Origin of the sequence: Leptotrichia rugosa (genome assembly GCF_041200005.1) — a bacterium.
In the GTDB taxonomy this organism is placed as follows: Bacteria; Fusobacteriota; Fusobacteriia; order Fusobacteriales; family Leptotrichiaceae; genus Leptotrichia; species Leptotrichia rugosa.
The window spans coordinates 115,343-173,013 of the sequence record NZ_CP165644.1 but is presented as its reverse complement, the minus strand read 5'-3'; the positions used below and the strand labels follow the sequence as shown (position 1 = coordinate 173,013).

The window sequence follows — 57,671 nt, the reverse complement described above, 5'->3', positions numbered from 1 at the left end:
AAAAAAGAAAAATTTAAAAAAGTAAAAATAAAAAGAGCCAATCAAAATGAAGCAAAAAAGTTTTCTATCGACCAAGATATTTTGCAAATTCTTTATTCAAGAGGAATTAATTCGGATGAAAAAATAAAAAAATTTCTTAATCCAAGTTTGGAAGATGTAGAAAATCCTTTAGGACTTTGCGATATGGAAAAAGCTATTGTTGAAATTGAAAAAGCGATTTCGGAGCAAAAAAATATTTGGATATACGGAGATTATGATGTTGACGGAATTACTTCCACTTCGGTTTTATACTTGGCTCTAAAAGAACTTGGAGCAGAAAATGTAAATTACTACATTCCAATTCGAGATGAAGGTTATGGACTAAATAACGAAGCACTAAAAAAAATAAAAGAGTCGGGAGCGGACTTGGTAATTACAGTTGACTGCGGAATTACCGCTTTTCCTGAAGTCGAATTTGCAAATTCAATAGATTTGCCTATAATAATTACAGATCACCACAATTTACACGGTGGAAAAATTCCAAAAGCTCTGGCGGTCATTAATCCTAAAAGAAAAGAAAACAGTTTTTCTTTTGAATTTTTGGCTGGAGTTGGAACTATTTTTATGGTTGTACTTTGTCTTTTTGAAAGAGCTGGAAAAAAAGAAGAGACAAATAAATATTTGGATTTGGTGGCGATTGGAACGGTTGCGGATATTGTTCCACTTACAGATGAAAATAGAATTTTTACAAAATTTGGTTTGGAGCAATTACTTTGCACAAAACATAAAGGTCTAAAATTTTTGCTCTACAAGCTATTTTCTTCAAATCAGCAAGATATTGAAAAAACTGAGTACACAACTTATGATGTTGGATTTATAATAGCACCTCTATTTAACGCTGCTGGTAGACTTACAGATGCAAAAATGGTTGTAAAACTTTTGACTTCAGATAACGAGCGGGAAATTGAAGTTATTGTCAAAGAACTTATTAACAGAAATTTTGAGAGAAAAGAACTGCAGAATAAAATTGTGGAAAAAATTGAAAATAAGATTGAGAATACTGATACTTCAGATGATTTTGTAATTATTGACTATTCGCCTGAATACCATCATGGCGTAATTGGAATTGCAGCTTCAAAAATTGTTGATAAATACTATAAACCAGTAATAATAATGGAAGTTAAAGAAGATGAAGGAATTGCAGTTGGTTCGTGCAGAAGTATTGGAAATTTCAATATTTTGGAAGTTTTACAGTCAATGCCAGAATTATTTTTAAAATTTGGAGGACATTCAGGCGCGGCTGGATTTACTATTCCAATAAAAAATATTCCGCTTTTTCAAAAAAAAGTAAATAAATTTGCGAAAACTAAATTGACAAAAGACGATTTTGTGAAAATTATCGAAATTGACAAGCAAATTCCGATACAAAAAATTTCGTACGAATTTTTTCAACTGACAGAAAAACTAAAACCTTTTGGTTTTGGAAATCCAACGCCAACTTTTAGGACAAATAATGTACTTTTTGAAAATATTAAATTCATTGGAGAAAACAAAAATCACATAATGTTTGACCTTAAACAAAAAGGTTTTTCCAATAAAAATGCAGTTTGGTTTAATTCAGGAGAATATTTTAAAGATTTGAACAAAAATTTAATTTATGACATCGTTTATAAACTAAAATCTGAAATGTTTCAAAATAAATTTTACACAAAAGTTTATATTGAAGATGTAAAGCCGTCTAAAATGAAAGACGAAACTTTACTCTATTATCATTCGTTATTCAATACTTCGTTTCCAGTAAAATCAGTTTTTTATACAAATGTTGAATGGGACGAGAATAAAAAAATAAAGATGAAAGCAAATTTTGACCAAATTGAACTTTTTTGTGGAAGACAAATTATTGGACGACTTAATTACAATATTTCAAATATGCTTTTATTGCTAAACAAATATTATAACTGGAAATTTTCAGTTAAAATCGAAAATATTAGGCAAACTGAAACTCATAAAATAGTCGAAGTTTTGATAAAAAGAGATTATAAATTCAATGGTTATGGATATGAAGATGCAGAAATTTTTAGAGAAATCAAAGAGTTTTTGATTGGGAAAATGGAATATAATATTCAGACGAAAAAATTACTTGCACAAATTTTTAGACAAAATAAAAATTTAATCATAAAAAATATTTTTAGCAAAAAAGAAGAATTTAAATACGAAATGTCAGATTTTAAAATATTTTTACTCACAATTGGAATTTATTATAAAAAAATAACTTCTAAAAAAAGTCAAATCGTTGTTAAAAATAAAGATGATTTTGAATACAACGAACCTTTTATAAATAAATATTTTGAAATAAACGAAAAATATGAAACTGAATATCCATTTACTGTATTTTATGATTTTATTCCAGAAAATATTTGTTTTGTCAAAAAAGAAGAAAATTATTTAAAAACAAATTCTTTAGAAAATAGTTTTTTAGAAAATGAAAATAAAAATATAAACGAAAACGAAAATATAAATTCTGAGAATGAAGATGAAAATAAAAATAAAGATAAAAATAAAAATATAAAAAATATGGAAAATATAGATGAAAATCAAGAAAATTTTGAAATAAAAGAAGAAGTTAAAAAAATCGAATATAAAAAAGTTGAACAAATTGAATATAAAATTGGCAAAAATAAAAATATTAAAGTTAAAGAAAAATTTTGTGTAATTTTAAATGACAATGAGTTTTTAGAAAGACTGGATTTTTCAAAAGAAGAAATGGAACACGAAAATATTGTGGAAATTACAACTGAGATAAAAATTCCAAAAAATGTTATTTTTCTTGAAAATTTGGCAAAAAAAGACAGAAAAAAATTAAATGGAAAAAATATTTATTTAAAATATCTTCCTTTTAGCAAAAAAATTAAGTTGAAAAAATTGCTTGACGAAAGAAAAATTATTTATTCTGATTATTCGATAAATGATATTTTGTAAAAAACTTTTTTATATTTGATTAAAAAATTACTAAATAAATAATAATAAAAAAAATACAGTTTGTATTTTTTACTAAAAATAAAGAAAAAATATAAAAAAAGAAGAATTTTTAAATAAACTCTTCTTTTTTTATTTTATAACATAACTTCATTTTTCCCTTTTTTCACAATAGTCGGATTTCCAAAAACCTTTGGCTTTATCCAATCGCTCTCTTTCCCCATCGCATAATTTTTCAAAAATTCTTCTTTATATTCCTGAAATTTTTCGTCCAAAATAGCATTTCTAGCATTGTCCATTAATTTTAACAAAAAATGCAAATTGTGATAAGTCGCCAGTCTTTGTCCCAAAATTTCTCCAGTCTTAAAAAGATGTCTTATGTAGGCTCTCGTATAATTTTTACAGACATAGCAATCACAATCCTCGTCAAGCGGTCTGTCATCTCTCGAATAAGCTGAATTTTTTATAACCAATCTTCCGTACTTTGTAAAAACTGTCCCATGTCTTCCAAGTCTTGTCGGCTGAACACAATCCATCATATCTATCCCATCTTCCACAGCTTCTAACATATCCGCAGGCTCTCCAACGCCCATCAAATATCTAGGTTTATCCTCTGGCAACTTTGGCGTGATGTATTCTAAAATTCGGTACATATCTTCTCTAGGCTCTCCAACCGCAAGTCCTCCAAGCGCATATCCTGAAAAATTATCATCCATCTCAAACAACTCATTAAAACTTTTGTCCCTCAAGTCTTCATAAATTCCACCTTGGACAATTGCGAAAAGCCCTTGTGTTTCTTTATTTCTATTGGCAGCTATGCATCTCTTTGCCCATCTTGTAGTCCGCTCAATTGATGGAATTAAATATTCCCTAGAAGACAGTCCCGGAGGACATTCATCTAAAACCATCATGATGTCACTTCCCAAGTTATTTTGAATTTCAATAGATTTTTCTGGCGACAAAAAATGTTTTGAGCCGTCTATATGCGAACGAAAATTAACTCCTTCTTCTTTTATATCCCGTAAATCTCCCAAGCTGAAAACTTGAAATCCGCCACTATCCGTAAGAATCGGTCTATCCCAATTCATAAAGCCATGTAATCCACCAAAATCATTTACCAATTTATCTCCCGGTCTTAAATACAAATGATAAGTATTTCCCAAAATTATTTGAGAATTGATTTCTTTTAGTTCCTCTTTTGTCATCGCTTTGACGGTTGCCTGAGTTCCAACTGGCATAAATACAGGTGTCTTAATTTCCCCGTGCGGAGTTGAAATTACACCAGCTCTGGCATTTTTATCCTTTTTTTCCAATTCATATTTTATTGGTTTTTCCATTTATTTTCTCCCATTTTTCAATTTTTCCTAAAAAATTTAAAAAAAAACAGAGAGTGAAAAATCTCTGCTTCTAATTTTTTTATAATTAAAATTATAAATTGTATTTTTTCTTAAATTTATCAACTCTTCCAGTTTCATCAACGAATTTAGATTTCCCAGTAAAGAACGGGTGTGAAGTTGAACTTGTTGCAACTTTTATTACAGGATATTCTTTTCCTTCAAAAGTAGTTGTTTCTTTAGAAGTTTTAGTTGATTTTGTCAAAAATTTTTCTCCGTTGCTTGTATCTTCAAACACTACAAAGTTGTATGCAGGATGTAAATCTTTTTTTGCCATTATTTATTTCTCCTTTCTATATATAACTATGATTATTTATTTTATCATTCACAATATAATAACATATTTCCTTATCTTTTTCAAGATTTGAAAATTTATTTTTTATTAAAGTTTTATAATGGTTTCAAAAATTTAAGATTTTAAAATAAAGATTGGATTTTTTTAATCGAAAAAGTTTAAAATTAAAATAAAAAACTGGAATTAAATTTTTATAAAAAAAGAGAAAATCAATAATAAGATTTTCTCTCAAATTTAAAGTATAATAATGGGCTTTTTAATAATTTTGTAAAACTTTATTAAAAGAAAATTACTTTAAATAAGCATTTAACATCCACAAATCTTTTTCATATGTGCTGATATATTCGTCAACTAACGCAGATGTTCCGTAATCGTTTTCTTCATCAGCGACTACTTTTACTTCTTTTACTAATTTTAACATTGCTTCAAATTCTTTTTTTACATCAGCAACTGCGTCAGCAATAGAAATTGCTTCATTTTTAGCTTCTCTAATTGTAGAAACTTCTAAGTAGTCTTTTAATGTTCCTAAAGGACGACCACCAATTGCTAAAATTCTTTCAGCAACATCATCAATTTGTGTATTTAATCCATCATAATATTCTTCCAATTTTGCGTGAACAGAAAAGAATCCTGAACCAACTATATTCCAGTGATAATTTTGAACCTTTCTGTATAACACATTTAAATTAGCTAAATAAACATTTAATTTTTCAACTGTTTTTGACATCTTTATCACTCCTTAAAAAATTATATTTTATATATTTTTGTAATTATTACAAATTTATTATACCACTTTTCAAGAAATTTGTCAACACTTTTTTTCATAAATTTTAAATTTATTTTCCTAATTTCTTTCAGTGAAGTTGTAAAACTGCCAAAAAAATGTTACAATTTTATGTAATAATAAAAAATTTTTTTAGAAAGGAAATAATATATGATTTTTAGTATTATAAAAGTTTTTATACTAAGTCTTGTTGAAGGACTTACAGAATTTGTACCTGTCAGCAGTACTGGACATATGATAATTGTCGACCAGTTTTTGAAATTGTCTGATAATAAAGTATTTGTTGACGCTTTTAAAATAATAATTCAACTGGGAGCGATTTTGTCGGTTGTTGTTTACTACTGGAAAAAGATTTTTCCATTTGCGAAAGGTAATACGAAGCAAGAGAGAATGGATATTATTGCGATGTGGATAAAAATCGTGATTGCTGTAATTCCTGCCGTGATTTTGGGACTTAAATTCGATGATATTATTGAAGAGAAATTTTTTAATTCATTAACTGTTTCGATAATGCTTGTATTTTATGGAATTTTACTTATTTGGATTGAAACAAGAAAGAAAAAAGAAGAAAAAATTAAATCAATTAAAGAAATGACAATTCCACTTGCACTTGGAGTGGGACTTTTTCAATGCCTCGCGATGATTCCAGGAACTTCTCGTTCTGCTGCAACAATAATTGGAGGAGTTTTGCTTGGATTAAACAGAGTCCTTGCCACAGAATTTTCTTTTTTCTTGGCAATTCCGACAATGCTTGGAGCCACTTTGCTAAAGATAGTTAAAATTGGAAATGTTCTTACAATGGAAGAATGGTTTTTAATTGGACTTGGATTTGTTTTATCATTTGTTTTTGCTTATGCTGTCATAAAAGTATTTATGGATTACATCAAAAAACACGATTTTAAAGTGTTTGGATATTACCGAATTATTTTGGGAATTATTATGCTTCTATTATTTTTCACAGGAGTGATTAAATAAAAAATGATAGTTTCAAATATTAAAGTAAACGAAAATAAATTAGAAGAATTTGTGAGGGTTCTTTTATCCGAAGAATACGATATTTTAAAAGCAAATTCCGAGAAAAATATTTATTTTGAAATTTGCGAAAATTTAGAAAAAATTGATGTCGTGGCTATTTTGACAAAAGAAAAAAATTTTAATAATTATAAAAATAATAAAAATTCTGAAATAAAAATTGAAATTTGTGAAAATTTTAAAATTAAAAATATTAAAGAAAAAAGCGTATTAAAAAAAATTACTTTTTCTTACGAAAAAATTTGTGACAAATATTTTGATCAAGCAGAAGTTATGCTAAAAACTTCTATTTTTAAAATTTTTGAGAAAGAAAAAGATTTCAAATGGGGAACTTTAATTGGCGTAAGACCTACAAAAATTGTCGGAAGATTTTTGAAAATGGGACTTGCTTATGAAAAAATTTTAGAAATTTTGAGAGATATTTATTTAGTCAGCGACGAAAAAAGAAATTTACTAATAAATATTGTAAAAAAACAGCAGAAATATCTCGACAAAGATACAATCGGAATTTATATCGGAATTGCCTTTTGTCCGACAAAATGCACTTACTGCTCATTTCCAGCGCATCTTTTAAAAGGAAAATATGCCGCTAGATATGACGAATATATTGAAGACATTTACAAGGAAACTAAAGAAATTGGACAACTTGCACAAGAACTTAATTTAAAAATAAATACAATTTACATCGGCGGCGGAACTCCTTCAATTTTGTCAGCTGAAGAAATTAAAAAATTACTTGATACAATAAAAGAAAATTACGATTTGAGCCATCTAAAAGAATTTACATTTGAAGCTGGAAGAATTGACACATTAAATCAAAAAAAATTGCAAGTTTTAAAGCAAGGTGGCGTGGATAAAATCAGCATAAATCCACAGTCATTTAATGAAAAGACTCTAAAACTTGTAAATCGTTATCACGACAGAAAACAGTTTGACAAAGTCTATAAATTAGCTAAAGAAATGGGACTTTCAATCAATATGGACTTAATCTTAGGACTTCCAAAAGAAACGACTCAAGATATTTTGTATACTTTGGACGAAGTGGCAAAATACGATGTGGAAAATTTGACAATTCATAATTTGGCGATAAAAAATGCAAGTAAACTTAATAAAGAGAATTATGAGCATCGTGACACTTTGGACTACAAGACTATTTTTGAAAAAATTTCTAAAATTACTGAAAATAAAGGACTTTTTCCATATTATATGTACCGCCAGAAAAACAGTTTTCAGTGGGGGGAAAATTTGGGATATTCGCTTAAAAACTGTGAATCCATTTACAACATTGAAATGATTGAAGAAAATAAGACGATTATTGGAATCGGAGCTGGAGCTATAACAAAACTTATTTGGACGGATGAAAATACGAAAAAAGATAATATAAACAGACTTGTCAATCCAAAAGATCCGCTTGTATGGATGAACGAATTAGAAATGCGTCTTGAAATAAAAAAAGAAAAAATTAGAGAAATTTCTAAAAAATTATAAAAATAAGAGAGTGTCCATAATTTTAAGTAAACTAATAAATGAATTCGGTAAATTCAATACTTTGCTGTTCTATTTACACAAAAATTTTTACACATTCATAAATTTAAAAAATAATAATAATAAATAAAATAAACTATTCATATTTTATAAAGAATAGTTTATTTTATTTTTTTAACTTTGATTTTTATTGATTTTTATTTCAATTCTTCTGTTTTTAGCTCTTCCATCTTCATCATCATTTGATGCGATAGGATTACTGTCTCCTTTTCCAATCGTTTCAATAATTCTTTCAGGAGCAAGTCCCAAATCAATTAATCTTTCTTCTACACTTTCAGCTCTTCTAAGTGATAATTCTTTGTTGTAGCTCTTTGTCCCCTTTGAATCTGTATATCCGATAATTGAAACTTTTAAATTTTTTTCTTCAATGTATTTTTTTACTTGTTCCAATATTGGATTATATTCATCTTTTATATTTGCACTGTTATAATCAAATTTTAATTTATTTGTATCTAATACAATTAAATTTCCTTCAGATTTTTTTGTTTCAGTTACATAATTTTCCACATTTTCAGAATTTGTATTGTCAACTTCGACAGCATCCGTTCTCATAGCATTGTCTCTTAAATTTGAAGTTGTTATTTTTTTCGCAGTAGTTGGTGCCGAAACTAATAGCACAGATAACATCGCTGTTACTTTTGATCTTTTATCCATCTTGTCAGCCTCTCTTCCATTTATTTTAATTTTATTTTTATTACATAATTGCTACTTAAATTATACTACATTTCTTTATATTTTCATAGAATTTTTTTTGTCTTTTGGAAAAATTTTACAAAAAATATAATTTACAAAAATAAAATTTTTATTTTCAGATAAATTTATTTAGCCAAAAACTCTTTCACAAAATTAACAACTTCCTCAACCTTAACCTCAACACTTTCTCCAGTTGCTCTATCCTTAATTTCCACAATTCCAGAAGATACACCTTTTCCAGCTACAATTTTAAGCGGGAATCCAATCAAGTCAGCATCTTTAAACTTAAATCCTGCTCTCTCATTTCTGTCGTCTAAAACAGCATCAATATTTTCATTTTTCAACGCCTCATAAATTCTTTCAGCAACATTTACTTGAGTTTCATCTTTTACATTAGCAATAATCACATCTGCAATATACGGTGCAATTGATTTTGGCCAAATAATTCCATATTCGTCATTTTTTTGCTCAATTACCGCTGACATCAGTCTTGAAACTCCGATTCCATAACACCCCATCAAAATAACTTGCTGTTTTCCATTTTCATCTAAAACTTTCGCATTCAATGCTTTTGAATACTTATCTCCCAATTTAAAAATGTGTCCAACTTCCATTCCACGAGCAATTTTTAGTACACCTTTTCCATCTGGCGAAATATCTCCCGCTCTAGCCGTCCTAATATCAGCAACCACATCATAATGCAAGTCTTCCAAATTAACATTAATAAAGTGATAATCCTTTTTATTTGCTCCCAACGCAAAATTTCTCACATATTTTACAGTTTCATCAATAACAACTGTAAGTCCTCTTTTTCTCATAAGACCCCGCAAATCAGGAACAATCCCAAATTTTTCACATTCTTCTTCAGTCATCATTTCCAATTCCATCGAAGCATTCACTGCATTTTTCAATTTAATCTCATTTACATCTAAATCTCCACGAATAAGTGCCAACACATAGTTTACCTTATCTTCCAACACTTCCTTCAACATAACCGCCTTAACAGTTTTTTCTTCTGGAATATTCAAAAATTCTGACAATTCCTTAATTGTCTTAGTATTAGGCGTTTCAACTAATTCTTTCGGCAATTTTTCCTCTGTACTTTCCTTCAATTCAATGATACTCGTAGCTTTTTCAACATTTGCAGCATAATCTGATGAGTCACTATATAAAATATCGTCTTCTCCATTTTCAGCAAGTACCATAAATTCATTCGAAGCATCTCCTCCGATAGAACCTGAATCTGCATCAACTGCTCTAAATTTTAATTCCATTCTTTCTAAAACTCTAGAATACGCATTTTTCATATTCAAAAATTCTTCATCCAACGATTCTTTTGTCAAGTGGAAACTGTAAGCATCTTTCATTAAGAACTCTCTTCCCCTCATCAATCCAAATCTTGGACGCATTTCATCTCTAAATTTTGTCTGAATTTGATACAAGCTAAATGGCAAATCTTTATACGAAGTAATCGTATTTCTCACAATATCCGTAACAACTTCTTCATGTGTACAACGCAAATTCTCTCTCATTTCTATCCTTCATTCTCATAAGTTCTGAACCATAAGCAAACCATCTTCCAGACTCTTCCCACAACGAAGCTGGTTGCAATACTGGCATTAAAATTTCCTGCGACCCAGCTCTATCCATTTCCTCTCTAACAATATTCTCAATTTTTTTCAAAACCTTGTATCCCAACGGCAAATAGCTATAAACTCCTCTCGTCAGCTGTCTAATCATGGAAGCTCTCAACATCAATTTATGACTTATTACTTCCGCTTCTTTTGGCGCTTCCTTGTATGTTTTTAAAAATGCTTTTGATAATCTCATCTTTTTTCCTTTCGCTATTTTTTATTATTTTATTTATATACTTATTATACTAAAAAAGACTGGTTATAGTCCAGTCTTTTTTGAGCTTACTATTTTAAATTATCGTACATTTTTGCCAGTTCAATTGTTCTCTCTTTTGTCATACTTGCTAGTGTACCTGAATATAACACTCCTGCCAGAGTTCCTCCATCGGCTTCTTTTGCAGCTTCATTTGCTTTTTTTTCTTTACTTTTTATCCAAGCTCTCTGAGAATTTCTTAATTTTTCTTTTTTGTCCTTTGACAATCTTTCCATTAGAAGTTTATACACTTTATTTAATTCTGCATCCCAAGCTTCGTAAAGTTCACTATTTGCATTTATCATTTCAGAAGTCACACCTGAGTCTAATTTACTTTGCAGTTCTTCTTCCAATTTTTCCATTTTGTTTTCTAATTCTTTGGCATAATTTCCATCTGACTGTTTGCTAAAACCGCTATTTTGATTTTTAGCTTCAGCTTTGTCTTCTTTTTCGTAGGAAACTTTTTGACCTTGAGATTCTTCTTTGGTATTATTTTTTGATGTCTGAACTTCTGTGAAATTTCCTGAATCTACTTTTGAAACTCTTTCAATTTTATTTTCTTTGCTTTCCTTAGAACAACTAAGAGCTGCAATTAATAAAATTAGAAAAATTGCTAATTTTTTCATGCCAACCAACTCCTTCTTTTATCTTATAATATAAGTATATCCCATTTTTCTTAAAAAGCAATTGTTAAAAAAATAATTAAAGCAAAAAATTTTTTTTGTTGAGAAAACAAAGGTTTCGTGCTATACTCTAAAGAAAAGATTTTTTAGAGAGGAGAATTTATTTTGGAAAGTTATATATTTTTAATCTTAATTTTATTAGTTGGAACTATAAAATTTAACAAATCTATTGTATATGCAACTATTTTTGTAATACTCTTAAAAATTTTATTTGATATTTCAAAATTTTATAATTTCAAATTTTGGGATATTGAAAAATTTATTACACAATTTAGAAAAAATGGAATCAATTGGGGAGTTTTAATTATTACAATTGCGATTTTAATTCCGATTGCTACAGGAGAAGTTAGATTTTATCATCTATTCAATGCTTTTAAATCTCCAATTGGATGGATTACAATTTTCAGTGGAATTCTTGTATCACTTTTATCTGCAAAAGGTGTGTCGCTCTTATCAAATCAGCCAGAAATTACAGTTACTTTAATTGCAGGAACAATAATCGGAGTTGTTTTTTTACGAGGAATTGCAGCTGGACCTGTTATTGCAAGCGGAATCACATTTTGTATACTAAAAATTGTATCATTATTTTTTAAATAAAAAAATAGAAAAAAGGAACTGCTCCTAATATAAAATTAGAAGTAATTCCTAAAAATTCTATTTTTTATTTTTATTTATATTTCAAAACTTTACTCGAAACAATTTTTCCATCTTCACTTACTCTCACTTGATAATAAGCATTTTCACCGTATAAAATCACTTTCCAGTTTCCAAAACCTTTTTTATAAATTCCCACATCTTGCGGTTTTACTTCCTCACCAAACTTATCTTTTATTTCCAAAATGCTATTTTCCACGACTGTATCTCTTGAAACAACCGCTGAATTTGGAACCGTTCTCACTCCAACATAAGAACAGCTTACAACTATTCCAAAACACGCTATTATTATCTTTTTTTTCAAATTATTTTTTTTCATATCACTTTTCCTATTATCTATTTACAACTTCTATATTTATTTCAAAATTTAACTTCGTTTTTTCTTCATCCAAATAATTAAAATCAATTTTTTTTAGTATCGCATTTGGATTTTTGGCTAAAATATCATTAATATTTTGATTCATTTCTTCTATTTTTTCAAAATGATTTACTAATTCATCATTTGTAAAACCTTTCATTTTTAAATAATTAAACATATCGAACATAGATTTTTACCTCTTTTTTTATTTTTACAAAATTTAAAGTTTTTCATACACTTTTTTTACAATTTCGTCAAAAGTCAATTCAGTTCTAAATCCTGCCGCTTTTATGTGACCGCCACCACCAAAGTTTTGTGCTAATTCATTTACATTGTATTTATTATTTGCACGAAAACTTCCTTTTACCGAGCCGTCCACTTCTTCTCTTGCAAAAAGCGAAATTTCCATACCTTCTATTTTTAAAAGCATTTCAGCGATTCCGTCGGTGTCATCTTTTTCAATTCCCAGTTCTTTCATCTTTTCCTGTGTCAAATAGTAATATGCAAAACCGTAGTTATGATCAATTTTTTTATTTTTATAAACTTCGCCAAAAAAGTCTATTTTTTTCTCACTGACGGCAAAAATTATATTTGCAATTTTATGATTATCTGCTCCCGCTCCTATTAATTTGGAACAGACAAAAAATGTGTGCTCAGTAACATTGTCGTGTCTAAAATTTCCTGTATCATTAATTATTCCAAGATACATATACTTGGCAATTCTTTCGTCCAATTCAATACCAAATATCTTCAAAAACTGATATAAAAGCTCACAAGTGCTGCAAATATCTTCTATGTAGTTGAATTCGGCGTGTTCTGTGTTACTTATGTGATGGTCAATATTTATTGAATTTTCACTTTGTTTTTTTATTTCCACAGATTTTTGATAACGCTCTTCATTTGCACAGTCCAGACTTATAAACAGATCATTTTTTTTATTTTTTAAGTCATTTTCCTGTAAAAACTTCTCATAGCTTAAAATAAGCTTTGTATCTTCAAAATGATGCATATATTTTGGCAATTTGTCATCTACCACAATTTGAACATTTTTTTTGTTATCAAATTTTTTTATCATAAAATAAAATGCTAAAAGTGAACCAAGCGCATCTCCATCAGGATTTATATGAGCTGTCAACACAATATTTTTTGATTTTTTGATTTTTTCTCCAATTTCTTTTGGCATAATATTTCCTCTAAAATTTTTTTTCATTCTTCACCTTCTTTTTTTATTTTCCTGTGCCTCTTACCATATAACTACCGCCATATCTAGATTTTACAGTTTTTTGCATAGAATTTAATTTATTTTGGTCATTTGTCATATTAGACATCACAACATATGCTGTTTTTCCATTCACAACCGTTTTTTTATAATAAAAATTTCCACCCAATTTTTTTGTTATACTTCTAGCTGAAGCCTCTGTTTTTACAGATGCCACTTGAATATATTTTTTGGGACCTTTTGTGGATTCAACTTTTGCTCTTTGTGCTTTTTCCTTTTCAATTCTTGCGGCTTCCTCTTTTGCCTTTTGTTTTTGTTTTTCTAATTCTTGTCGATTATTTCTTTGTTGTTCTTTAATCTTTTCCTGAATTTTTTTTTCATCTTCATTTTTTTTATTATCTTTATCTTTTTCTGCATCTTGTAAATTTATATTTTTTGTTTTGTTGTCATCAGTCTTTAAATCATTTATGACATTTTTATTATTTTCTTCAATATTTTTTTGTGGCAAAGTCAAGTTATTTTTGTAATCTTTAGATTTAAAAAAATTTTTTTCTCTGACTTTTACATCTTTTTTTATTTCATTTGTTGTAGTTTCTTTAGACTTTTTAAAATTAAAAGTAAGAACTCCTAGACAAATAATAACTACTAGAATTGCCACACTTCTCAAAATTTTATACGGATTTAATCGATAACTCATATTTTTCCCCTTTCTTAAAATAGTAAAAAATATTTTAATGTAATACCATAATTACTGAACCTCCCACGACTAAAGTCGCAGGGTTCTAAAATCTTTAAAAATATTTAAAAATTTTCTAAGAAGTTTGATAGTCCTATGCTATCCTTATTCTTTTAGGCGTGTCCAGTTCACCTCTATTGTATAGGACGCTTAAGTCCACAACTTTACTTTTTCTTAGAATATTTAATGCTCCATTACAGTCTGCATTTATGATTTTACCTGTGCTTGTTTGATATAGTCCTCTTTTTATCCTTTTTCCACTGAATATATATTTTTGTGAATTTTCTTTATCATATATTGGAATTTCATCTTCATCAAAGAAACTTGCTTTTGATGTATAACTTTCTTCTTGCAGTTTAAATTCTATTCCATATAGTTTACATAAATATATTAATTTATCTCTTAATTTTCTATATGGTATATTTACAAAGTTCTGATTATTTATACTTCCTATATTTGAATTTCTTTGAAAATTCTCGTTATATCCTAAAACTAGTTTTCCTATATCATTATTAAGACAATAATTAACAATTATTCTTGCTGCTTTTGAAAGATAATCTTCTATACGATTATTTCTCTTTCTAGCTATTCTCTTTTGTCTTAATGTTGTGCGGGAGGTCTTTTGCTTATCTTTTATACTTTGTAATTTTGCATTTATCTTATTGTAGTATTGATTCATTGATTTTAATTTTCTACCATCTATTATGAATGAAGCTCCATTGTTAGTTACGCAAGTACAAAGATTATCTATACCTAAATCAATTCCTAATACATTGTTTTCATTTAATTCCCTTTGAACTTCTTCTACTTCGTAAGTATACTGAATTTCAAAGTACCTAGAATGTTGTTTGGGTATTATTCTAATTTCTTTTATCTTCTTGTCTTTTAATACTGGTGGTAGCTTAATTTTAACTTCCTGATGAGTTTTCTTAAACAAATTTGAATAAGGAACTATCAGCATATCATCTTTTAATCTAACAAAACCTATAACAAGAGTTGTAAATCCATCTTTAGCAAAATATTTAGGTAATTTTATTTTACCATTATATTGACCATTTTTAGCAAGTTTTAAAAGTCCAAAAAATGATTTGAAGCTTCCGTCTACTTCTTTTAGAATTTGTTGAGCCATATTAGAATTTAATTTTTTATAGTTCTCACTATTTTTAAGCATTTTATAGTTTTCATTATAGCTTAAATACTTTTTCTTATTAAAATAATACTGTCTAATATTATATATAGCTTCATTAGTTAAGTTCTTGGCTATATGGCACAAATATTTTAAATTTCTAAACTCTTTTTTACTAAGATGTTTTACCTGTTGTTTTAATGTTAAATACATATATAATCACCTCCTTTTCATCAGAGATATTATATCATGTATTCTACATTTTATCTGTTTATTTTTAAATATTTTTAAAGTTTTTAAAACCCCACAATAGTGGGAAGCGTCGTTCACATAAGTACGCTACTACTTATGCAGTTCTCTTATGAACTTCTTGTTATCTCTAACAAGCACAGACTATATCTTATCCATATCCTATTTCAAGGACTTAGGCGAAACCACTTCCAATACCTATCGCTTGTATTGTACTCCCCTCACGAGGGATAGTCGTTGAACTTTCCTTTTCAGGATTAGCTGCTGATTGTCTATTATCATAATGTTTAGGATTTTACCTTGCACCATCTAGTATATTTTTTCTGCTTTCGCTACCATCACACTTATACCATATTTGAACGAAGGTATTATGTTGTGGTTATACTAGCTTTAAGAGTTCCCAGCAATTCAGTTTCTTTGTTGCACGGTTTTGCTCCGTGTCTACATACAAGTTTCCCTATATGCTTACTAAAATTTTTGTGCAATTCATCTCACGACTAAAGTCGCGAGTGTTCTTGCACTATTTAATAAAAGATTTTTTCCAAATCAATTTCATGATAATTCGCAATCGCAACAATATAATAAAATACATCAAATACTTCCTCCTCAATCGTCCCCTTTATATTTTGTCCATCAAACCTCATATTTTTTCTAATATTTTCAGCCAGTTCCCCAAATTCCTCAATTAATTTTAAAACTAATCTTTGTCCATTTTCTTTTTTTTTCTGCGATTCTTCCTTATCTCTGCTTTCATCTAAAGTCCCTTTTTCTATTCTTTTAATCAGATACTGGACTTCTTCAAGTGTCATATCTTCAATATTATTTTTCATAAAAATTTATCCCCTTTCTTTCTTATTCTATATACCTCAAATTTTTTAGACTTAAATCTAAAATTTTAGCTGAATGTGTTATAGCCCCACTTGAAACATAATCAATCTCCAATCCTTTAAAGCGATTTATATTATTAATGTCTATATTTCCAGAACATTCTATTACAGCTTTCTTTCCTATAATTTTTATAGCCTTTTTGATAGTTTCTATATCCATATTGTCAAGCATAATTATATCTGCCCCAGCTCTAACTGCCTCTTCCACCCCTTCTAAATTTTCAACTTCTATTTCAACTTTTTTAATAAAAGGAGAATATTCCCTAGCAAGTTTTATAGCTTTTGTTATTGAACCAGCGGCATCTATATGATTGTCTTTTAACATTATCGCATCGGAAAGATTATATCTATGGTTATGCCCTCCACCAGCTACAACTGCGTATTTTTCAAATATTCTCATATTCGGAACAGTTTTTCTTGTATCTAGTAAATATATGTTTTTATCGTCTAGCGCTTCTATCATTTTTTTTGTATAAGTTGCAATTCCACTCATTCTTTGCAAATAATTTAAAGCTACTCTTTCAGAAGATAGCAATGCTTTTACATCATCTCTTATCTTTAGTATCAGATCTTTTTTAAAAACTTCATCCCCATCTTTTTTATACTCAGTAAAAACAGGAGAACCATTTAACTCAAAAACTCTTTTAAATACATCAAGTCCTGCCAAAATTCCTTCTCCCTTGGAATATAAAGAAATTTCCGCCAGTCTATCATCCTTATAAATTGCATTTGTACTTACATCTTCTGAAGTAATATCCTCTTTTAATGCTAATTTGATTGAATCATCCATTTGAAATTTATCTATTTTTCTCAAACTCATCTTCTTTTATCCTTTGCTCTATAATATTTTTATTTTCTTTTATTTTATTTTCTATTTCAAAAACCTCTTTTTCAATATTTTTAAAAGCATTATCTGCTGCCACATTATTATAATTAGAGATGTTATTTTCAACATTAATCGAACGGGCCGCTCTTTTTCCAAACACAACACTTTCTAATAATGAATTGCTTGCAAGCCTGTTTTGCCCATGAACACCCGTACAGGCAACTTCACCAACAGCATACAAATTTTTCATTGAAGTTTTTGAATCCATATTAACCTTGATTCCTCCCATTGTATAATGCTGAGCAGGAACTACTGGAACTTTATCTTTCAATACATTTATATCTTTTTTTATTAATTGTTTATAAATATTTGGAAATCTTTTTTCAATATCTAATTTTATTGTGCTAAAATCCAACCATTCATATTCAGATTTGTCTTTTTTCATTTCTTTCAGTATTGCTTTTGTGACTTCATCCCTAGGTTTTAACTCATCTGTAAATCTTTGCAACTTCTGATTTAAAAGCACCGCTCCTTCCCCTCTTACTGATTCCGAAATCAAAAATTTCCTTTCATTATCTTTTGTATAAAATGTCGTTGGATGTATTTGGACATACGAAATATCCTTTAATTCTATATTATGTCTAATAGCTGCTGCTACTCCATCTCCTCTTATATGAGAAAAATTTGTAGTATTTTTATATATTCCGCCTATCCCTCCTGTTGCTAAAACTGTGAATTTAGATCTTATGGAAAATATTTCTTTATTTTTGGCTACAATACCAAGACAAGTATTATTTTCTTCAACTATATCTAAAAATTCACAATTTTCTATTGTTTTTATGTTCTTTTTTTCCAAAACTTTTTTTATAAGGCTTTCCATTATGTATTTACCAGTTCGATCTTCACAATATAAAATTCTAAATTTTCTGTGTCCTCCCTCTCTTGTATAGAAAAGACCTTTTTTATCACCTGTAAATTTTACTCCCATTTCAATCAAAGTCTTTACAGCTTCTTCTGATTCATCAACTAATATTTCGACTGCTTTTCTGTCATTTTTATAATGACCTGCAATTAAAGTATCTTCAATATAGTCTTCTCTATCCTCTTTTCCCCTGCAAACAGATATTCCACCCTGTGCAAGATAAGAATTACTGTCTTTAAGCTTCTTTTTTGTTATTAAACATATGTTTATACTGTCATCTAATGTCAAAGCACAAATCAATGCTGCAACTCCAGAACCAATTATAACTACATCGTAATTTTCAGCTTTCATTTCAATCCCCTGCCAATTCTAACATTCTTTCTAAAGGAATTAGAGCTTTTTTAGCTATTTCATCATCAACTTTCAGTTCATCTCCACCTTCCGTCAAAATTTTTTCAATTTTCTCTAAGGTATTTTTCTTCATACTTCTGCATATCAAAGTATCTGCAAAATGCAATTTCTTATTAGGAGCTTTCTTATATATTTCAAATCTAATTCCTCTTTCAGTTACAATTATAAATTCATCTCCCTCTTTTAAAGTCTCGGCGATTATCCCGCTTGTACTCCCGATATAGTCTGCTAATTTTAAAATTTCTTCCTTGCATTCTGGATGAGCCAAAACTTTTGCATTGGGATATTCTTCTTTTAATTTCTTTACATTTTCCAAATGCACTAAATTATGTACACAACAATAACCTTCATTTAAAATAATATTTTTATTTTTTACTTGTTTTGCAATATATGAGGCTAAATTTCCATCAGGAACTATGAAGATATTTTTTTCTTTTAATTTACTTACAATTTTAAGTGCATTGGATGAAGTTATACAGACATCACAATGTGCTTTAATTTCAGCTGTTGAATTTATATAGCATACTACCGACAAATTGCTGTACTTTTCTCTCATTTCCTTTATTTTTTTTATAGTTATCATATGTGCCATAGGACAGTCAGCATAAATATCAACCATATACACTGTTTTTTCTGGATTTAAAATTTTTATGCTTTCACCCATAAAATATACTCCTGCCATTATTATGGTCTTATTTTTCAGCTTTGTCGCAGTCTTGGCTAAATAAAAAGAATCTCCAACATAGTCAGCAATCTCCTGTACATCTCCATCTACATAATAATGAGCTAAAATCGCCACATCTTTTTCTTTTTGTAATTTTTTTATTCTCTCTTTCATTACTCCTCCTAAAATATTCCATAAATTTTTATATTATTTCTTTCAAAATTTCTTTTGAATTTTTTGCTGCCAATTTTACAAAACTGTTGTATTCCATATCTGATTCATCAGTAATACTATCAGAAATAGAACGAATTATTAAGAATTTTACATTTAAGCGGCTACAAACTTGTGCCACAGCGCCACTTTCCATATCCACGCAAAGTGCCGAAAAATCTTCTCCCAGTTTTATTTTCACATCTTTTTTACTGACAAACTGATCCCCTGTTAAAATTCTTCCCAAAACAACTTTATGACTTATATTTTGAACTTTTTCCAAAAGATTTTTGTCTGTCTCAAAAGCCCACTGTTTCATCTGTGGAATCTGTCCCATTTTGTAGCCAAATGCCGTGGCATCGACATCGTGCTGAACGACATCGACTCCCGCAACGACATCTCCAACTTTCAAATCTTTACTTAACGAACCTGCAACTCCTGAAAAAATAACAGTTTTTACATCAAATTTTTCTATTAACAGCGTCGCAGTAATCGCCGCATTAACTTTTCCAATTCCTGACTGAACAAAAACGACTTCTTTTTGATTAAATTTTCCACGGAAAAAAGAAATTCCACTTATCACTTCTTCTTTTATATCTTTAATTTCTTTTTTTATTTCAGCCGCTTCTTCATCGACAGCTCCAATAATTCCAATCATAATTTAAAATTTAACTCCTTTTTATTTATTTTTTATTTTATCTCTCTACATCAATCGAAGAATTTATTAATAAATCCAATGTCTGTTCGTAATTATAACCTAGAGATGCTGTACTTTTAGGGAGTAAACTTGCGGCAGTCATTCCAGGTAGCGTATTTACTTCCATAAAATAAGGCGTGTCTTCATTTACCACCATAAAGTCTATTCTTGAAAAACCTTCACATTTTAATCCATAATAGCTATCTTTTGCAAATTTATTTATTTCGTTTTGAACTTTTTCACTAAATTCATAGACATATTCTTTTGCCCCGCCTTTTGCATATTTAGATTCAAAGTCAAAATAATCTCCTGCAAGTGCTTCGATTCTTATAGTTGGAAAAACTTTTCCATCAATCACAGGAACACTAATTTCAACTCCAGTTAAAACTTCTTCAATAAGAGCTTCTTTATCCATGCTAAACACCAAATCAAGCCCTTTGTCAAGTTCTTCTTGATTAGAAACAAAGCTTACTCCGATGCTTGAACCTCCGCTATTTGGTTTTACAACAACTTTATCTCCCAATTTTTCTTTTATTTCATCGAAATTCGCAGTTTCTCCACGACGAACGCTTATCCATTTTGCAATTCTAACTCCGTATCCTGCGACAATTCTTTTAGAAAATTCCTTGTCCATACAAACTGCACTTGACATCACGCCAACTGTATGCTACTCCAAGACTTTGTAAAATGTATTCTTCCATCTTCTCCGAAAACTCCATGAAGTGCAATATAAGCAAAATCAAGATTTAAATCTTTTACTTTTTCAAAAACTTCATTTTCCTTGTCAATTACAATATCAAACACTTCATATTTGTCCCTATTCAAATTTGCTACAATCTCACTTCCAGTTTTCAATGAAATTTCTCTTTCTGTCGAAACTCCACCTCTTATTACTCCTACTCTTATTTTACTCATTTTTTAAATCCTTTCTTTTTTTCTTTTTTTTATTATATTTTATTTTATTTTGTTTATTTTGTTTTTTTTTACTTATTTTTCTTTACTTCACTTTATTTTTTATTTAATATTTATTTTCGAAAAAAATTTAAAAATTAATTTATGAATTTTTTTTATTTTTAAAAATCTTTTTTAATTACTTTAAATTAAAATGCTCCTTCAAAATCTTTTTTTTCAAATTGGTGTTTTTTCCCACAAAAATGACATTCCACTTCAATTTTCCCTTGCTCTTTCAAGATTTCATCAATTTGCTCTTTTCCCAAAGTGATTAAACCCTTTAAAAATGTTTCTCTTGAACAGTTACATTTATACTCAATTTCACTTTTTTCCAAAATTTCAAAATTTTCAACATACTTCTTTTTATGATTTCCATCAACATCTTCAGTTTCTTCAAACACCGAAATATCTTCATACAAAAGCTCAACTATTCTCTCAAGACTAAATCCACCATTTAATAATTCTGTAATACTTCTAATTTTTCTTAACTTATCTTCCAGTTTATCTATAAAATCATCTTCTGCGCCAGGAAGAAGCTGAATTAAATAACCTCCTGCACGATTTACAGTTCCATCTTCGTTAAGTTTTACTCCAAGTGCAACAACTGACTTTATTTGTTCCGACTGTAAAAAATAACTTGCAACAATGTCTGCTATATCTTGATTTTCTAGCGCAACCATTCCAGAAAAAGGCATTTTTAGTCCAATATCTTTTCTAACTTGCATTATTCCATCACCAATAAGTTTAATTCTCCCTTTTTCATCTCTCACGAAATTTCCATCTTTGTCTACAAGTTTAGCATTTGAAGTATTTCCAACATATCCTTTTACATGGCCTTTCATATTCGCAGTTGCAACCATTTTCCCATAAGCTCCGTCACCGCTTATTTCCACCGAAATAAGTCCATCTGCCACTTTCAAATCCTTTCCCATCATAGCTGCGGCAGTAAGCAGTTTTCCAAAATTAACTGTTGCAATCGCATCCAGTCTGTGTATATTTTGTGCTTCTTTCACAACTTGTGTAGTATCACAGACAAAAAATCTGGCACATTTACTTGTCCCTCTTATCAATTCTGATTTTTTTCCCATTTTTCCCACTTTCTATTATTACCTATATTTAAATTTTCACTTTATGTGTAAATTATACAATATTTTTTTATATTTTCAAAACTATTTTTACTAGAAAAACAAAATAAAAAAATCTCACTATCTAAAATTAGCGTAGCGAGAAAAAATTTTATTAAATAATATTTTTTTAAACTAAATAATTTATAAATCAATGTCTTCTTTTCTAAGAGTTGGAAATAAAATGACATCTCTTATTGAAGCAGAATTTGTCTGTAACATAACAAGTCTATCTATTCCGATTCCAAGTCCTCCTGCAGGTGGCATTCCATATTCTAGTGCTCTTATGTAGTCTAAATCCATTCCTTGAGCTTCGTCATCTCCTGCTTCTTTTAATTTAACCTGCTCTTCAAATCTTTCCTTTTGATCTTGCGGGTCGTTTAATTCCGAGTACGCATTTGCAAACTCTCTTCCTGAAATAAATAGCTCAAATCTATCTACCCACTCAGTTTCACCTTTTTGATTTTTTGAAAGCGGTGAAATTTCTTTTGGATATTCTGTTATGAATGTTGGATTAATTAATGTTTCTTCTACTTTTTCTTCAAAGAATAAATTTAAGATTCCAAATTTTGTGTAAGTTTTATCTTTTTCTAAAGGAATTCCGAATTCTTTTGCGATTGAAACAGCTTCTTCATCGCTTGAAATTGAATCAAAATCAAATCCAGTTTTTTCTTTTACAATTTCTTTCATTGTAACTCTTCTCCAAGGTTTTGCCATATTAATTGTCTTATCTTCATATTCAATATCATATTTTCCGTGAAGCTCTAAAGTTAGATTTGAAATTAAGTCTTCTGTCAAATCCATCATATCATTAAAATCAGCGTAAGCTTGATAAAGCTCCATCATTGTAAACTCTGGATTATGTTTTACAGAAATTCCTTCATTTCTAAAACTTCTGTTTATTTCAAATACTTTTTCAAATCCACCGACTAATAATCTTTTTAAATAAAGTTCTGGTGCAATTCTTAAAAATAACTCCATATCAAGAGCATTGTGATGTGTTACAAATGGTCTTGCAGTCGCTCCTCCAGCAATTGGATGCATCATCGGAGTTTCAACTTCAGTAAAACCTTTTTTTTCTAAATAGCTTCTAAAAAATCTAATAACTTGGAATCTTTTTTTCATAGTTTCCATAACTTCTCTATTCATTACTAAATCAACATATCTTTGTCTGTAACGAGTTTCCACATTAGTTAATCCATGAAATTTTTCTGGAAGCGGTCTTACATTTTTTGATAAAACTTCAAAAGATTTTACTCTTAATGTCAATTCTCCAGTTTTAGTTCTAAATAACGATCCTTCAACTCCAAGAAAATCTCCAAGTCCCAATTTTTTATAAATTTCGTATTGTTCTTCCCCCACTTCTTCTTTTTTCACATAATATTGAATTTGCCCAGTTGGATCTTGCAACTTTCCAAATCCATTTTTCCCCATTCTTCTGAATCCTACAATTCTTCCCGCTGTTTTAAATACTTTGTCGCATGTTTCATTATATTTATTGATTTCGGAAATATCGTTTTCTTTGTTATAAGTTCTTCCATAAGGCTCAATTCCCATCTCTTTTAATTCAGCTACTTTTTTTAATTTTTCTTTTATTATACCATTGTCATTTGGCGTTCGATTTTTTTGATTACTCATCACTTTTCCTTTCTTTGTTTTGCTTTTATTTTTTCATAAAATAAATATTTAATTTTATGTTGTTTATTACATTGTCATCATCCATTATATCATATTCTAACGTCATTTTGTCATTTTCTTTTTCAAATTTTTTTGTAAAAATTTTATATTTTGTATGAAACTGCTTTGTCATATAAATAAATGGTGTATGTTCACTGACTTTAAACACTTGCTTTGAATTGATTTCTCCGCGACGGTAAATCTCGACAAAATCATTGTAGTCAACGATTTTACACCTTCCATATTCGTCGCTGTAATGATACTCTTTCTTTTCGTCCAAATCTATTACTTTTGTAAGTTCAAACACTTTTTCATAATTTTGTGAAAATTTATCCAAGCTTTTTATTTTTATTTTCATAATTTTCCTTTTTTTAATTTTTTATTCTTCATCCAAGAAATTATCCAAAAATTCATCTAAATCCTCGTCAATTTCTTCATCATCATCTTCTTCCGCCAAAAACTCATTTTCGTCATCATCAAGCAGGCCAAAATCACTCTCATCAATTTTTTCTTCAAAATTATCATCTTTGTCATATTCTCCGAAATCTTCATTCCAATACATATAATCCTTATCAGAACCATAATATTCGTTGTCCCAAATCTCCAAAATTCGCTCTTGCTCGTCTTCGTCCAAATCTTTTATTTCTTCTTCAATACTGTCATAAAAAAAAACTCTTTTATCCCCATTTTCATCATCGCACACTAAATATTCCTTGCCATCAGTATTGACATTGGCAATACAAGTAAAACTTTCCAATTCATCTTCTTCGTTGTATCTCTCAAATTCTTCACCAGCTGAATACATAATTTCCTCCACTATTTATGATATTTTATATTATTATTTATCGAAATCCATCTATATATTTGTTCAACTAATATAAGTCGCATCAATTGATGCGGAAATGTAAAGTTAGAAAATGCTAACCTAAAATTGACAATTTCTCTAAGTTTGTCAGCCACTCCATTTGAGCCGCCGATTATAAAATTAATTTCACTGCTTGTAAGCGAAATTTTCTCTATTTTTTCTGCCATCTCCACAGATGTCATCATCTTTCCAGATAAATCCAGCAAAATGCTGTATGAATAATTTTTTTTACTAATTGCATCTATTATTCTTTGTGTTTCAACATCTACGGCATTTTTTATCCCTTTGTTGTCATCTTCTTCAGTTAATTCGATTATATCTAATTTTACATATTTTGACAACCTTTTTAAAAATTCTTCTATTCCATCTTTTATATACTTTTCTTTAATCTTTCCAACACACACTATATTAATTCTTATCATATTTTCCCCTCATTGTCAATTATTTATTTTCTTCTTCCAAACATTTTATCCAAATCGTTCTTAGTCAGTTTTACGATGATTGGTCGACCATGGGGACAAGTATATTTGCCGACTTCGTGGATTCTTCTCACCATATTTTGCATCTCGTCAAAAGATAACTTTTGTCCAGCTTTTACTGCACCTCTGCAAGACATCGAAATAATAATTTTTTCTCTTAAATCTTTTATTTCAACTTCATTTTTCAAATCATTCAACAATTTTTCAAAAACATTTTCACAACTTTCTCTAAAATCAAAAATCGGTACCGCTCGGATTAAAATCTCATTTTCATAAAATTCGTCAATTTCAAATCCAAAATTGTTAAAAATCTCAATATTTTCAAATATAATTTCTTTTTCAATCGAAGTAACTTCCATTTTTTTTGGAATCAAAAGCTGAGTTGAATCAATTTTTTTTCCATAAAATTTTTCTTTTAACTCCTCGTACAAAATTCTCTCATGAATGATGTGCTGGTCGTAAATCTCAAGTTCATCATTTCTTTTAACCAAAATATAAGTGTTGAAAATCTGTCCCAAAATGTCATACTCAATTTGCTCTCCAACTTGCTTTTCAAATGTCCCAACTTTATAATTTTCACTTTTATTTTTACTTCGGTTAATTTCCCAAGTTTTATCATTTTTCTCAAAAATTTCATCAGTTTTTTCATTTATTTTTTCTATTTTTTTATTTTCAAAAAATTTATCAAAAAAATAATTTTTATTTTTATTTTCTCCAATTTCGTTCTCTTTATTTTCCCTGTTTTCTTCATATTCTTTATTTTTTTTATTTTCTTTGTTCTTTTGATTTTTTTCTTCATTTTCAGTTTTCCCATCAAAAGTTTCAAGGCTAAAAAATTTATTTTCTTCAATTTTTGGAACTTCATCAGAAAATAAATCATCTTTCATTTCTTTTTTCTCGTTCAAATTTATATTTTTTTTAATCAAATCAATATTCGGCTGCCAATTTTCCCTGTCAGCATAGTAAAAAAAGTCATCTATAGCTGATTTTATTTCACTGTAAACAATTTTATCATTGGAAAATTTGACTATTTTTTTAGACGGATGAACATTGACATCAATTTCTTTTGGGTCAGTATTATAAAAAATTATAGCAAAAGGATATTTCCCTTTCATAAGTTTTGTGTAATAGCCATCTATTATCGCTCTTTCAATTGTCAATGATTTTACGTATCTGTTATTTACAAAAGTAAATAAAAAATCTTTTGTACTTCTTAAAATTTCCACATTTCCCAAATATCCATACTCAAATTTTTTCAAATTTTTTAAAACTGATTTTCCAAACAACTCCAAAATTGTATTTTCCATTCCATTTCCACTTGTCTGAAGAATTTTTTTCCCATCCAAATCCAATGAAAATGAAACATCGCTATTTGCAAGTGCTTCTTTTAGCACAATTTCTCTAATTTTGGAATATTCCGTAGAAGTTTTTCTCAAAAATTTTTTTCTTGCAGGAGTGTTATAAAATAAATCTCGCACTTCCACTTCCGTTCCAACATTTTTTGAAACCTCTTCAAAATTTCTCACAACTCCGCCATAGCTTGAAATCTTATATCCCACTGAGCTATCTTTTGTTCTTGTCAAAATTGTCAACTTTGAAACAGCTGCAATTGAAGAAAGCGCTTCTCCCCGAAAACCATAAGTTTTCAAATTAAATACATCTTCCTTTTTTGAAATTTTAGAAGTGGCGTGTCGCTCTACTGATAAAAGTGTATCATCTTTATCCATTCCAATCCCATTATCACTAATTTTTACATCGACTCCCGACTTAAAAACTTCGATTTTAATCATCGTAGCTTTGGCATCCAAAGAATTTTCAATCATCTCTTTAATCATCGAAGCTGGATTTTCCACAACTTCTCCAGCGGCAATGATATTAGACACACTTTCATCCAAAATCCTTATAATTCCCAAAAAAATCTCCCCTTTCTTTATCTATAACTTTAAAATATTACAATTCAACAGTTCTGCTCACAATTATTTCATATTTTTTAGAAAATATTCCTGCCAATCTTTCCAAATCTTCTTCCAAGCAAAGAACTTTTACATTTGGACCCGCATCCATCGTAAAATAACATTTTTCGCTATCCTTATCTCTTAAATTTTTTACAAATTCCATAGCTTTATAAGTTTGAGGCAAAAAATATGAAAATGGCGGATTTGATGTTTCAGTCGTCCTATGCATTCTTAACACATTTTCCTCCGTTAATTTCCCAACTTTTTCAAAATCATTATCTTGCAAGTACTTTTTCATATTTTCAAAATCAATTTCTGATTGTTCTACCCACTCTTCAAAATATGTCGAAGTTTTTACACAACGCTCCATTCCATCCCGACTCGACACATCTTTTTTACTCTTGCTTAAAACTAAAACAATCATCGCCAATTTTAAATCAGTTTTCACTTTATAAATTTCCCCACTATCCTTGTCCCAAGCGGCAACAGGTCCAAAAAAACTTCTGGCAGAAGAACCCGAACCATATTTAGAAATTTGTGCCAGTTGTTCTTGAGATAAATTTTTTTTGAATAATTTGTTACACGCTTTTATTATAGCTGATAATCCGCTTGAACTTGAAGAAAGTCCCGCTGCTGTTGGCATATTATTTGTCGTTTTAATTTTAACTTTTTTATTTTTTTCATTTTCTTGCGTTCTAAACAAATCCACTACTTTGCTAATTTTTTCTGTATGAATTTTATCTTGTAGCTCACTGTTTAAAAAAATAAATCTCTAACTCCAGAAAATTTTTCTCCATTTTTTTCTACTTCTTTTTTATTTCTGCGTCATCTATAAATTCAATTTCCGTTTCCGTATACAAATCTTTCAAAGTTAAAGAAATACTGCTTGTCGCTGGTATCATTTTTTGTTTATCTTTTTTTCCCCAATATTTTATAATCGCTATATTTGCATACGACTTCACCTTTTCCATCTCAATTTTTCTCCATCTCAATTTTTTTTAATTTATTCTTAAATTTTTTCAATCCAAATATTGACTGCTCCATTTTCAATCAACATTTTTTTTACATTTTTTGCAATTTTTTGTGACTTGCAAAGAGCGATAATACAGCCTCCCAGTCCTCCGCCCGAAATTTTTGCTCCACTTGCTCCATTTTCAATCGCCTTTTTTACAAGCATTTCCGTTTTACTAATTGTAACACCTATTTTTTTTAGCTCATCGTTTGCACTTATCATTATTTGTCCAATTTTTTTTATCTTTTCACCACTAAATTTATTTTTTATCAAACTTTCAAATTTTTCAGTCAATTCTCCCAGCTTTTTTAACGGATCTTTTGCAATTTTTCCCAATTTTCTCACTTTTTCCACGGCTTCTTTTGTATTTCCATAAATTCCTGAATCCGCAATAACTAAATACGCTCCCAAATTTATATCAATATATGAAAATCCTTTATTTTTTATAAATTTTATTGGCTTTTCACTCAGACAAGTTTTAGCGTCCAGGCCGCTTGGATTTTGATGTGCTGTGATTTCTGCAACATTTACCAATTTTTCCAGCAAATCAGTTTCAATTTTTTGACCAAAATAGTCAAATACCGCTCGAATCGCCGCAATACTCACTGCCGCTGACGAACCCATTCCCCTTTTTGGCGGAATTTCTGATTTTATGCTATATTTTATTTTTTCTTTTTCTTTTTTCAAATATTTTAGTGCCGTAAAAATTGCAACTGAAAGAGTGTCATTTTCATTGTAGCAAAAATTTGTCTTGCTCTCTAAAATCTCACATTCAATTTCAATATTTTTTAGCGGAACGGCAATCGCAGGATAACCATAAACAACAGAATGTTCTCCCAGCAATATAATTTTACTGTGCGCTTTTCCAATACCTTTTTTCATTTTTTTACTCTTTTCCCTCTTCAAAAAAATATTTTTATCCAATTTTACTTATTTTTATTATAATATATTTATTTTATTTTAGCAAACTAAAATAGGTCAATAATAATTATTATTAACCTATTTATGATAAAAATTTTTAAATTTACAATTTAGATTTTACATTTTTTAAAAGCATTTTTACAAAATTTGCTTTTGTATCAGAGCCACCTTCAAGACTTACATTTCCTTCAATTTCCTCTGGCGAGTTATAAACTTTATAAGTCCAGTTATTTTTAGTTGCCATATTTCTCAGATTTATATTTTCTATTTTTGCAATTTCTGTAATCGTAATTTCGCCTGGAAATCCATTTTTTTCAAATAATTTTAACGCTCCCAAAACTGCACTTTCTTCGTTTTTTTCAATTATAAATTCTATTTTTGAAGCATCTCTTAAATTTGAATAAATTTTTTGAGAAAGGTCACCGCCTTTTTTCCAGCCGAAAAGTTTATCCGCCAATTTTCCACGGCTAACTGATGTTATCAAATATGTGGCGCTGTAATCATCATTTCTAACTACGGCTACTCCTTTATCTATCGCTGAAAATGACATCACACAAAAAATCATAAATAACATAAAAATTAACTTTTTCATAAACTTCACCTCACTAAATTTTTTTATTTTTCATAATTTTATTGAAAAAATATTTCAATATTTGTCTTATCATCAATTCTCTCCCCAGCTTTTGGATACTGATCTACGACCTTTCCACTTCCAGAAACTTTAAAATTTGGATATTTACTCTGTGGATAAATAGAATAAAAATCTCTTAGTACAACACCATTTAGATCTGGCATAATATTTTTATAAAACATTGCTTTAATTTCATTTAAATCTTTTTTCTTTTCTTCAACTACCACTTCTTTTACCGAAGGCTCAACTTTTATTTCTCCATCAGGTCCTATTCGCTTGTAGTTAATTAGCTCTGTCAGAACTTTTTTTACCGATGGCAAAGCGACAAAGGCTCCATAATAATTCTTACCTTTAGGCTCGTTTATCGTAATAAGCAGTGCATATTTAGGATGCTCCACTGGAAAAAACGCAAAGAATGAACTGAAATAACGACCTTTTTGATAACCACCTTTACCAGATTTCTGTGCCGTTCCAGTTTTACCACCTACACGATACCCCTGTATTTGCGCATCTCTCCCTGTTCCACGGCTGACAACGGCTTCCATATAGCTTCTATTTAACTTTGAAACTTCATCACTAAAAACTTTTCTTAGCACAGTTGGTTTATTTTTTTTGACAATATTTCCATTTTCATCTTCTATTCTGTCAACTATGTAAGGTTTCATAAGCTTTCCATTGTTTATTACAGTATTAAGTGCCATTATCATCTGGATCTGAGTCATTGCAATACCTTGACCAAATGCCACATTCGCTTTTCTCACTTCTGTCAAATCTTTTAAACTTAAAAGCTTCCTTGTCATTTCCGCATAAGTATCAATTCCTGTCTTTGAACCAAGTCCCACACTTGCCAAATATTTATAAAATGTGGCTCTGTCCAATGTTTGTGAAATTTTTACCATCGCAACATTGGATGAATACGCTATTACATCCGCCAAACTTAGATTTCCCAAAGCTGTGTTATCGTGATCTCTAATAATCCTATCTTGCACTTGAATTGAGCCATCTAGCTGAAATCTTGTATTTGCATTTATTGTTTTTGACTGCAGACCCATTGAAACCGTTATTGGCTTAAATATTGACCTGCTCAAAAAATCAGTAATTGTTCTATTCTTTACTTTTGAATAATCACTTGATTTAGGATATGACGACATTGCAAGTATTTTACCAGTTTCCACTTCCAATAAGATTCCCATTGTAGAAGTTGCATTATATTCGTCAAATGTTCTATTAAGCTCACGATCTAACATATCTTGAATTTTATTATCAATTGTCAAAACTATATTGTTTCCATCTTTTGCGGGTTTTGACTCACCTTTATTTTTTATATTTGAAAATTTTAAAAAAGGCTCAGGTATTTTCAAAGAACCTTTGACCACTCCCATTTCTCCAGCAAGTTCTGTATCGTAATATTTCTCGATTCCATAAATACCTTTATTTTCGTTGTTTACAAAGCCCACTGTTTCTTGAAAGGCGCTAATATTTTCATATTTTCTCGTATAAACCGTTTCAAATGCAATTCCTAAAAATGGATTTGTCTTTTTCTGGGATTTGCTTTTTCCTTTGTTATTTTCCTTAACCTGCTTAGCAGCTGCCTCGACTTCTTGTTCAATGGCATGTTTAGCATTTTCTTGTATTTTGTAATCCAATTTCAAATATTTTTTATTATATTTTTTCTTGTTCTCATAATCATCTCTCGCTTTGTCAATATCCAAAGACTCTATATATATCTTAAGCATTCCTAATAACTTGTCAATATTTTCTTCTTTAATTATCGAAGGATCCAAAATTACTACATATTGCTCATCATCGTATGCCAAGAGCTGTCCATCGTCTGTTGAAATTTTACCTCTTTTAGCTTTTATATAATTTTCTGAAGAATATTGTTTCTCACCTAATGCGCTGTACATGTTACCATTTAATATTTGTAGATTAAACAGATTACCTATTAATACAAAAGTGTAAATAAGAAGTCCGAAACAAAGCATCATCACTCTTATGTACCACTTGTTCCACATACTTTCAGAATTACTTTTTTTATTTTTTCTACTCTTTTTATTTTCTAAATTTAATTTAGCTTTGTTTATAATATCACTTTTTTTTTTCATTTCTCTCCTAAAATTACCCCAAAAGATTAACTTAACTTATCTAAAATCAGCTTATTTATCATTTGTGGATTAGCTTTTCCACGAGATAACTTCATAGCTTGTCCCATAAGATATTTTAGTGCATTACTCTTACCATTTTTATAATCTTCCACCGATTGTGCATTTTCAGCCAACACTTGATCAACAATTTTCTCAATCGCACTGTCATCAGTAATTTGAACCAATCCTTTTTCTTTTACAATAATTTCAGGATCTTTATCTTCTGTCAATAAAATTTCAAATACATCTTTTGCTATTTTTGAGCTAATTGTTTTTGCTTGAATCAATTTAATCAATTTCCCTAAATTTTTCGGCGTTACATTAAATTCTGAAATCGAAATATTCTTTTCCTTCAACACTCTCAAAACTTCTGTCAATACCCAGTTTGCCGCAAGTCTTGGCTCTTTTGTATCATTTACAATTTCTTCGTAATATTCAGCTAATTCTTGTTCCGAAGAAAGTGTTGCAGCTTCCATTTCATGCAATTTATACTCATTTACAAATCTTCTCGCTTTTTCATCAGCAAATTCTGGCATTTCACCTTTTACTTTTTCCAATCTTTCGTCAGAAATTACAAGTGTAGGCAAATCTGGCTCAGGAAAATATCTGTAATCCATAGCTTCCTCTTTGCTTCTCATTGGCTTAGTTACAGCATTTTCCTCATCCCAAAGTCTAGTTTCCTGAACAACTCTCCCACCATTTTCAATCACTTCAATTTGTCTATTTGTTTCATATTCAATGGCTCTCATAACCGCTTTAAACGAGTTTAAGTTTTTAGTTTCCGTTCTAGTCCCTAATTCTTTTTCACCTTTTTTTCTAACAGAAACATTCGCATCACATCTAAGCGACCCCAATTCCATACTTACATCACTAACTTTAGTATATTTCAATCTATCCTTCAATGTATTTAAGTACGCATAAGCCTCTTCAGCATTTTTAATTTCTGGCTTAGAAATAATCTCGATTAACGGTACAGACGCTCTGTTGTAATTCAGCAACGTTTCAGAAGTCGTGTGAATACTTTTTGCCGTATCTTCCTCAATTTGGATTCTCTCAATCCCGACAACTGCCTCTTTTCCAGAATTTGTCGTAATTTTCAAAGTCCCATTTTCCGCATAAGGTTTAAAATATTGCGTAATTTGATAATTTTTTGGTGAATCTGGATAAAAATAATTTTTTCTATCAAATTGACTCTCCTCATTTATTTCACATCCCAAAGCAAGTGCCGCTTTTATCGCATAATCAAGCACTTTTTCATTCAATTTTGGCAATGCTCCTGGTTGACCAGTACACACTGGACACGCCGATGTATTTGGATGTTTGTTATCATAATCGGCATCACACGAACACCATACTTTTGTTTTTGTTTTTAATTGACAGTGAACCTCAAGTCCGATGACTGTTTCATATTCCATACTCATTTTTTTTAATTTTTCCTTTCTTAAAATTACTTTCTTCTATCTAAAACTATTAAACTAAGTCAAATTTACAACTCAGGATATTCAATTTTCCCACGAACACCTTCAAATTTATGAGAAATATTAAACAATAAATCTTCTCTAAAATAATTTCCAATTAACTGAATTCCAACAGGAAGTCCATCTACAAATCCAGCAGGTACTGAAATTGCAGGAAGCCCCGCCATATTTATTGATACGGTAAAAATATCTCCCAAATACATCTGGACTGGATCAGTAATTTTTTCACCTTTTTTAAATGCTGTAGTTGGAGAAACTGGTGTTAATAAAACATCTACTTCTTTTAATGCTTTTGAAAAATCATCTCTAATAAGTCTTCTAACTTGCGAAGCCTTTTTGTAATAAGCGTCATAGAATCCAGAACTTAACACATAGTTTCCAATCATAATTCTACGCTTAACTTCATCTCCAAAACCTTTTGTTCTTGATTCAACATACATTTTTTCCACATCTTCGTTACTTTCTCTCACACCGTATCTTACTCCGTCGTATCTTGACAAGTTTGAAGCCGCCTCAGCAGATGAAATAATGTAATAAGTCGAAATCGCATATTTTGAATATGGAAGTGATACTTCTTTAATTTCAGCTCCTAATTTTTTCAATTTTTCCACCGAATCCATTATCACTTTTTTAATATTTTCATCTAATCCTTCTGCAAAATATTCTTTTGGAATCCCAATTTTCAAGCCTTTCAAGTCATTATTCAAACTTTCCAAATAGTTAGGTACTTCCACATTTACACTTGTCGCATCTTTTTCATCATAACCCGCAATTATTTGCAAAAGTCTAGCCAGATCCTCAGTCGATTTTGCCAAAGCTCCAATTTGATCAAGCGAAGATCCAAACGCCATAAGTCCGTATCTTGAAACTCTTCCATAAGTCGGCTTAATCCCAACAGTTCCAGTCAAACAAGCAGGTTGTCTAATACTTCCACCAGTATCTGAACCAAGTGCAATCGGTGCTTGTCCCGCTGCAACCATCGCTGCCGATCCTCCACTGCTTCCACCAGGCACTCTTGTTAAATCCCAAGGATTAGAAACCGATTTTATTGATGAATTCTCATTTGAAGACCCCATCGCAAACTCATCCATATTAGCCTTCCCAATTATCGGTGTCCCAGCCTTTTTCAATTTTTCCACAACTGTCGCATCATAAACTCCCACATAATTTTTAAGAATTTTCGACGCAGCCGTAGTCAAATCCCCTTTTGATACAATATTGTCCTTCAAAGCCACAGGCACTCCAAACAACAGCTCATTATCATAATTTTTTCTACCTTTTTCATTATTTTCAGAATCATATTTTTTTGCCTCATCTAAAGCCTTCTCAGGAAACACATTAGAAAATGCTCCTATTTTTTCTTCAGTTTTCTCAATTCTATCCAAAAAAGATTTTGTCACTTCTTCAGAAGTAATCTCTTTATTTTTTATCATTTCAGCTATTTCACTAGCCGTTTTTTTGTATAAACTCATTTTTCCACCTTTCTTTTTTCTAATCCCACCAAAAATACCAATTTTTAGCTTTGTATAACTCTTTTGACAGTTCCTCCAGTTCATCATAAATTTGGAAAACTAAATCCTCACTAACTAAAAACTGCTCTATTGCCAATTCTTCAGCCTCTTTTTGTGTTTTTGGAAATTTCTCCAAATAAAATTCTATTTCAGAATCAGTTATCACAACAACTCTTGCATCATATTTTTCATACCAATATTTACTGATAGCTATGATTTCTTCTGGCAAAGGACATTCATTAAAACCACCAAATAAAAACCATCCTGAAATTTCATAAACTTTATCTGCTGGAACTTTAAATAATCCTACATTTTCCCTTATTTTTCCAGTTTCTATGTCAAATATTGAATTTAAATATAAAGTTTTATCTTCATTGAAATTTTTAAAATAATCTAAGTAATCGTTGTCATTAGAAAATTCATATTCCTCATCCAGATACTCATTTTCTATATACTCCTGTTTTCTTTCTTTAAACCACTGAGCACAGTCTACTTTTTTATAATTTTCTAAAATTTCATCTCTTGTTCTTTTATACTCTTCAAATTCAGGGAATTCTTCATTGAAATAATCTTTTACCTCGACAAAAATAGGAATAAAGCCTTCTTTTTTACCTTCTTCCAATAGCTCAAAATATCTTTTTACAACTTCTGTTATTCCACTATCTTCATTAATTTTTTCATAATCACATTTTATTTTATCTGCAAGTAAATCTACATTTTCCAACATTTTTCTCTCCTTAAAAAAACCTAATTATCCGCATTTTCTCCCACAACTTTTGGAACAATTATAAATTCCTCATCGCTATTTAGTGCATTTTCCAAGATCTCTTTCTTAATTCCACTATCCTTAACAACATCTTTTCTCAACACATCCTTCAAATCAAGCACATTAAAAAGTGGCTCAACTTCACTCGTATCCACACTATTCAACTCTTCCATATGGTCAAAAATTTTATTCAAATCCACTCTAAACTTTTCAATTTCACTTTCCGAAAATTCCAGCTTTGAAAGTGCCGCTATTTTCATTACATCTTCTTTACTTAACATTTTTCCTCCTTTGAAATATACTTTTAGCTCAATTGAGCAACTCATAAGGTTTTTTTATTATTCATAATTTTTAAAATCGTTTTATATTCTTTTGCATTATCATAAACTATAATATTATCAAATTTATTTAAAACTTTCGATAAATTTCCACAATTTCCCTTTTTACAAACAAAAATTCTTTTATCGAATTATCCTCAAATTCTCCATAATTCCTTCTCAGTTCACAAACTGCATTTCTAAGAATTTCCCCTTTTCTCACTCTTTTCGACATTCCAAGAAAAACTCTCTCCAAAAAATCTAAATTTTTATACCTAGCTAAAACTTTTTCTCTTCTCAGCCAATCAAAAAAATTTTTAAAATGATTTGGAAAAAATCTATCATATTTTTCAATATTTTTGATTATTTTTCTTTCAACTTTTTTCACATTCCCAAAATCAGGATTTCCACTAAAAATATTCTCAAAATTTTTGCACAAAAAATGGTCAATATACATATCCGATACAATCCCTTTAAAAATTCCAAATTTTTCTTGCAAAAATTCATTTAAAAAATTTTCTTTTCTATCAGAAATTTTATCAATTAATCTATGTAAAATTATTCCGCTTTTTAAATTTTCCTGCAAATCAATTTTTTCGATTCTTCCTTTATAAAAATCTCCAGTAAAATTTCCATAAAGTGTATTTTTATTTGTTTTTTCATCAATTTCAAGCGATATGACAGAATGTGCTAAATAGTTCATTTTGACTCCTGTTTTTTATTTTTTTAGTGTAAAACTTAATTTTAAAAAGTTTTTAGAATTTCAGAAAAACTCTCAAATTCTCTAAAATTAATTCCATTTTCACTGCAAAACTTCACGGCTCTCGTTCCTTTTCTCACCAAGACAAAGTCAGCCACTTCCATCGCTCTATAGTCTGAAGGACCATCTCCTACATAAATTACTTCGTAACCTTGCTTTTTAAATTTTTCTACCGCTTCTTTCTTATCCACCCCATAAATTTTTTCTTTGTCTAAAAACAGATTTTCTACAGTAATTTTATTCCCATCAAATTTTAAATCGTTTGAAATTATTTTTTCATCAGGTAAATCTATTCCATACCCTAAAAGAGAGCCTTGCACATTAAGTCTTGAGCCAGCGCTCACAATTCTAAATTCTAGCCCACTTTTCACAAAATCTTTAAAACTTTCATCTATTGTAACTTTTTCTTGTAATGTTTTAATATACTCGTCTTTTGTAATATTTAGCGAACTCAGTCCTTCTTTTATAAACTGTCTTATTGTTACTTTTCCTGCTTTGTATCTCTTTCGTAAATCCTTTTTAAATTCTGGATTGTGAGTTTCCAACAAAACCTCAGTGGAATCTTCATTACTTATTGTCCTGTCAAAATCTATTAAAAAAATTCTTTTTTTACTCATCAATTTCTCCTATAGTCCTTTTAAATATTTTATTTCATCTTCAGTTAAAGCTCGGTATTCTCCAACTCCCAAGTGTCCCAACGTAAGTTCTCCCACTTTTACTCTTTTAAGCGCCTCAACTGTATATCCCAAAGTCTCAAACATCTTTCTTATTTGTCTATTTTTTCCTTCAAAAATTGCGATTCTAATTTCTCTTCTATCAAGTTTTTTCACTTTGGCAGGAGCTGTCCTTCTTCCATCAATTACCACTCCGTGTTTCAACGCTTCAATATCTTTTTCTTCAATATCTCTACTTATTTTTGCAATATAGCTCTTATACAACTTTTTTCTTGGATGCATGACATGATTATAAATATCGCCATCATTGCTTATTATGATAAGTCCTTCTGTCATAAAATCCAGCCTTCCATATGTAAAAAGTCTCGCACGTGATTTTATCAAATCTATCGCCAATTTTCTGCCAAATTTATCTTCATTGGAGCAAAGCACTCTTTTTGGCTTATTTAAAATATAATATTCGTATTTTGTATTTAATCGCACTCTTTCGCCATCAATTCTTACAACATCTTCAGGTTTTACATCCATTCCGATAATCGCTTCTTGTTTATTTACCGAAACTCTTCCTTCGTTTATCAATTCATCAGCTTTTCTACGAGAGCAAAATCCCGTTTCAGCTATAAATTTATTCAATCTCATTATTTTCTTTACCTCGTTTATTTATTTTATTTTATCTTTCTGTGTTAAAATTTTAAATTTTAATAATTTAATCATATCTTTTTATTTTTATATTTTTATTTTTCATTCAATTTTTCAGATTTTCTTTAATTTTTTTATTTTTTTGTTTTATAATTTTCACTTTCAATAATTTTGTCTTCATCGCCATAAAGCAACTTTATTTTTTCAAATTGCGCATATCCTGGAAGTTGAGCTTTTTTTTGAATGTTCAAATAACTAAAAAATTCTTCGCTCACTTCATACAAATTAGGTGTTCCAACAGCTTTCTTTTTTCCTGAAATATAAATTAATTTTTTTTCTTGCAGCGTTGCCAAACTTTTTTCAGCACCGACTCCTCTTATCTGCTCTATTTCCAATTTTGTAACAGGACCTTTATATGCGATGATTGCTAATGTTTCCATCGCTGATTTGGATAATTTTTTTAATTTTAATTCAGGATTAAAAAATTTTTTTATATCAAGTCCAAATAGTGGATTTGATACAAAATATACAACATCGTCCTCAATTCTTAAATTTATTCCGCTATCTTTTCTTTTTTCTTTTAAATTTAACAATATTTTTTCAAGCTCTTTTTTTTCTATATCATAAAATGAAGCAAGTTTATCAATTTTTAACATTTCTTTTGATAAAAATATAATTGCTTCTAACTTTTCTTCTATTCTAAAATATTTATTTTGAGTGTTTTCATCTTTCACATTTTCACATCCAAATTTTATTTTTCAAATACTAAAATTATTAGGGATTGCCTTAAATAAGACAAATCCCTTTTTTATTTTTAATATTCAATTGTTGGAGAAATAATTACATTTTTGTAATCATCGAAATCATCTAACACTTTTGCAATACCATTTATAACAGCGTGAATTGCATCATCGCCAACAGTCACTTTTAATTTTAATTCTTCTTCTATTCTTTCTTTTAAAAGTCTGATTGTAGCTCCTCCACCTGATAAATAAATTCCTGTTTCATAAATATCAGCTGCCACTTCTGGTTCAATTTCCTCAATTGTTATTCTAACTTCATCAATTATCATATCAATATGTCTTTCAATTGCGCCTTCAATTTCAGAAGCTTTAATTTTCATACTTTTTGGAAGTCCAACACCCAATTCTCGACCTCTTATTTCATATTCTTTATTCGGATCATCTTGACTTATTGTATTTATTTTTAGCTCTTCAGCCGTTTTTTCGCCAATTAATAAATTACGCTCATCTTTTATATACTCCACAATATCATCATTTAAGTGATCTCCAGCAACTTTTACCGATCTTGAAAGTGCAGGTCCTCCTGATACGATAAACGCAATTTCAGTAGTTCCTCCTCCTATATCGACAATAAGATGTCCTTTTGGCTCAAATAAATCAATTCCAACTCCAATTGCAGCTGCAACAGGTTCTTCAATTAAGTAAACATCTTTTGCACCCGCATCTTTTACAACTTCCACAACCGCTCTTCTCTCAACTTGCGTTACTCCGCTTGGCACACAAATAATAACTCTTGCACTATTAAATTTATCCTTTTTTAATTTACCTAAAAATTCCTCTATCATTTTTTCTGTTATTTCATAATTAGAAATTACTCCATTTTTAAGAGGTCTTATTATTTCTGTATGTTTTGCAGTTCTTCCTATTATTTCTTTAGCTTTTGATCCAATGAACTCCACATCTTCTGTCTTTACATTGATTGCTACATAAGTTGGCTCATCTACTTGAATTCCCTCTCCTTTTACATAGACAACCGTATTCGCTGTTCCCAGATCAATCGCTACATCACGCATCGATCTAGTTGAAATATTTGTTTTAAAAAAATCTAAAAATTTCATCTAATTTCTCCTTTTCTCACATATTTTTTATTTATTTCAAATCAAACAATAGAAGATTTTTTTATCTCTTATTTTCAATTTTGTATACATAGTGTATTTTACCATTTTTTTCAAATAATCTCAATCAGCATTACAAAAAATTTTTTTACTTATTCAAATCTTCATTTAATATCTGACCATCATCACTAATTACTCCATTATCTTTTAACTGATTATAAATTCTTGAAGCCCTGTTAAATCCTGTTTTCAATTTTCTCTGAAGCAGTGAAATTGATACTCTTTGCTCCTCCCTTATCACTTTTACCGCATTATCGAAAAATGGATCTAAGTCATTTTCTTCTTCGTAAGTTTCTTCCAAAATTTCATTTCGATATTGAACTTTTTTACTTTTTTTCAATGTATCTGTTAAATTTTTAACTTCTTCATCTGAAATATAAGCTCCTTGTATTCTCTCTAACTTAGAAGAACCATTTGCAAGTAAAAGCATATCTCCTTGTCCTAGTAATTTTTCAGCTCCCGATGTATCAAGAATCGTTCTTGAATCAATTTGAGAACGAAGCGCAAAGGAAATTCTGCTTGGAAGATTTGCCTTTATCATTCCTGTGATCACATCTGTTGACGGTCTTTGAGTTGCAACTACCAAATGTATTCCAACAGCTCTTGCTTTTTGTGCAATTCTTGCTATAGATTCTTCCACGCTATTCGATGCAACCATCATCAAATCTGCAAGTTCGTCAATAATTATGACAATATATGGCATTTTTTCAACAAAATTTAAGGAATTGTAACTTACAATATTTCTAACTCCATTTTCCATTAATTTTTTGTATCTGTTATCCATTTCATTGACTGCCCATTTTAATGCAATTGCTGCTTTTTGCGGATCTATTATAACGGGGACAAGCAAGTGTGGAATGTCGTTATATGGCATAAGCTCCACCATTTTGGGATCAATCATTATAAATTTAACTTCTTTATCCGATTTTTTTGAAATCAAAGTTGAAATTATTGTATTTACTGCAACTGATTTTCCTGAACCAGTCTGTCCCGCAATAAGTAAATGTGGCATTTTTACAATATCTATAAATTTATCCCGTCCTACAATATTTTTTCCCAAAATTACTTTTAATTCACCTTTATCAAGTTCATTATTTTTTATAATGTTGGCAAAATGAACATTTTCCTTTATCTTATTTGGAGTTTCAATCCCAATTGTATTTTTCCCTGGAATTGGCGCTTCTATTCTAATACTTTCTGCAGCCAGATTCATAGCAATATCGTCCGCTAAATTAGTTACTTTGCTCACTTTAATCCCTTTTGGAATAACGATCTCATATCTCGTTATCGTAGGCCCATATTCATAATTCACAACTTTTGCATCAATTCCAAATTCTTTTAAGACACTTTCCAGATGACTTACATTATCTCGTATACTTTTCTCAATTTTTCTTTTTGTTTCAAAATCCATCGGTTTTGATTTAAAAATTTTTTCAATTGATTTTTTTATAATTTCATTATACCCTTGATTTTTTTCCAATAAATTATTTGCCTCTTTTAATTTTTCTTCTAATTTTTTTCTTTTTCAATCACTTCTTTGTTTTCAAAAGCTGAAAGTTTAGGAAATTGCTGAAAACTCAAGTCCTCTTCCAAATCTTTTTTTATCTTATCATTTTTAAATGGCGATAAAATTTCCAATTTCATACCTTTTTTTGTTTTGAGTTTTCTTTTTGAATATCGTTGTCATTTTCTTCTTTTTTGTCATCTTTATTTTCAAATGTGTTTATTTCGCTTTTAAGATTATTCTCAATAATTGACTTTTTTGAATTTTTATTTTCTTTAATTCCTTTATCTTGACTTTCTTTTTTTCTAAAATTTCCATCCATTCTTTTTCTTTTTCTTTTAATTCCTCGTCAGAATAAACTTGTGTCTTTTGCAAAAATTTTCCTTCGGCTTTTTTGAAATCTCAAAGCTTAATTTTTCATTTCTCGAATTTATAATTTTCTCTTTTAACATCTGTTTCTGATATTCTTTATAATTAGTCTTTTTTAATTTTTCAGCATATTTTTTTGCTGCCAATTTTCTTTTTTTCTCTTTATACTCATCACTTTTTGAATATCTAATCCACTCTTTTATATACTCATATCCAAATTCTATAAAATCCTTAACAACAAAAAAAATAGATACAATCATAAAAACAATAAGTAAAATTCCCATTTCAGAGGAACTGATTACTTTATAAAATGGCATACTTACAACTCCGCCTAAAACTCCTCCGCTCTGTTTATTAAATCCGTAACTAAGCAGCTCTCTTCCTGCTTCAATAAACGTTTTACTAAGCGGGTTTCCATGCAAAACAGAATTTCTAATTAAAATTAGTGACAAACTCAAAAACCATCCGATAAAAGCAATTATTTTCCCACGAGTGACATTCACTTTTTCCAAAAAAAATACAAAAGCTCCATAAACAATTGCAGAAAGTCCTAAAAACCAAGTCATTTTACCAAAAAACATCAAAATTAGTGAAAACAAATTGTCATTAGAACTTTTATCTGGTGAATTAATAACCAAAAGCAATATCAGTATTATCCCAGCTACAATCCAGATAAAACCTTCTATTTTTCTCTTTTTATTCATTTTTTTTCTCCTTTCTTTCGATTTTTTATACCAACAAATATAATATTTTTATACACTTAATAATTTCATATTTTAGTAATTTATTATACAATATTTTTTTCATTTTGTCATTTTTTAAAATTTTACAAAATAAAAAATGCATTATTTATGTTAAATATTTTAACATTTTTATGCATTTATTATTTTAAATTTTCTTTTTTTATGAAATTAGTAGTGGTAATAATAAAGCTATTAATGCTAAAATTGCCGGAACTCCCTGTAATATAAATATTCTTTTAGATACTGTCACTGAGCCGTAAAATGCTGCGCAGATGATACAAACAATAAAAAATACTGCGATTTGAACTTGATATTCAGTTGCTTCAATCAAGCTCCAAATTAGTCCAGAAGCTAGAAATCCATTATATAATCCTTGGTTTCCAAGCATTTTTTTAACTCTTTCATCTCTCAAAAATTCCAAATCCAAATTAAACATCTTTTGAGTTGTCTTACTTTCGGTTCCATACATTTCGAGATATAAGATATAAAAATGCTCCAGTGCCACTAAAAGTATTAAAAATTTTGCTAATATACTCAAAATTATAATTTTTCCTTTCTAAAAAATAATATATTTTTTTACTGTTTATAAACTTTAGCTAAATTAATCTTTTAAACTTAAAATAACAGGTTTTCCGTCAATAATAGCGAGACTATGTTCATATTGAGCGGATCTTTTTTTATCTCTTGTAACAGCAGTCCACATATCAGGCAAGATTTTTATTTTATGAGTTCCCACATTTACCATAGGTTCTACTGTGATTACCATACCATTTTCAATTTTTGCACCAGTTCCAGCTCGACCATAATTTGGAATCATTGGATCTTCATGCATCTCTTTTCCAACTCCATGTCCAGCAAAATCTCTGACCAAAGAAAATCCATATTTTTCGACATATTCTTGAATTGCAGCTCCTATATCTCCAATTCTATTTCCAGCTCTTGCAGCTTCAATCCCAATTTCACGAGCCTTTTCAGTAACTTCCATCAACTTTTTAGAAGTTGCGTCAACTTCTCCAACAGCGTAAGTAGTCGCCGCATCTCCAAAATATCCGTCCAAAACTGTAACTGTATCAACTGTCAAAATATCCCCTTCTTTTAAGATCTTATCTTTACTTGGGATTCCATGAACAACAACTTCGTTTACAGAAATGCAAGTTGCAGCTGGATATGGCGGATATGGTCTTCCTATGTCATATCCTTTTGTTCCAGGAATTGCACCCTGACTTCTTATATAATCTTCTGCAATCTTATCCAATTCATAAGTGCTGACCCCAGCTTTTACATATTTTGGCAAAACATCTTCCAAAAGTCTTGCAATTATTTCATTAGCTTTTTTTATTTTTTTGATTTCTTCTAATGTTTTGTAAACAATCATTTCAATTCTTCTTTCTTTTTTTCTTTTTTCTCTCTTTAACTCTTTTATTTTTTATTTATTATTTTAATTTTATGTTTTTTAGTTTTTTAATTTATTTTTCTAAAATTTCAACAATAGCTTGCGTAATTTCTTCCATTTTTTCTTTATGTCCACCAACGCTGTAAACTTTGTTTTGAGCTTTATAAAAATCCAAAACTGGCGCTGTCTGTTCTTTGTAAACTTTTAGTCTGTTTCTAACTGTTTCTTCATTATCATCTGGTCTTTGGTATAAATCTTCAGGGTTTTCATCAACTGGCGGATTGTATTTTATATGATAAATTTTTCCTGTTTTTTTCGACACTCTTCTTCCAGTTATTCTTTCGATAATTTCTTCGTCACTCACTCGAAGTTCTATAACTTTATCAATTTTTTTCCCAAGTCTATCCAAAATTTTGTCTAATTTCTGTGCCTGTGCCACAGTTCTGGGAAATCCGTCTAAAATAAATCCTTCTTCGCAGTCTTTTTCAGCAAGTCTTTTTTCCACAAGTCCGTCTACAATTTCATCTGAAACTAATTTTCCTTGATCCATAAGCTCTTTAGCTTGTAATCCAAGCGGAGTTTTGTTAGCGATTGCCGCTCTTAAAATATCTCCTGTCGAAATTTGTGGAATCCCATATTTTTTAACCAGTTGTTTTGCTTGAGTCCCTTTTCCAGCACCTGGTGCTCCAAATAATACTATATTCATAATTTTTTCCTTTCCTTTCTTTCTTTTCTTTACTTTTTTCCTTCTTTCTTTTTATTTAACTTAACTAAATTTTATAATAATATAATAACATTTTACCAAATTTTTTTCAATGGCGACACGACAAAAAATTTTCAATTGTTTTTTTTTCATATAAATGTTATTATTAAAACACAAATATATAAAAATAATTAAGATCATGGAGGTTTTTTATGCTATATCCGTTAAAATTTAAAAAAGTTTTTATTGAAAAAATTTGGGGAGGAAAAAATTTAGAAAAAAAACTTAATATTCATCTTCCAAAAGATAAAAATATCGGGGAATCTTGGGAAATTTCCGCTCATCCGAATGGAATGGGAATTGCTCTAAATGGAAAACTGAAAGGTAAAACTTTGAAAGAAATTTATTCTGAATACAAAGATAAATTAGTTGGAAAAAAAGTTTTTGAAAAATATCCAAATAAATTTCCACTTCTTATAAAATTTTTGGATGTAAACGACAGACTTTCCATCCAAGTTCATCCAAGTGATGAAGTTGCAATGAAAAAACATAATGAATTTGGAAAAAGCGAATCTTGGTACATTGTTTACGCAAGTGACGATGCCACTTTGATTTTGGGGACAAAACCTGGTGTCACAAAGGAAAAATTTTTGGAAAAAGTTAAAAATAATGATTTTAGCGACTTATTTGAAGAAAGATCTGTAAAAACTGGAGATTTTATTGACATAACTCCTGGAACTGTTCATGCAAGTTTAAAAGGAAGTGTGATTTTTGCAGAAATTCAGCAAAGTTCTGATGTCACTTACAGAATTTATGACTTTGACAGAATTGACAAAGATGGGAAAAAAAGAGAGCTGCATTTGGATAATGCCGCTGATGTTATTGATTTTGAAAAAAAAGTAGAAATTAAAAATACAAATTTTCAAAATGGAGAAAATAAAAAAAATATAATAAAAAATGAATTTTATTCAATTGATAAAATAAAAATTTTAAATTCTTATGAAGACTTTTGTTCTGAAAGCATGATAATTTATACTGTTTTAGATGGAAATGGAAAAGTTTTCTGGAATGAAAATGAATTTTTGGAACTAAAAAAAGGAGAAAATATTTTAATTCCAGTCGATTTAAAAGTACAACTTGAAGGAAACTTTGAGATTTTGAGAACGACAATTGAAGAATAAAAAACTGAGAAATTAAATAAATAAATAGAATAATAATTTAAATTATTTAACAGAAAGGCAGGAAATTTTATGAAATACAACTTTGATGAAATTATTGACAGAAAAAATAATCACTCTGTAAAATATTGTGAAATTGATAAAAAATTTGGAGTTGATAAAGACAGCGACATTATTCCGCTTTGGATTGCCGATATGGACTTTAAAACGGCACAACCTATAATTGATGCCATTCAAAAAAAAGCTGAGCACGGTATTTTCGGCTATGTCTACCGTCCCGATGAATATTTTGAATCGTTTATCAACTGGCAAAAGAGAAGATACAACTGGGAGCCAAAAAAAGAACTTGTAAGTTTTAGTATCGGTGTTGTTCCAACGCTTGGCTCTCTTGTCCAAATTTTTTCAAAACCAAATGACAAAATTTTGATTCAAACACCAGTTTATTCAGAATTTTACGATATTAACGAAGATAATAAAAGAATTGTAATAGAAAACCGTTTTATCGAAAAAGATGGAAAATATTCACTAGATTTAGTTGATTTGGAAAATAAATTAAAAGAAAAGCCAAAATTTCTTATCTTTTGTAATCCACACAATCCACTTGGAAAAGTTTGGACTTACGACGAATTAAAAGCGATTGGAAATTTGTGTATAAAATACGGTGTCACTGTCATTTCTGATGAAATTCACTCAGATTTGACTTTGTGGGACAATCAACACATTCCCATGGCGAGTGTCTCTGAAGAAATACGAAAAAACACAATCACTTGCACTTCGACTGGAAAAGCATTTAATGTAGCGGGACTACAATGTGCGACAATTGTTTTCAACAACTTGGAAACAAAAGAAAAATTTTACCGATTTTGGAAAGACTTGGAAGTTCACAGAAACAATCCTTTTAACTTAGTTGCCACAATGGCTGCCTATTCCGATGAAGGTGAAGAATATTTGAAACAATTAATTGAATATTTACAAAACAATATTTTATTTTTAAATGATTTCTTCAAGAAATATATTCCAGAAATTAAGCCAAATGTGCCACAAGCGACTTATTTAGTTTGGCTTGACTGCCGAAAATTATGTGAAAGATTTGGATTTAATCAGAAACAATTGGAAAAATTTATGATAAAAGAAGCAAAAATTGGACTAAATTCTGGACAAAGTTTTCAAAAGGGACTTGAAGGCTTTATGAGACTAAATACTGCTTGCCCTAGAAGTATATTAGAAAAAGCTTTAAATCAATTGAAAAATGCAATTGAAAATTTTAAACATAAATATAATTAATACTTAACATTAAAATTACATATAAAATTGAATAAAATAGCAACAGCATTGATGTTTAGTGTTGTCTATACGCAAAGCACTTTCTCTTCTCATAAAATTAAAAGATTATAATAATCTTTTTCTATTTAACTATTTATATAATGTATAGATATTAAAATAATAAAAAAATTAGAGGAGGTGCATTTTGATATGGAAAAAGAAATATATTTGGCTGGAGGGTGTTTTTGGGGAGTACAGGAATTCTTTAAAAAAGCTCCCGGTGTTTTAAAGACAACCGTTGGCTATGCAAATGGTCAAACTTTAGAAACTAGCTATGACATTTTAAAGATGACTGACCATGTGGAAACAGTTTATATAAAATATAATTCAGAAAAAGTTTCTTTAGACGAATTGCTCACTTATTATTTTTCAATAATTGACCCAACTAGTTTAAATAGACAAGGATACGACGAAGGTCGCCAGTACAGAACTGGAATTTACTACAAAGACCCTCATGACTTAAAAATTATCACAAAGAAAATGGAAGAAGAGCAAGAAAAATATTCTACAGATATAAAGGTTGAAGTCAAGAAATTAAATCACTTCATCCCAGCTGAAGATTATCATCAAAATTATTTGGAAAAACATCCAGACAAGGAATGTCACATTGATATGGAAAATGCCACAAAAATTTTTAAGAAAGAAAAAAAAGAAGAATATTAAAAGAAGCTTAAGTTTTTTAAGTTTCTTTTTTTATATTTTTTTAATCTTGACAATAAAATTTTTTGAGATACAATTATATTAGAGAAAAATAAAAAACAAATAATAACAAATATTTTTTATAATAAAAGGAAGTGACTTGTTATGGTAAACCGTATCATTTTAAATGAAGTATCATATCACGGATTTGGTGCAATTGAATCTATTTCAAGTGAAGTAGAAAAAAATAAATTCAAAAAGGCTTTTATTTGTACAGATCCTGGATTAATCAAAGCTGGAGCTGCTAAAAAAATTACTGATGTACTTGATAAAGCTAATTTGGAATATTTAATATTTTCTGATGTTCAGCAAAATCCCACAATTGAAAATGTAAAAGCTGGAGTTGAAAAATTTAAAGAAAGTGGTGCAGATTATATTATTGCAATTGGTGGAGGTTCTGCTATGGATTGTGCCAAAGCTGTGGCAATTATTATAAATAATCCTGAATTTTCAGATGTACGAAGTCTTGAAGGAGTTGCAGATACAAAAAATAAATGCGTTCCAATTATCGCAGTTGCAACTACAGCTGGAACAGCTGCTGAAGTTACAATAAATTATGTAATAACAGATGCCCAAAAAAATAGAAAATTTGTCTGTGTTGACCCGCACGATATGCCAATAGTCGCAATAGTTGACCCAGGAATGATGATGACAATGCCAAAAGAATTGACAGCGGCAACTGGAATGGACGCACTAACTCACGCAATCGAAGGATTTACAACAAAAGCGGCTTGGGAAATGACCGATATGTTCCATTTAAAAGCAATTGAATTAATAGCAAAATATTTAAGAAAAGCTGTGGAAAATGACAAAGAAGCCAAAGAAAAGATGGCTCTTGCCTCATATTTAGCAGGAATGGGATTCTCAAATGTAGGACTTGGAATCGTACACTCAATGGCTCATCCGCTAGGAGCATTCTACGGAACTCCGCACGGTGTTGCAAACGCAATAATTTTACCAACCGTAATGGAATACAATGCTGAATATACAGGAGAAAAATTTAGAGAAATAGCAAAGGCTTTTGGAATAAAGCACACTCGAAAAATGACTCCTGAAGAATACAGAAAAGCAGCAGTAGACGCTGTAAAACAATTGGCACATGATGTAGATATTCCTGAAAATTTAAAGGGAATAATGGATATAAAAGATTTGGATTTTATCGCTGAATCAGCTTTGAATGATGTCTGCACTGGCGGAAATCCACGAGATACAAACTTGGAAGAAATAAAAGAACTTTATAAAAAATTATTGTAATTTACAAAAAAATCTCCTAAGAGTTTTTCTCAAAGGAGATTTTTTATTTTTATATTTAATTTTTATCTTTTCCAATAACTTTCCACAATGTTGGAAGTAAAAGTGTAATTGTTGTTGATTTTATCGCATCTCCAGGAAGGAAAGGCAATACTCCAACCATAAACACATTTTTCCCTGGCACAAATATTGACAATACTATTGATCCAAGTGTTAAAATAATAGCACTTGAAAGTAGCAATGAGAAAAATGTTTTTACATAAGATTTTGTAACACCTTTGTCAGATAAATATCCTAAAATTATTGCAGCTACAATATATCCTAAAATATATCCTCCTGTTGGTGAAAATAACGATCCTGATTTAAATCCAGCAAAAATAGGAGCTCCCAAGCTACCTGCTGCAACATATGAAAGTATAGTTGCTGTTCCCAATTTTCTCCCGTATAATAACGCCATCAATGTAACTCCGAATGTTCCAAGCGAGATTGGCACTGGAGTGAAAGGAAGCGGAATTATAACTTGCGACATTAATGATAAAAATGCAACTCCACCTAACACTAAAAGAATATTTTTTAAAGTTTCTTTTTCTTTTGTTTCAAAATTTACAATGTTACTAATTAAAGTATTTTGTTTCATAAAAAGCCTCCGTTAATTTTATTTTATAGTATTGTAACATCTGTTATCTAAAAAGTCAATAAATCTATTTTTTTAGAAGTTTACTCTCACTCCTGTTGTAAATACATTGTTATGTCCTTTTCCTTTTTTACCGCTGTCAACTGAACCGTCGTAATTTGCATACCAGCCAAAATTTTTATTCACTTCTGTCAATGCTCCGACTCCTACCCAAGTTCTATTTTTAGGTAAACCAATTCCTTTTACTTTGAATTTGGCATTAGATAATCCTGTGTAACTTGCATCAAAACTTAAGTCTTCGTTATTAAAGGCAGTTTGGTGAGTTACATAACCTTGGAATGTCGATTTGCTTCCACCTTTCCAGTCAACTGATTTTCCAACTCTTAGTCCAACTAATCCCGAAGTTTGAGCATATGTTTTTTTATCAGCTTTTAGACCAAATTGGCTGTTATCTTCTGAAAAAGAACCTCGTCTTACTGTATCATGAGAAACTCCAACAAATGGTGTCACAACAAAGTCACCTTTTTTATTTTTAAAGTCATATCCTGTTTCTAAGTATCCTGAAATTACTTTGTCATTATGATTAATTTTAGCTCTTGAAGCATCAGTCGGACTCAAAATAATATCTCTTTCGACATCACTATCCACAAATCCGATTCCTGCACGACCCTGTAAATATAAAGGATTTTCTTTATTTCCTAATCTTCCATACAATGAAACACCAAAGTTATTTGCATCAGATTTTCCACCGTATCTGTTAAATTTGACATTTGCTTTGGAATAAGATAATGCAGTTCCTAAAATCAAATTGTCGCCAAATTGTTTGTCAACTCCAACTTGACCACCGTAAACTTTAGTTTTTCCTTCAGCGTAACCATCCTGTTTCAATTTTCCGTTTGCTCCAAGTCCTGTTATCCAAAGTCCGAATTTATCTCCGACATTGTCAAGTGTTCCAAGCATTACAAGACGATTTGACAAGTCTTTATTCACTGTCTGTGATTGCTGGAAAGTTAGCGCTTGTGCTGAAGCGTAAATTTGTCCAGACAAACTGTCTAATATTGCTGCACTTGATGTATTTTTTGTAGAAAGTCCCTGTAATATCGCCGCTTTTTTCTCAAAGTTTTCTACACTTTGCGTGTTTCCATTTTCAACTTCTTCATCTAATTTTTGAAATGCTGTTTCTATATTTTCCGCTGTATTTTGCTGCATTTCATCAGAATTTTCAGAATCTTTTACATATGTTTCCACATTTTTACGGCTAAGGTTTGCTACAACTTTATTTCCATTTCTTTGAACATCCACATTTACCAAATCTCTTTCATTTTCACCCTTTACAGTTCCTTCAACTGTTCCGTCTGAAGTGATTACATCATTTGTAATACCTTTAGCTGTAACATATTTATCCTGTCCATTTTGGTCTTTTGCTGCAACTTCTACTGTCACATCATTTAATTTGACATCTCCAGCTACATGCAATGTGGAATTTGTATCTGTTTTAATTCTTGAATTTTCAAGTGAAATATATTTTCCAGCAAATGTTGTTCGGCCAGTATTTTCTATTGTTCCAGCATTTGTCACATCATTTTGTATAACTGCGTTTCTAGTGGCAAGTGTCGCTTGCGGTCTTACGTTAAGTGAAGAAGTGTAAACTCCATTTATTTGAACTTTTCCTGCATTTACTGTTGTATTTCCTGTGAATGTGCTATTTCCCGATAAAATCAATATTCCAGCTCCATTTTTAATCAAACCGGCATCTCCCGAAATATCATTTGAAAATGTGTAAGTTCCACTCGGTATATCAACTGTAACATTTTCATCTAACGCAAGTTCCTTACTAAATTTGGCAGGTCCATTTAGAGCTTTGTCAATATTTATAAGTCCCCAACCGTAAGTCGAATCCACTCCTGGATCCCCTATATCCGTCGCTGTCGACAAAATAGTCTGTCTTATAAGGCTTCCGTCCATCCAAGGATATTTTTCTTTAAGTAATGCCGCTGTACCTGAAACAACTGGCGCTGCATAAGAAGACCCTGAACCGACATATCTTTTACCTTTTATTTCAAAAACTTGATCTCCCACAACTGTAACTGTCCAGTTTTTGGCAACTCCCGCTGGTGTCAATGCAGTAAGATTATCCCAAGAAGTATTTCCCAAATCCGAATCTTTTTTAGAAGTTAGAGAAACTACATTTATCCAACCTTTTTGTAATGTATTATCAAAATAAGGCAAACTTGATTCAAGTGAAGGATTTTTATCTGCTGAGTTATTTCCTGCTGCCCAGACAAATAGTGCACCATTATTTACAGCGTTTTTATAAAATGTTAAGATGTCACTTCCTATCTGATTTCCATAATAATTAGACGCAGTTGAAGATGAGCTGAATTTAGTAACATCGCTATCCACTCCAAAAGACTGATTATAAATTTTTACTCCGGCTCCTTCCAATGCTTGATACATGCCAACGCTGACTTCTGGGTATGATTTTCCTTCATTATTTCGTTTCGCGGCATCAATTGCGTAAATTTCAACATTTTTTGCCGTTCCTTCAGTTGCGCCTCCTAAAAATGCAGCAACTACAACACCGTGGTCATCACTTTGACTAGGTTCAGCTGTGAACCCTGAAACCGTCAATTTGTGAAGTCTGCTTCCAAATTTTGCAGTTAAATCAGAAGCTAAAGAAGAATTTTCAAATCCTACATCAATAACCCCAACTTTTACACTATTTCCCTTATAAGTCGTATCTGAATGGCTGTGCTGATTATCCTTGTCATAACTTACTGAAAAATCATTCCAAGCGATTGTTCCAGACGATACTGAAGGTGCTGTTGTTTGTGCAGGACCACTTGATGGTGGAATTGTAGGTTTTTCTACTGGATTTGAAGGCGCAACAGGTGTTGAAGAACCTATTGTGCTTCCACCTCCTCCACCTCCACCTCCGCAACTCACAATTGAAAAGGCAAGTATCGCTACTGCTACATATTTTGCATAATTAATTTTTTTTCTAAAAGAATTTTTTGAATTTTTATCCATAATTCACTTCGCCTCCATATTTTTTTATTTAACTACCTACCAAAAGTGTATCTTTTACAATTTATTTTACCATATTTTTCGTGAATTTTCCACAGAGTTGAATAAAATTTTTCTTCTTTACTAAATGAAAAAATATATTTTTATTGCTATTTTGTATAGTAAAATGTTATACTTTATTTACATTAAATTTATAAAATTTAGAGAGGAAATAATAGATGCAAAATAGTATTTTTTGCCAAAATTTTTTTGTAATTAGCTTCAGTTATAAAAAAATGTCAATTGAAGAAAGAGAAAATTTTGTAAAAAGTAAATATAAAACTAAGATTGAAAACTTTTTTGAAAAAGGGGATATTTTGGGATATGTTATTGTGGAAACTTGCCTTAGAATTGAAATTTATCTGGAAACTAAAAAAGATTTTGAGATAAATAATTTGATTTATCAATTTGATTTTCAAAATATCAACTTTTTAAAAAATGATGTGGCGATATTTCATCTATTTGACGTGATTTGTGGCTTGGATTCGGTTATAAAAGGCGAGGATCAAGTTTTGGCACAAATAAAAAAGGCATATTTTAAATGTTTAGAAAATAAAAAAACTTCTAAACTTTTAAATATAATATTTAACAGTGCAATAGAAACTGGGAAAAAATTTCGCACGGAAAGTAAAATTAATGAAAAAAATATGTCGCTTGATTCAATTTCAGTGAAATTTATAAAAAAAAAAGTAAAAAATATTGAAGACAAAACTATTTTTATAATCGGAGTTGGCGATTTAACTCAGTCAATTCTCACTTTATTTCATAAAATGGGACATAAAAATTTGATTGTGACAAATAGAAGCGAGAGAAAATCAACGGAATTAAAAAAAGTTTATGACAATATAAGAACCGCTAAATTTAGCCAAAAATATGAATTTATAAAAAAAAGTGATGTGATAATTAGCGCAACTTCTGCACCACATTTAATTGTGGAATATAACGGAATAAAAGAGATTTTGTGTGACAAAAAAGAGCGATTTTTTTTGGATTTGGCTGTTCCAAGAGATATTGATAAAAAAATTGCAGCTTTTAAAAATGTTTTTTTGTATAATTTGGACGATATTTGGGAACTTTATAATCAAAATGTGGAAAAACGGGAACAAATTGTGGAAAACTTTTTTTATATAATCAAAGAACAACTTGAAAAATTAAAAATTAAATTGGAAAAACAGAAAAAATATTCAAAAATTTAAGGAGAAAATGTGAAAAAGATTGTTATTGGGACACGAGGCAGTATTTTGGCATTAGCTCAAGCTGAAAAAGTTAAAGAATTGCTGCAAAAAAAATTTGATTTTTTCTTAAAAAATGATAGAAAAAAAATTGAATCTATTTTTAAAGAAAATTTTGAAAAATTAGAAATTGAGATAAAAATTATTGTGACAAAAGGCGACAAAAATATGCAGGATTTTGAAAAAATAAAATCGAGTACGCAAAAAGATTTATTTGTAAAAGAAATTGAGAAGGAAATGCTGGATAAAAAAATTGATTTAGCCGTTCATTCATTAAAAGATATGCCGCAAAAAACTCCAGAAGGTCTTGTAAATATTTCATTTCCTGCAAGAGAGGACTCAAGGGATGTCTTAGTTTCAAAAACTGGAAAAAGTTTAAAAGATTTGCCAAAAGGCGCTGTAATTGGAACTGGAAGTGCAAGACGAAAAAAAGAAATTTTGACTTTACGAGATGACTTATCTGTAAAAGGGATAAGAGGAAATATTCATACAAGACTAAAAAAACTTGAAACGGAAGATTATGATGCGATTGTTCTTGCTGCGGCAGGTTTAAAAAGGGTTGGATTAGAAAATAAAATTACTCAATATTTTAGCGATGATGAAATTATGCCGTCTCCTGGACAGGCTATTTTGTGTGTGGAATGTCGAAATGACGATGAAATTATAAAAAATTTCCTGCTTGAAATAAATGACTGCGATACAAAATTAATATGTGTTGCGGAAAGAGAGTTTTCAAAAATATTTGATGGCGGGTGCCACACTCCAATTGGCTGCTGTGCAAAAATTTTAGATGATAAAATTACGGTAAAAGGAATGTATTACAACGGAAATAAAAGAATTTCCTGCAAGATTTCAGGAAAAAAAGAAGATGCGAAAAAATTGGCACAAGAACTGGCACGAAAAATAAAAAAGCAAATATGAAAAAATTTTGAAAGGATAATTGAAAGGATAAAAAGGGATAAAAATGGAAAATAATAAAGTTTTTATAGCTGGAGCTGGTTGCGGCGACGAAGAATTGATTACGCTAAAACTAAAGAAAATTATTGAAAAAGCCGACTGCATAATTTATGACAGACTTGTCAATCCAAATATTTTAAAATATAAAAAAAATAATGCCGAAGTCATTTATATGGGAAAAGAAAATTTTGAAGGTGGCGAGTTGCAAAAAAAAATAAACGAAAAGATTGTCGAAAAAGCGACTCAAAATTCTGAAAGTAAACCTAAAATTGTGCTTCGTCTGAAAGGTGGCGATCCTTTTGTTTTCGGTCGTGGTGGAGAAGAAATTGAAGCGATTTTGGGAAATAATAAAAAAAATGATATTAAAATAAATTTTGAAGTGATTCCAGGAATTACTTCTGCAATCGCTGTGCCAGAATACGCTGGAATTCCAGTTACTCACCGAGGAATTAATACTTCTTTTCACATTTTTACAGGACACACAAGAGAAAATGGGAAAGAGCATGATTTTTCACAAATTGCAAAATTAAAAGGAACGCTAATTTTTTTGATGGGCCTTTCAAACTTGGAAAAAATAACACAAAACCTTATAAAATATGGAAAAGATGAAAATACACTCGTTGCAGTTATAAAAGATGGGACGACTTCCAAACAAAAGACATTTGTTGGAAATTTAAAAAATATTTGTGAAATTGTGCGAAAAAATAATGTTAAATCTCCTGTAATTATTGTGATTGGGGAAGTTGTAAGATTGCGAGAAAAAATGAAATGGTTTGAAAATAAAAAATTGTTTGGAAAAAATATTTTAATTACAAGAAACAAAAATAAACAAAAAAATATTTTGCAAAAAATAAATGAATTTGGCGGAAATGCGCTTTTACTGCCATTTATTGACATTGAATATTTAAATTTTGACTTGCCAGATTTAAAAAATTTTAACGCCATTTTATTTAACAGCGCAAATTCTGTAATTGGATTTATGAAAAAAATAAAAGATATGAGAATTTTGGCGAATGTAAAAATTGGTGTTGTCGGTGAAAAAACTGCCGAAGAAATAGAAAAATATAAAATTATTCCAGATTTTTATCCAAAAGAGTACACAGTCGAAAAATTGGCCTATGAAAGTACAAAATTTACATCTAAAAATGACAAAATTTTATTTGTAGTTTCAAATATTTCACCAGTAAATACTAAAAAATACAGCAATTTATACGAAAGAAAATTTGAAAAAGTCGTAGTTTACAATACAAACGGCGTGAAACATGAAGAAGAAATTGTGGAAAACTATGTCAAAAAAAGTGATATTTTGATGTTTTTAAGTTCTTCAACATTTAAAAATTTTTGGCAAAATTTAAAAAATAAAAATTTGTTAAATAAAAAAATTATCGCTTCAATCGGTCCCGTCACAACTAAAACCATTCAAAACTATGGATGTAATGTTCAAATTGAAGCAAAAAGATACACGGAAGACGGACTTTTTGAAGAAATATTAAAATATAAAAAATAATAAAATTGAGGTAAAAATATGGAAATTTATGGAATTGGAACCGATATTATTGAAATATCAAGAATAAAAAATGCAATAAATAACACAGCTTTATTCAAAAGTAAAGTTTATACGAAAAAGGAAATTGAATATATTGAAAAAAAAAGAAATCCATACGCAAGTTATGCGGGACGTTTTGCAGCAAAAGAAGCGGTTTCTAAAGCATTTGGAACAGGGGTGTACGGTTTTTCCCTAAAAGATATTGAAATTTTAAATGACGAATTGGGAAAACCCTATGTTATACTTTATGGGAAAATAAAGGAACCTGCAAAAAATCTCAAAATTCAGATAAGTATTTCACATAGCAGAGAATATGCGGTTTCAACGGTAATCATTTACAAATGAACTATAACTTAAAATAAAATTATTTTAAAAATAAAATATCCATAATCTTGTGTAAATATATGCACAAATTAAGTAATATAGCAATTTTTTTAGCCTTACAAAAAAATTTACACTTTTACAATAAAAATACAGACTAGAAATATTTTAAATAACAAATTTTTCATTTGCTTTTAAAAATCTAAATTTTCTTATGTCTGTATATTTTTTACTTTTTTATAAAAAAATTTTTTATTTATATTTTTTGACAACTTTCTCGCTCAATTAATTCAATAGGCAGAAAAACTTTTTTATGATAATCCCTTTTTCCTTCTAATAATTCAATTAAAGAATTTACTGTTTCTTGAGCGATTAATTTTGTATCAATTTTTATTGTTGTCAAAGGCGGAATAGAATATTGTGATAATTTCAAATCGTTAAATCCTATTATTGATATGTCTTCGGGGATTTTTAACTTATTTTCTCTAATTGCCTTATATGCTCCCATTGCAATTGAATCATTTCCACAAAAAACTGCCGTTGGTCTATCTTCCAATTTTAAAATTTCTTTCATCATAATATAGCCACTTTCCATCGAAAAATCCCCAATTTGCAGATATTCCTCTCTATACAATCCATTTTTTACCATTATTTCCTTAAAATATTTCTCACGAAAATCCACTAAATTTTTTACAACTTTATT

The 57,671-nt window shown here is 29.6% G+C and carries 60 protein-coding genes and 1 pseudogene (2 of these 61 running past the window's edge); 12 read left to right on the top strand and 49 right to left on the bottom strand.

What is annotated here, in order from left to right:
* A protein-coding gene (gene recJ / locus AB8B22_RS00815) for a single-stranded-DNA-specific exonuclease RecJ (RefSeq protein WP_369711215.1) crosses the window boundary here: on the top strand, positions 1-2,958 show its 3' portion. Its footprint begins 108 nt before the window's first position; 2,958 of the gene's 3,066 nt are visible here — the last part of the coding sequence; the start codon falls outside the window, past its left edge; its stop codon occupies positions 2,956-2,958.
* A 134-nt stretch (positions 2,959-3,092) separates the two neighbouring features.
* Here the strand turns inward: recJ and tgt are convergent, their stop codons facing one another.
* The 3 genes from tgt to AB8B22_RS00800 form a co-directional block, all read right to left on the bottom strand.
* Positions 3,093-4,292: a tRNA guanosine(34) transglycosylase Tgt gene (tgt, locus tag AB8B22_RS00810; protein ID WP_314080107.1), complete on the bottom strand. Its 1,200-nt coding sequence runs from the start codon at positions 4,290-4,292 to the stop codon at positions 3,093-3,095.
* Between the two features lie 91 nt (positions 4,293-4,383).
* Positions 4,384-4,626: a type B 50S ribosomal protein L31 gene (locus AB8B22_RS00805; RefSeq protein WP_068155324.1), complete on the bottom strand. Its 243-nt coding sequence runs from the start codon at positions 4,624-4,626 to the stop codon at positions 4,384-4,386.
* 307 nt (positions 4,627-4,933) lie between these two features.
* Positions 4,934-5,371, bottom strand: coding sequence for a Dps family protein (locus AB8B22_RS00800; protein WP_369711214.1), 438 nt, complete (start codon positions 5,369-5,371; stop codon positions 4,934-4,936).
* 207 nt (positions 5,372-5,578) lie between these two features.
* Between AB8B22_RS00800 and AB8B22_RS00795 the strand changes: the two genes are divergently transcribed.
* Positions 5,579-6,403 (top strand): undecaprenyl-diphosphate phosphatase, encoded by an 825-nt coding sequence (locus tag AB8B22_RS00795; RefSeq protein WP_369711213.1) that lies wholly within the window; start codon positions 5,579-5,581, stop codon positions 6,401-6,403.
* A gap of 3 nt (positions 6,404-6,406) precedes the next feature.
* Positions 6,407-7,948: a coproporphyrinogen III oxidase gene (locus AB8B22_RS00790; protein WP_369711212.1), complete on the top strand. Its 1,542-nt coding sequence runs from the start codon at positions 6,407-6,409 to the stop codon at positions 7,946-7,948.
* A gap of 171 nt (positions 7,949-8,119) precedes the next feature.
* Here AB8B22_RS00790 and AB8B22_RS00785 read toward each other — a convergent pair whose 3' ends face one another.
* From AB8B22_RS00785 to AB8B22_RS00775, 3 genes and pseudogenes are all read right to left on the bottom strand, one after another.
* On the bottom strand, positions 8,120-8,659 hold the full coding sequence (locus AB8B22_RS00785; protein ID WP_369711211.1) for an OmpA family protein: 540 nt from the start codon (positions 8,657-8,659) through the stop codon (positions 8,120-8,122).
* A 164-nt stretch (positions 8,660-8,823) separates the two neighbouring features.
* Positions 8,824-10,528, bottom strand: a pseudogene (locus AB8B22_RS00780) (proline--tRNA ligase).
* 89 nt (positions 10,529-10,617) lie between these two features.
* A complete protein-coding gene (locus tag AB8B22_RS00775) occupies positions 10,618-11,211 on the bottom strand; it encodes a lysozyme inhibitor LprI family protein (RefSeq protein ID WP_369711210.1) in 594 nt (197 codons plus the stop codon).
* Positions 11,212-11,373: 162 nt separating this feature from the next.
* Here AB8B22_RS00775 and AB8B22_RS00770 point away from each other — a divergent pair, with 162 nt between their 5' ends.
* Positions 11,374-11,865 (top strand): DUF441 domain-containing protein, encoded by a 492-nt coding sequence (locus tag AB8B22_RS00770; protein WP_369711209.1) that lies wholly within the window; start codon positions 11,374-11,376, stop codon positions 11,863-11,865.
* Between the two features lie 70 nt (positions 11,866-11,935).
* Here AB8B22_RS00770 and AB8B22_RS00765 read toward each other — a convergent pair whose 3' ends face one another.
* The 40 genes from AB8B22_RS00765 to AB8B22_RS00570 all read right to left on the bottom strand — a co-directional run bounded on the left by AB8B22_RS00765 (position 11,936) and on the right by AB8B22_RS00570 (position 44,764).
* Complete coding sequence (locus AB8B22_RS00765) at positions 11,936-12,241, bottom strand: hypothetical protein (protein WP_314080094.1); 306 nt, start codon at positions 12,239-12,241, stop codon at positions 11,936-11,938.
* 13 nt (positions 12,242-12,254) lie between these two features.
* Entirely contained in the window at positions 12,255-12,458 is a 204-nt protein-coding gene (locus tag AB8B22_RS00760) for a hypothetical protein (protein ID WP_369711208.1), read from the bottom strand.
* Positions 12,459-12,500: 42 nt separating this feature from the next.
* The gene (locus AB8B22_RS00755; RefSeq protein WP_369711206.1) at positions 12,501-13,490 is read right to left on the bottom strand and encodes a DHH family phosphoesterase; all 990 of its coding nucleotides are present in this window, start codon (positions 13,488-13,490) and stop codon (positions 12,501-12,503) included.
* A 16-nt stretch (positions 13,491-13,506) separates the two neighbouring features.
* The gene (locus AB8B22_RS00750; RefSeq protein ID WP_094079393.1) at positions 13,507-14,196 is read right to left on the bottom strand and encodes an SPOR domain-containing protein; all 690 of its coding nucleotides are present in this window, start codon (positions 14,194-14,196) and stop codon (positions 13,507-13,509) included.
* 133 nt (positions 14,197-14,329) lie between these two features.
* Complete coding sequence (locus AB8B22_RS00745; protein WP_369711205.1) at positions 14,330-15,574, bottom strand: RNA-guided endonuclease InsQ/TnpB family protein; 1,245 nt, start codon at positions 15,572-15,574, stop codon at positions 14,330-14,332.
* Between the two features lie 404 nt (positions 15,575-15,978).
* Positions 15,979-16,095 (bottom strand): MarR family transcriptional regulator, encoded by a 117-nt coding sequence (locus tag AB8B22_RS00740; RefSeq protein ID WP_082719398.1) that lies wholly within the window; start codon positions 16,093-16,095, stop codon positions 15,979-15,981.
* Between the two features lie 39 nt (positions 16,096-16,134).
* Positions 16,135-16,440: a MazG nucleotide pyrophosphohydrolase domain-containing protein gene (locus AB8B22_RS00735; protein ID WP_369711204.1), complete on the bottom strand. Its 306-nt coding sequence runs from the start codon at positions 16,438-16,440 to the stop codon at positions 16,135-16,137.
* Positions 16,441-16,462: 22 nt separating this feature from the next.
* Positions 16,463-17,317 (bottom strand): carboxylating nicotinate-nucleotide diphosphorylase, encoded by an 855-nt coding sequence (gene nadC / locus AB8B22_RS00730; RefSeq protein ID WP_369711203.1) that lies wholly within the window; start codon positions 17,315-17,317, stop codon positions 16,463-16,465.
* Positions 17,295-18,596, bottom strand: a complete 1,302-nt coding sequence (locus tag AB8B22_RS00725) for an L-aspartate oxidase (RefSeq protein ID WP_369711202.1) — start codon at positions 18,594-18,596, stop codon at positions 17,295-17,297. The genes nadC and AB8B22_RS00725 overlap by 23 nt, the downstream gene beginning before the upstream one ends.
* Before the next feature lies 1 nt (position 18,597).
* Positions 18,598-19,494: a quinolinate synthase NadA gene (nadA, locus tag AB8B22_RS00720; RefSeq protein ID WP_369711201.1), complete on the bottom strand. Its 897-nt coding sequence runs from the start codon at positions 19,492-19,494 to the stop codon at positions 18,598-18,600.
* Between the two features lie 28 nt (positions 19,495-19,522).
* The gene (locus AB8B22_RS00715) at positions 19,523-20,188 is read right to left on the bottom strand and encodes a 5'-methylthioadenosine/adenosylhomocysteine nucleosidase (protein ID WP_369711199.1); all 666 of its coding nucleotides are present in this window, start codon (positions 20,186-20,188) and stop codon (positions 19,523-19,525) included.
* A 37-nt stretch (positions 20,189-20,225) separates the two neighbouring features.
* Positions 20,226-20,879, bottom strand: a complete 654-nt coding sequence (locus tag AB8B22_RS00710; protein ID WP_369711198.1) for an ATP-grasp domain-containing protein — start codon at positions 20,877-20,879, stop codon at positions 20,226-20,228.
* Positions 20,879-21,142 carry a hypothetical protein gene (locus AB8B22_RS00705; protein ID WP_369711196.1) on the bottom strand — a complete coding sequence of 88 codons (264 nt, stop codon included), beginning with the start codon at positions 21,140-21,142 and terminating at the stop codon, positions 20,879-20,881. Before AB8B22_RS00705 ends, AB8B22_RS00710 begins: the two co-directional genes overlap by 1 nt.
* Before the next feature lie 185 nt (positions 21,143-21,327).
* Positions 21,328-22,266 (bottom strand): Hsp33 family molecular chaperone HslO, encoded by a 939-nt coding sequence (locus tag AB8B22_RS00700; protein ID WP_369711194.1) that lies wholly within the window; start codon positions 22,264-22,266, stop codon positions 21,328-21,330.
* Between the two features lie 180 nt (positions 22,267-22,446).
* Positions 22,447-23,940, bottom strand: coding sequence for a lysine--tRNA ligase (gene lysS, locus AB8B22_RS00695; RefSeq protein ID WP_369711193.1), 1,494 nt, complete (start codon positions 23,938-23,940; stop codon positions 22,447-22,449).
* 25 nt (positions 23,941-23,965) lie between these two features.
* Positions 23,966-24,337: a DUF1934 family protein gene (locus AB8B22_RS00690; protein WP_314080087.1), complete on the bottom strand. Its 372-nt coding sequence runs from the start codon at positions 24,335-24,337 to the stop codon at positions 23,966-23,968.
* Between the two features lie 21 nt (positions 24,338-24,358).
* Positions 24,359-24,784, bottom strand: a complete 426-nt coding sequence (locus tag AB8B22_RS00685) for a hypothetical protein (protein ID WP_094079399.1) — start codon at positions 24,782-24,784, stop codon at positions 24,359-24,361.
* Positions 24,785-24,795: 11 nt separating this feature from the next.
* The gene (locus AB8B22_RS00680; protein ID WP_094079400.1) at positions 24,796-25,266 is read right to left on the bottom strand and encodes a 23S rRNA (pseudouridine(1915)-N(3))-methyltransferase RlmH; all 471 of its coding nucleotides are present in this window, start codon (positions 25,264-25,266) and stop codon (positions 24,796-24,798) included.
* A 23-nt stretch (positions 25,267-25,289) separates the two neighbouring features.
* Complete coding sequence (gene mutL, locus AB8B22_RS00675; RefSeq protein WP_369711192.1) at positions 25,290-27,236, bottom strand: DNA mismatch repair endonuclease MutL; 1,947 nt, start codon at positions 27,234-27,236, stop codon at positions 25,290-25,292.
* A 37-nt stretch (positions 27,237-27,273) separates the two neighbouring features.
* Positions 27,274-27,987: a diphosphomevalonate decarboxylase gene (gene mvaD, locus AB8B22_RS00670; protein WP_369711191.1), complete on the bottom strand. Its 714-nt coding sequence runs from the start codon at positions 27,985-27,987 to the stop codon at positions 27,274-27,276.
* Between the two features lie 94 nt (positions 27,988-28,081).
* Positions 28,082-28,249 (bottom strand): hypothetical protein, encoded by a 168-nt coding sequence (locus AB8B22_RS00665; RefSeq protein WP_369711190.1) that lies wholly within the window; start codon positions 28,247-28,249, stop codon positions 28,082-28,084.
* A gap of 38 nt (positions 28,250-28,287) precedes the next feature.
* Entirely contained in the window at positions 28,288-29,172 is an 885-nt protein-coding gene (gene mvk / locus AB8B22_RS00660) for a mevalonate kinase (RefSeq protein ID WP_369711189.1), read from the bottom strand.
* Positions 29,173-29,314: 142 nt separating this feature from the next.
* Complete coding sequence (locus AB8B22_RS00655; RefSeq protein WP_369711187.1) at positions 29,315-29,803, bottom strand: hypothetical protein; 489 nt, start codon at positions 29,801-29,803, stop codon at positions 29,315-29,317.
* A gap of 38 nt (positions 29,804-29,841) precedes the next feature.
* Positions 29,842-31,947, bottom strand: a complete 2,106-nt coding sequence (locus tag AB8B22_RS00650) for a penicillin-binding transpeptidase domain-containing protein (RefSeq protein ID WP_369711186.1) — start codon at positions 31,945-31,947, stop codon at positions 29,842-29,844.
* A gap of 26 nt (positions 31,948-31,973) precedes the next feature.
* On the bottom strand, positions 31,974-33,407 hold the full coding sequence (gene gatB, locus AB8B22_RS00645) for an Asp-tRNA(Asn)/Glu-tRNA(Gln) amidotransferase subunit GatB (RefSeq protein WP_369711185.1): 1,434 nt from the start codon (positions 33,405-33,407) through the stop codon (positions 31,974-31,976).
* A gap of 65 nt (positions 33,408-33,472) precedes the next feature.
* The gene (gene gatA / locus AB8B22_RS00640) at positions 33,473-34,936 is read right to left on the bottom strand and encodes an Asp-tRNA(Asn)/Glu-tRNA(Gln) amidotransferase subunit GatA (RefSeq protein ID WP_369711184.1); all 1,464 of its coding nucleotides are present in this window, start codon (positions 34,934-34,936) and stop codon (positions 33,473-33,475) included.
* A 19-nt stretch (positions 34,937-34,955) separates the two neighbouring features.
* Complete coding sequence (locus tag AB8B22_RS00635; protein WP_369711183.1) at positions 34,956-35,702, bottom strand: DUF4253 domain-containing protein; 747 nt, start codon at positions 35,700-35,702, stop codon at positions 34,956-34,958.
* A 20-nt stretch (positions 35,703-35,722) separates the two neighbouring features.
* Positions 35,723-36,022 carry an Asp-tRNA(Asn)/Glu-tRNA(Gln) amidotransferase subunit GatC gene (gene gatC, locus AB8B22_RS00630; protein ID WP_369711182.1) on the bottom strand — a complete coding sequence of 100 codons (300 nt, stop codon included), beginning with the start codon at positions 36,020-36,022 and terminating at the stop codon, positions 35,723-35,725.
* A gap of 127 nt (positions 36,023-36,149) precedes the next feature.
* Positions 36,150-36,761 carry an ACP phosphodiesterase gene (locus AB8B22_RS00625; RefSeq protein ID WP_369711181.1) on the bottom strand — a complete coding sequence of 204 codons (612 nt, stop codon included), beginning with the start codon at positions 36,759-36,761 and terminating at the stop codon, positions 36,150-36,152.
* 41 nt (positions 36,762-36,802) lie between these two features.
* On the bottom strand, positions 36,803-37,435 hold the full coding sequence (locus AB8B22_RS00620; RefSeq protein ID WP_369711180.1) for an HAD-IB family phosphatase: 633 nt from the start codon (positions 37,433-37,435) through the stop codon (positions 36,803-36,805).
* A 9-nt stretch (positions 37,436-37,444) separates the two neighbouring features.
* Positions 37,445-38,131 carry a pseudouridine synthase gene (locus tag AB8B22_RS00615; RefSeq protein WP_314082457.1) on the bottom strand — a complete coding sequence of 229 codons (687 nt, stop codon included), beginning with the start codon at positions 38,129-38,131 and terminating at the stop codon, positions 37,445-37,447.
* Between the two features lie 134 nt (positions 38,132-38,265).
* Positions 38,266-38,865: an SMC-Scp complex subunit ScpB gene (gene scpB, locus AB8B22_RS00610; RefSeq protein ID WP_369711179.1), complete on the bottom strand. Its 600-nt coding sequence runs from the start codon at positions 38,863-38,865 to the stop codon at positions 38,266-38,268.
* An 80-nt stretch (positions 38,866-38,945) separates the two neighbouring features.
* Positions 38,946-39,992: a rod shape-determining protein gene (locus AB8B22_RS00605; protein ID WP_094079413.1), complete on the bottom strand. Its 1,047-nt coding sequence runs from the start codon at positions 39,990-39,992 to the stop codon at positions 38,946-38,948.
* Positions 39,993-40,137: 145 nt separating this feature from the next.
* On the bottom strand, positions 40,138-41,529 hold the full coding sequence (locus AB8B22_RS00600; protein ID WP_369711178.1) for a DNA translocase FtsK: 1,392 nt from the start codon (positions 41,527-41,529) through the stop codon (positions 40,138-40,140).
* 29 nt (positions 41,530-41,558) lie between these two features.
* Positions 41,559-41,693 (bottom strand): hypothetical protein, encoded by a 135-nt coding sequence (locus AB8B22_RS00595; protein WP_369711177.1) that lies wholly within the window; start codon positions 41,691-41,693, stop codon positions 41,559-41,561.
* A complete protein-coding gene (locus tag AB8B22_RS00590) occupies positions 41,690-41,875 on the bottom strand; it encodes a hypothetical protein (protein ID WP_369711176.1) in 186 nt (61 codons plus the stop codon). The genes AB8B22_RS00595 and AB8B22_RS00590 overlap by 4 nt, the downstream gene beginning before the upstream one ends.
* A gap of 16 nt (positions 41,876-41,891) precedes the next feature.
* Positions 41,892-42,626, bottom strand: a complete 735-nt coding sequence (locus AB8B22_RS00585; RefSeq protein ID WP_369711175.1) for a hypothetical protein — start codon at positions 42,624-42,626, stop codon at positions 41,892-41,894.
* A gap of 199 nt (positions 42,627-42,825) precedes the next feature.
* Positions 42,826-43,203: a DUF1304 domain-containing protein gene (locus AB8B22_RS00580; protein WP_094079415.1), complete on the bottom strand. Its 378-nt coding sequence runs from the start codon at positions 43,201-43,203 to the stop codon at positions 42,826-42,828.
* 63 nt (positions 43,204-43,266) lie between these two features.
* Entirely contained in the window at positions 43,267-44,040 is a 774-nt protein-coding gene (gene map / locus AB8B22_RS00575) for a type I methionyl aminopeptidase (protein WP_369711174.1), read from the bottom strand.
* 91 nt (positions 44,041-44,131) lie between these two features.
* Positions 44,132-44,764 (bottom strand): adenylate kinase, encoded by a 633-nt coding sequence (locus AB8B22_RS00570; RefSeq protein WP_369711173.1) that lies wholly within the window; start codon positions 44,762-44,764, stop codon positions 44,132-44,134.
* A 209-nt stretch (positions 44,765-44,973) separates the two neighbouring features.
* On the opposite strand from AB8B22_RS00570, the gene AB8B22_RS00565 reads away from it, so the two are divergent.
* The 4 genes from AB8B22_RS00565 (at position 44,974) to fucO (ending at position 49,215) form a co-directional block, all read left to right on the top strand.
* The gene (locus tag AB8B22_RS00565; RefSeq protein ID WP_369711172.1) at positions 44,974-45,942 is read left to right on the top strand and encodes a type I phosphomannose isomerase catalytic subunit; all 969 of its coding nucleotides are present in this window, start codon (positions 44,974-44,976) and stop codon (positions 45,940-45,942) included.
* Positions 45,943-46,011: 69 nt separating this feature from the next.
* The gene (locus AB8B22_RS00560; protein ID WP_369711171.1) at positions 46,012-47,223 is read left to right on the top strand and encodes a MalY/PatB family protein; all 1,212 of its coding nucleotides are present in this window, start codon (positions 46,012-46,014) and stop codon (positions 47,221-47,223) included.
* A gap of 189 nt (positions 47,224-47,412) precedes the next feature.
* On the top strand, positions 47,413-47,925 hold the full coding sequence (gene msrA, locus AB8B22_RS00555) for a peptide-methionine (S)-S-oxide reductase MsrA (protein ID WP_094079420.1): 513 nt from the start codon (positions 47,413-47,415) through the stop codon (positions 47,923-47,925).
* 141 nt (positions 47,926-48,066) lie between these two features.
* Positions 48,067-49,215, top strand: coding sequence for a lactaldehyde reductase (fucO, locus tag AB8B22_RS00550; protein WP_369711170.1), 1,149 nt, complete (start codon positions 48,067-48,069; stop codon positions 49,213-49,215).
* Between the two features lie 55 nt (positions 49,216-49,270).
* Here fucO and AB8B22_RS00545 read toward each other — a convergent pair whose 3' ends face one another.
* Positions 49,271-49,849 (bottom strand): biotin transporter BioY, encoded by a 579-nt coding sequence (locus AB8B22_RS00545; protein ID WP_369711169.1) that lies wholly within the window; start codon positions 49,847-49,849, stop codon positions 49,271-49,273.
* Positions 49,850-49,921: 72 nt separating this feature from the next.
* Complete coding sequence (locus AB8B22_RS00540; protein WP_369711168.1) at positions 49,922-52,876, bottom strand: autotransporter domain-containing protein; 2,955 nt, start codon at positions 52,874-52,876, stop codon at positions 49,922-49,924.
* 215 nt (positions 52,877-53,091) lie between these two features.
* On the opposite strand from AB8B22_RS00540, the gene hemA reads away from it, so the two are divergent.
* Genes hemA through acpS form a run of 4 tightly spaced genes read left to right on the top strand, consistent with a single transcriptional unit; the run spans position 53,092 to position 56,992 of the window.
* The gene (gene hemA / locus AB8B22_RS00535; RefSeq protein ID WP_369711166.1) at positions 53,092-54,108 is read left to right on the top strand and encodes a glutamyl-tRNA reductase; all 1,017 of its coding nucleotides are present in this window, start codon (positions 53,092-53,094) and stop codon (positions 54,106-54,108) included.
* Between the two features lie 9 nt (positions 54,109-54,117).
* The gene (hemC, locus tag AB8B22_RS00530) at positions 54,118-55,065 is read left to right on the top strand and encodes a hydroxymethylbilane synthase (RefSeq protein WP_369711165.1); all 948 of its coding nucleotides are present in this window, start codon (positions 54,118-54,120) and stop codon (positions 55,063-55,065) included.
* A 43-nt stretch (positions 55,066-55,108) separates the two neighbouring features.
* The gene (cobA, locus tag AB8B22_RS00525) at positions 55,109-56,608 is read left to right on the top strand and encodes a uroporphyrinogen-III C-methyltransferase (protein ID WP_369711164.1); all 1,500 of its coding nucleotides are present in this window, start codon (positions 55,109-55,111) and stop codon (positions 56,606-56,608) included.
* Positions 56,609-56,626: 18 nt separating this feature from the next.
* Complete coding sequence (gene acpS / locus AB8B22_RS00520; RefSeq protein WP_094079427.1) at positions 56,627-56,992, top strand: holo-ACP synthase; 366 nt, start codon at positions 56,627-56,629, stop codon at positions 56,990-56,992.
* A 232-nt stretch (positions 56,993-57,224) separates the two neighbouring features.
* Here the strand turns inward: acpS and AB8B22_RS00515 are convergent, their stop codons facing one another.
* On the bottom strand, positions 57,225-57,671 hold the end of the coding sequence (locus AB8B22_RS00515; RefSeq protein WP_369711162.1) for a LacI family DNA-binding transcriptional regulator. 561 nt of this gene lie beyond the right edge of the window; only the last 447 of its 1,008 coding nucleotides appear in the window; the start codon falls outside the window, past its right edge — the gene reads right to left on this strand; its stop codon occupies positions 57,225-57,227.

Coding starts and splice junctions, on each gene's coding strand:
- AB8B22_RS00755 (WP_369711206.1), bottom strand. CDS start 13,490: ATGAAAAAAAATTTTAGAGGAAATATTATGCCAAAAGAAATTGGAGAA.
- AB8B22_RS00750 (WP_094079393.1), bottom strand. CDS start 14,196: ATGAGTTATCGATTAAATCCGTATAAAATTTTGAGAAGTGTGGCAATT.
- AB8B22_RS00680 (WP_094079400.1), bottom strand. CDS start 25,266: ATGATAAGAATTAATATAGTGTGTGTTGGAAAGATTAAAGAAAAGTAT.
- AB8B22_RS00775 (WP_369711210.1), bottom strand. CDS start 11,211: ATGAAAAAATTAGCAATTTTTCTAATTTTATTAATTGCAGCTCTTAGT.
- acpS (WP_094079427.1), top strand. CDS start 56,627: ATGGAAATTTATGGAATTGGAACCGATATTATTGAAATATCAAGAATA.
- AB8B22_RS00805 (WP_068155324.1), bottom strand. CDS start 4,626: ATGGCAAAAAAAGATTTACATCCTGCATACAACTTTGTAGTGTTTGAA.
- AB8B22_RS00745 (WP_369711205.1), bottom strand. CDS start 15,574: ATGTATTTAACATTAAAACAACAGGTAAAACATCTTAGTAAAAAAGAG.
- AB8B22_RS00635 (WP_369711183.1), bottom strand. CDS start 35,702: ATGTTGGAAAATGTAGATTTACTTGCAGATAAAATAAAATGTGATTAT.
- AB8B22_RS00540 (WP_369711168.1), bottom strand. CDS start 52,876: ATGGATAAAAATTCAAAAAATTCTTTTAGAAAAAAAATTAATTATGCA.
- AB8B22_RS00655 (WP_369711187.1), bottom strand. CDS start 29,803: ATGAAAAAGTTAATTTTTATGTTATTTATGATTTTTTGTGTGATGTCA.
- AB8B22_RS00560 (WP_369711171.1), top strand. CDS start 46,012: ATGAAATACAACTTTGATGAAATTATTGACAGAAAAAATAATCACTCT.
- AB8B22_RS00790 (WP_369711212.1), top strand. CDS start 6,407: ATGATAGTTTCAAATATTAAAGTAAACGAAAATAAATTAGAAGAATTT.
- cobA (WP_369711164.1), top strand. CDS start 55,109: ATGGAAAATAATAAAGTTTTTATAGCTGGAGCTGGTTGCGGCGACGAA.
- hemA (WP_369711166.1), top strand. CDS start 53,092: ATGCAAAATAGTATTTTTTGCCAAAATTTTTTTGTAATTAGCTTCAGT.
- AB8B22_RS00595 (WP_369711177.1), bottom strand. CDS start 41,693: ATGAAATTGGAAATTTTATCGCCATTTAAAAATGATAAGATAAAAAAA.
- AB8B22_RS00710 (WP_369711198.1), bottom strand. CDS start 20,879: ATGTCAAGTGCAGTTTGTATGGACAAGGAATTTTCTAAAAGAATTGTC.
- AB8B22_RS00690 (WP_314080087.1), bottom strand. CDS start 24,337: ATGAAAATAAAAATAAAAAGCTTGGATAAATTTTCACAAAATTATGAA.
- AB8B22_RS00605 (WP_094079413.1), bottom strand. CDS start 39,992: ATGAAATTTTTAGATTTTTTTAAAACAAATATTTCAACTAGATCGATG.
- AB8B22_RS00650 (WP_369711186.1), bottom strand. CDS start 31,947: ATGAAAAAAAAAAGTGATATTATAAACAAAGCTAAATTAAATTTAGAA.
- AB8B22_RS00795 (WP_369711213.1), top strand. CDS start 5,579: ATGATTTTTAGTATTATAAAAGTTTTTATACTAAGTCTTGTTGAAGGA.
- AB8B22_RS00665 (WP_369711190.1), bottom strand. CDS start 28,249: ATGGAAAAGGTGAAGTCGTATGCAAATATAGCGATTATAAAATATTGG.
- AB8B22_RS00565 (WP_369711172.1), top strand. CDS start 44,974: ATGCTATATCCGTTAAAATTTAAAAAAGTTTTTATTGAAAAAATTTGG.
- AB8B22_RS00545 (WP_369711169.1), bottom strand. CDS start 49,849: ATGAAACAAAATACTTTAATTAGTAACATTGTAAATTTTGAAACAAAA.
- map (WP_369711174.1), bottom strand. CDS start 44,040: ATGATTGTTTACAAAACATTAGAAGAAATCAAAAAAATAAAAAAAGCT.
- AB8B22_RS00760 (WP_369711208.1), bottom strand. CDS start 12,458: ATGTTTAATTATTTAAAAATGAAAGGTTTTACAAATGATGAATTAGTA.
- AB8B22_RS00570 (WP_369711173.1), bottom strand. CDS start 44,764: ATGAATATAGTATTATTTGGAGCACCAGGTGCTGGAAAAGGGACTCAA.
- gatB (WP_369711185.1), bottom strand. CDS start 33,407: ATGAGTATGGAATATGAAACAGTCATCGGACTTGAGGTTCACTGTCAA.
- AB8B22_RS00685 (WP_094079399.1), bottom strand. CDS start 24,784: ATGTATTCAGCTGGTGAAGAATTTGAGAGATACAACGAAGAAGATGAA.
- msrA (WP_094079420.1), top strand. CDS start 47,413: ATGGAAAAAGAAATATATTTGGCTGGAGGGTGTTTTTGGGGAGTACAG.
- mvk (WP_369711189.1), bottom strand. CDS start 29,172: ATGAAAAAAGGTATTGGAAAAGCGCACAGTAAAATTATATTGCTGGGA.
- AB8B22_RS00620 (WP_369711180.1), bottom strand. CDS start 37,435: ATGAGTAAAAAAAGAATTTTTTTAATAGATTTTGACAGGACAATAAGT.
- AB8B22_RS00615 (WP_314082457.1), bottom strand. CDS start 38,131: ATGAGATTGAATAAATTTATAGCTGAAACGGGATTTTGCTCTCGTAGA.
- AB8B22_RS00800 (WP_369711214.1), bottom strand. CDS start 5,371: ATGTCAAAAACAGTTGAAAAATTAAATGTTTATTTAGCTAATTTAAAT.
- AB8B22_RS00765 (WP_314080094.1), bottom strand. CDS start 12,241: ATGAAAAAAAATAATTTGAAAAAAAAGATAATAATAGCGTGTTTTGGA.
- lysS (WP_369711193.1), bottom strand. CDS start 23,940: ATGAGTAATCAAAAAAATCGAACGCCAAATGACAATGGTATAATAAAA.
- AB8B22_RS00585 (WP_369711175.1), bottom strand. CDS start 42,626: ATGAATAAAAAGAGAAAAATAGAAGGTTTTATCTGGATTGTAGCTGGG.
- AB8B22_RS00700 (WP_369711194.1), bottom strand. CDS start 22,266: ATGGGAAAAAAATCAGAATTGATAAGAGGGACAAGTAAATGTGCCAGA.
- AB8B22_RS00735 (WP_369711204.1), bottom strand. CDS start 16,440: ATGAAAAATAATATTGAAGATATGACACTTGAAGAAGTCCAGTATCTG.
- AB8B22_RS00785 (WP_369711211.1), bottom strand. CDS start 8,659: ATGGATAAAAGATCAAAAGTAACAGCGATGTTATCTGTGCTATTAGTT.
- nadA (WP_369711201.1), bottom strand. CDS start 19,494: ATGAAAGAGAGAATAAAAAAATTACAAAAAGAAAAAGATGTGGCGATT.
- AB8B22_RS00725 (WP_369711202.1), bottom strand. CDS start 18,596: ATGAAAGCTGAAAATTACGATGTAGTTATAATTGGTTCTGGAGTTGCA.
- AB8B22_RS00715 (WP_369711199.1), bottom strand. CDS start 20,188: ATGATTGGAATTATTGGAGCTGTCGATGAAGAAGCGGCTGAAATAAAA.
- AB8B22_RS00625 (WP_369711181.1), bottom strand. CDS start 36,761: ATGAACTATTTAGCACATTCTGTCATATCGCTTGAAATTGATGAAAAA.
- AB8B22_RS00590 (WP_369711176.1), bottom strand. CDS start 41,875: ATGGATGGAAATTTTAGAAAAAAAGAAAGTCAAGATAAAGGAATTAAA.
- gatA (WP_369711184.1), bottom strand. CDS start 34,936: ATGAGTTTATACAAAAAAACGGCTAGTGAAATAGCTGAAATGATAAAA.
- AB8B22_RS00705 (WP_369711196.1), bottom strand. CDS start 21,142: ATGAGTAAAATAAGAGTAGGAGTAATAAGAGGTGGAGTTTCGACAGAA.
- tgt (WP_314080107.1), bottom strand. CDS start 4,292: ATGGAAAAACCAATAAAATATGAATTGGAAAAAAAGGATAAAAATGCC.
- nadC (WP_369711203.1), bottom strand. CDS start 17,317: ATGAGTTTGAGAAAAATAGATAAATTTCAAATGGATGATTCAATCAAA.
- fucO (WP_369711170.1), top strand. CDS start 48,067: ATGGTAAACCGTATCATTTTAAATGAAGTATCATATCACGGATTTGGT.
- gatC (WP_369711182.1), bottom strand. CDS start 36,022: ATGTTAAGTAAAGAAGATGTAATGAAAATAGCGGCACTTTCAAAGCTG.